Genomic DNA, 57,066 nt, shown 5'->3' on the forward strand with positions numbered 1-57,066 from the left:
CCGGCTCGGCTGCAAGAGCCCCGAGATCGAGGCCGCCTGCCGCAAACCGAGCTGCGTCTATCCCGGCATCTGCAGCAATTTGCACACCGACCACCGGCCGCTGATCTCGATCTACCGGCGCACGCGCGCGCTGCCGGGCATCAAAAAGGTGCTGATCGGCTCCGGCCTGCGCTACGACCTGGCGGTGCAAAGCCCCGAGTACGTGCAGGAGCTGGTGCAGCACCACGTGGGCGGCTACCTCAAGATCGCGCCCGAGCACACCGAGTCCGGGCCGCTGTCCAAGATGATGAAACCTGGCATCGGCAGCTACGAGCGCTTCAAAAAGCTGTTTGAGCAGTACAGCGCCGAGGCCGGCAAGAAGCAGTACCTGATCCCGTACTTCATCGCCGCCCACCCCGGCACCAGCGACGCCGACATGATGCAGCTTGCCCTGTGGCTCAAGCGCAACGGCTTTCGCGCCGACCAGGTGCAAACCTTCTACCCCAGCCCCATGGCCAGCGCCACCGCCATGTACCACAGCGGGCTCAACCCGCTCAAGGGCATACACCGCGACGCCCGCGCCGAGCGCGTCGATGTCGTCAAGGGCGACAAGCGGCGGCGTTTGCACAAGGCGTTTTTGCGCTACCACGACCCGGCCAACTGGCCGCTGCTGCGCGAGGCGCTCAAAGCCATGGGCCGCGCCGACCTGATCGGCAACGGGCGCCAGCACCTGATCCCCAGCTTTCAGCCCAGCAGCGCCGCCAGCGGCTACCAGAGCCCACGGCGCAGCAACAGCACGCCGGGCACGGTGCGCCCCGGCACGCCGGGCCCGGGCACGCTGCTGGCGCAGCACACCGGCCTGCCGCCACGGGCCGGGGTGGCGGTGGCCAAGAAAAAACGCTGATCGGGGTCCGGTGGGGCGCGGCCAGTGTGGGCCGCAAGGCCCGCGCGCGGTGGCAGGCTCAGCGCATCAGGCCAATGCATCAGGCCGGGGTTTTGGGTGGCACTGGGGCCGTGTGCGCCGCAGCGCCTCGGCCTTTGTCACCGCGCCACAGCCGCAGCCCCAGCTTGCGCGCCTCTTCCAGCACCAGCACGCTGGCGGCCACGGCCGTGGCCAAGCCCCAGTCCTGCAAGCTCAAATCGGTGGTGTTGAAGAAAGCCTGCAGCGGCCCCCAGTGCACCACCAGAATCTGCAGGCCGATCACCGCCACCAGCGACATCCACAGCCAGCGGTTGCGAAACAGTTGCCGGTTGAAGGCCGTGCCGTGCTCGCTGCGGGCGTTGAACAGGTTGAAAAACTGGAACAGCACGAAGGTGGTGAAGGCCATCGTGAGCGCATAGCTTTCGCCCTTGGGCTGGGCGTACCAAAACAGCGCCAGCGTGCCGATCGACATGCAGAAACCATAGAAAAACAACTGCGCAATGCGGCTGCCGCTCAAAATGCGCGCATCCGGGCGGCGCGGTGGCTCGTCCATCACGCCAATGCGCGGCGGCTCCACCCCTAGGCTCAGGGCGGGTGGCCCGTCCATGATGATGTTGACCCACAAAATCTGCACCGCGGTGAAGGGCGTGGGCAGGCCCAGCAGGCTGGCGCCGAGCACGGTCTGCATAGCCCCGATGTTGGTCGAAACCTGAAAGCGCACAAACTTGACGATGTTGTCGTAGATGGCGCGGCCCTCGCGCACCGCGCGCACGATGGTGGCAAAGTTGTCGTCGGTGAGCACCATCACGGCGGCTTCTTTGGTGACTTCGGTGCCGGTGATGCCCATCGCCACCCCGATGTCGGCGTGTTTCAGCGCCGGGGCGTCGTTGACGCCGTCGCCGGTCATGGCGGTCACGTGGCCGTCGGCCTTGAGCGCCTGCACGATGCGCACCTTGTGCTCGGGCGCCACGCGGGCAAACACGGCGATGCCGTCGATGCGCGCCGCCAGCGCCTCCACACTGAGCGCATCGAGCTCGCGCCCCTCGATCACCTCGCCGTGCAGACCCAGCTCGCGCGCAATCGCCGCCGCCGTGATGCGGTGGTCGCCGGTGATCATCTTGACCTGGATGCCGGCGTGCTGGCACAGCGCGATGGCCTCGCGCGCCTCGGGGCGCGGCGGGTCGATCAGGCCCACCAAGCCGACCAAGGTCAAATCCTGGGCGTGCTGCATGAGCTCGCCCGCGGGGTCGAAGTCGCGCGCGGGCAGGGTTTTGGTGGCCACCGCCAGCACCCGCATGGCGTGGCTGGCCAGGCGCTCGTTCTCGGTCTGCCAAAAGGCCGCATCGAGCGCGGTTTCGCCCTCGGCACCGAGCTGGCGGCTGGCGCGGGTGAGCAGCACATCGGGTGCGCCCTTGACAAACATGCGCACCTGATCGCCGTCGTGGTGGAAGGTGGCTTGGAATTTGTGCGCCGAATCGAAGGGGATTTCGGCGATGCGCGGGTTGTGCTCGGCCAGCGCCTCGGCGTCCACTCCGCCCTTGGCCGCCAAGGCCAGCAGCGCGCCCTCGGTTGGGTCGCCGATCAGGCGGCCGTCGCGGATGCGGCTGTCGTTGGCCAGCGCCGCCGGGTGCAGCAGGGGCAGGAAGTCGGGCAGGGGGGCGCCGTCGGCGGCCTCAGCGGCCACGATCTGGCCCGCTGCGGTGTAGCCTTCGCCCGAGACGGTGTAACGTTGCAGCCGAAAAACCAGGCTGCGCGCGCTCATCTGGTTTAGGGTCAGGGTGCCGGTCTTGTCGGAGCAGATCACGGTGGTGCAGCCCAGGGTCTCGACCGCCGTCATGCGCTTGACAATGGCGCGGTGCTGCGCCATGCTGAACATGCCCAGCGCCAGCGTGACGGTGAGCACGGCGGGCAGGCCGTCGGGGGTGGCGGCCACGGCCAGCGCCAGCGAGGTGAGCAGCATCTGGGCCCAGGGGTCGCCGCGCCACAGGCCGAGCGCAAAGATCACCGTCACCACGATAGCGGCGATCAGCACCAGCTTGCGCGCCAGCCCGTCGATCTGCTTTTGCAGCGGCGTGGCGCTGGTTTCGGCTTGCGCCAGCATGGTGGCCAAGCGCCCCATTTCGGTGCCCATGCCGGTGCCGGTGACGAGCAGCTCGGCGCGCCCGCGCGTCACGCCGGTGTTCATATAGGCCATGTTCAGGCGGTCGCCCAGCGGGGCTGCCAGCGGCGCCACAAAGGCCGCATCCTTGCCCACGGTGTGCGACTCGCCGGTGAGGGCCGATTCGTCGATTTCCACATTGTGCGCCGCCAGCAAGCGGCCATCGGCCGGCACCCGATCCCCGGCTTCGAGCAGCACCACGTCGCCGGGCACGAGGGTGCTGGCTTCAATTTCCTCCACCCGCCCGCCACGGCGCACGCGCGCCAGCGGGGCCAGCATTTTTTTCAGTGCCGCCAGCGTTTGTTCGGCCCGGTACTCCTGCCAAAAGCCCAGCACGGCGTTGAAGCACACCACCACCAGGATCACGGTCACGCTCTTGATGTCGCCGATGAAGCCGGCAATCACTGCCGCCACCAACAAGATGATGATCAGCATGCTCTTGAACTGATCGAGCAAACCGCGCCAGACCGGGCGCGGCGGCGCTTCGGCGAGCTTGTTGGCCCCGTGGCGCTGCAGGCGCAGTGCGGCCTCTTGGGGGCTTAAGCCCGGCGCGGCCTGCACGCCGAGCTGTTGCGCGCAGGCTGGCGCGCTCAGGGTGTGCCAAGGCGGGCTGGAGGGAATGGAGGGGCTGGAGGGAGTGGCGGCCGGGGTCGGATGGGGGGCCAAGCTGGGCGGTGCAGTCATGTTGTGGGGCTTTCGCGTTTCGGTACCAGACGGAGCAAAACGGGCCGCTCCATCCACCTCAATGGACAAGCGGCGCGCAAACGCAGGCCGTGGACGCCCCATGATACGCCAGCACGCTGGCAGCATTGCGACAAAACGGTGGCAGCGCCGCCTCGTCAGGGGCCAGACCCCCAGACGTGGGCCAAGGGTTTAGCTGCCCATTTTCCAGCGGGCTTAAACCGTCATGCCGCCACAAACCTCAAGCACTGCGCCATTGACGTAGCTGGCCTCGTCGCTGGCCAAAAAGGCATAGACGTTGGCGACTTCCTGTGGTTGCGCCAGCCGCTTGAGCGGCACCCGGCTTTCCATCTCTTTGAGCACTTTGTCGGGGATGGTGCGCAGGATCGGGGTGTCGACAAAGCCCGGCGCAACCGCGTTGACGCGCACGCCCTTGGGGCCGAGCTCGCGGCTCCAGGTCTTGGTGAAACCGATCACGCCAAACTTGCTGGCGGCGTAGTTGGTCTGGCCAAAGTTGCCGTAAATACCGACCACGCTGGAGGCGTTGAGGATCACGCCCGCGCCTTGCGCCACCATGGCGTCGGCCACCGCCTGGCTGCAATGGAAAACGCCGCGCAAGTTCACATCGAGCACGCGGTCGAACTGCTCCAGGCTCATTTTTTGCAGCCGGGCGTCTTGGGTGATGCCGGCGTTGTTGACCAGCACGTCGATGCGGCCAAAATGCTGCAACACCTCGGCCACCAGCGCATCGACCTGGGCGCGCTGCGTCACGTCGAGCACGCGCCCGAGCGCCTGTGCACCCAAGGCCTGGCACTGCGCCACCACCTCGTCGATGGCGCTCTGGCGCAGGTCACAGACCACCACGCGCGCGCCTTCGGCGGCAAACTTGAGGGCGGTGGCGGCCCCGATGCCTTGGGCGGCACCGGTGATGAGGCAGACTTTATCTTGCAAGCGTTTCATAGGCTGTAGGGGCAGGGGTGGTTGAGGCCAAGCACAGGAAGCTAGCACAACAGCCTTGCGCCAAGCTGATTGCCGGCCATGCTAGGCTGCCCCTCAGGTGTAATCCGCCACCTGTGCCTTGCCCCCAAACACCCGGTACACAAACAGCGACGAAGCGATGATGATCGGCAGCATCACGCAGGCGCCCAGAAAGATCAGCCACAGGGCCTCGGGCGAGGCGGCGGCTTGCCACAGCGTCATGCGGTCCATCACCAGGTAGGGGAACAGGCTGTAGGCTAGGCCGTAAAAAGCCAGCAGGAAAATGCCCACCGTGGCCGCAAAGGGCACTGCCGTGCCGTACTCGTTGCCTTGCTGCAGCCGGGTCGGCAACCGGGCCAGGCTGCGCCAGATTAGGTAAAACAGCAGCAGCGTCATGAGCGGAATCGGGGCCAGCAGCACCAGCCACGGCAGGCTGAACCACTTGTCGAAAATGCGTTCCGACGCAAAGGGTGTGGCCAGCGACACCGCCGCAATGCCCAGCGCGGTCCAGCCCAGGCTGGCCTTGGCCCAGCGCAGCGCCTGTTGTTGCAGCGCGCCCGTGGTCTTAAAGATCAGCCAGCCGGCCCCGAGCAGGCAGTAGCCCGCCACCAGGCAGACTGCAATCAGGCTGGCAAAGGCAAAAGCAGCCCAGCCACTGGCAAAACCCAGCACCATCGATCCCAGCATATAGCCTTGGGCCAGCGTGGCAATGAGCGAACCGGCCCAGAAAGCCTGGTTCCAGCCCGCCTTGTGTTCGGGTGCGGCCTTGGAGCGAAACTTAAACGCCACGCCGCGCAGGCACAGCCCAAGCAGCATCAGCGCCACCGGCAGGTACAAGGCGGTCAGAATCACTCCATGCGCCAGTGGGAACGCCACCATCAGCAGGCCCACCCCAAGCACCAGCCAGGTTTCGTTGGCGTCCCAAAAGGGGCCGATCGAGGCAATCATCAGGTCTTTGTGTGGGTCGGTGGCGCGGCGCAGCAAGATGCCCACGCCCAAGTCGTATCCGTCCAGTATCACGTAAGCCAGCATGCTCAGGCCGAGCAGCAGGTAGAAGGCCAGCGGCAACCAGCCGGCCGGCGTCATCAGGTCGGGCATATCAAACACCTTTGGGCTCCAGCATGGCAAGGGGTGGGGCTTGGGGGGCCGGGCGAGGGTCTGCATCCGCAGTTGGCGGCGGCAACTCGGCGGCGCCCGCCTTTTTGGCCAAGCGGAACAACACTGCGACATATGCCGTCAGCAGCACGGCGTAGAGCAGCAGGTAGCCCATCAGCGTCAGGGCGATCTGGGGGCCTGGCACAGGGCCGGCCGCGTCGGCCACCAGTTGCAGCCCTTGCACCATCCAAGGCTGGCGCCCGATTTCGGTGGTGTACCAGCCGGCCAGCACCGCCACCCAGCCCGAAAAAGTCATCAAAAGCAGCACGCGCGCCAACAGCACCGTGGGCTCGCTGCCTTGGCGACGCAAGCGCCATGCAGCCCAAAAGCCCACCACCAGCATGGCCACGCCGATGCCCACCATCACCCTAAACGACCAAAACACCACCGCCACGGGCGGGTGCTGGCCCTCGAATTCGTTCAAACCCTTGAGCTCGCCATCCAGCTCATGGGTGAGGATGAGGGAGGCCAGCTTGGGGATTTCGATGGCAAAGTGGGTGGTGCGCGCCTCCTCGTCGGGCAAGCCAAACAGCACCAGCGGCACCCCGCGCTCGGTTTCCCAGATGGCTTCGATGGCGGCAATCTTGGCCGGTTGGTATTTGACGGTGTTCAGGCCGTGCAGGTCGCCGATAAAAATTTGCAAGGGAATCAGCAGCGCGCCCATGAAAACCCCGGTGCGCAAAGTGGCCAGCACCGCCGCCGAGCGGTCGCCGCGCAGCCAGCGCCACGCCGACAGGCCGGCGATCAGGAACGCCACGGTCAGGAACGAGGCCACCATCATGTGCGAGAAGCGGTAGGGGAAGGAGGGGTTGAAGATGATGGCCCACCAGTCGGTGGCGTGCGCCACGCCGTCGCGCATCTCAAAGCCGGCTGGGGTGTGCATCCACGAGCTGAGCACCAAAATCCAGAATGCCGACAGGGTGGTGGCCAGCGCCACCATCAGGGTTGAGAGGGTGTGCACCCGGTTGCTGACGCGCTTGAAGCCAAACAGCATGATGCCCACAAAAATGGCCTCGATGAAAAAGGCCGTCAGCACCTCGTAGGCCAGCAGCGGACCGGCGATGTTGCCAAAGGTGTTCATAAAGCCCGGCCAGTTGGTGCCGAACTGAAAGCTCATGATGATGCCGCTCACCACCCCGAGCGAAAAGCTGAGCGCAAACACCTTCACCCACAGGGCGTAGGCGTCCATCCACTTCATGTCTGCGGTGCGGTGGTAGCGCCACTTAAAGAACAGCAGCACCCACGCCAAGCCGATGGTGATGGTGGGAAACAGGATGTGAAAACTGATGTTGGCGGCAAATTGGATGCGCGCCAGCAGCAGCGGGTCGAGGAAATCAAGCATTTTTGCCTCCAATGAATCGATCCCGGGCATCGAGCAACTTGCCCACCTTGCGGCCCAGCTTCATCAGCTCAACCACGCGCTCGCGGTCCATTTCGCGCACCTCCTCGAACCAGCCGGTGGCCAATTCGATGAGTTCATGCATTTCACGCATGCGGCCCTGGGCGTGCTTGTCCACCGGGTCGGTTACCGGTTCCAGCAGCGCGTCGCGCAGCATCGTCAGGGTCGGGTCCACTTCGCGCTTGCGCCGCTGCTCGGCCAGGGTCTGAAAGATCGCCCACACGTCTTCTGGCGAAGAAAAATACTCGCGCCGGTCGCCCGGCAGGTGCTGCAAGCGCACCAAGCCCCAGCTTTGCAGCTCTTTGAGGCCCATGCTCACGTTGGAGCGCGAAAAGCCCAGTGCGTCGGCAATGTCTTCGGCGTTCAGGGGTTGCGGCGAGACGAACAACAGGGCATAAATCTGCCCCACGGTGCGGTTGATGCCCCAGCGGCTGCCCATCTCGCCAAAGTGCAGCACGAAGCGTTGGACCAGAGGTGTGTTCATGGATTGCTGTGATTTCAGAAATTTGTGAAATTCTAGGTTTTGTTGATTAACCTCAAGCCTGACCAGTGTTTGGGGTGATGGGTGCGGGCTGCTCAGCACCCTTGGTCTGCAACCCAGGGAGGCTCTGCCTCTACAATGGGGCACAGTTCACACAGGCCCTGGTGGCGGGGTGTGGGTCGCGCACCCATTTGCCTCTGCGCCGCAGGCCGATACCGCCTTTCAGCTGCCTTCCAATCGCCATTCACACTGCCCAGAAAGCCCGCACCGTGCAAGACCCCCAGGCTTTAGAAGCGCCCCCGTCCGGTCCGTCGCTGCGCGTGATCAAAAAGTACCCCAATCGCCGCCTCTACGACACCGAAACCTCGGCCTACATCACGCTGGCCGAAGTCAAGGATCTGGTGATGCGGGTGCAGCCCTTTGTGGTGCGCGACGCCAAGAGCGGCGAAGACCTCACGCGCAGCATCCTGCTGCAAATCATTCTGGAAGAAGAAAGCGCCGGTGTGCCGCTGTTTTCCGAGAAGTTGCTGGCCAACCTGATCCGCTTCTACGGCCACTCGATGCAGGCCAATATGGGTCACTACCTAGAAAAAAACCTGCAAATCTTCATGGATGTGCAGCAAAAAATGGCCGACCAGGCCAAAGACCTCACGCCCGAGCTGTGGCAGCAGTTCGTGAAAGCGCAGGCCCCGCTGATGCTGGGCAACTACTACAGCCAGTCGCAGCACGCGCTGGCGCAGATGCAAGAGCAGATGCTGGCGGCTTTTGGCCTCAAGCGCTGAGTGCCCAGGCTCCTGCAACAACGGTGCCGCCCGGGTTGAGGCGAAGCTGAGACAATCGGAGCATGAGTGCAACCCTTGATCCTTTGGCCCCCCCGGCCACACCAGCCCACCGGCCTGCGCCCAAAGTGGGCTTCGTCAGCCTAGGCTGCCCCAAAGCCCTGACCGATTCCGAGCTCATCCTCACCCGCCTGCACGCCGAAGGCTACCAGACCAGCAAGAGCTACCAAGGGGCCGATCTGGTGATCGTCAACACCTGCGGCTTCATCGACGAAGCGGTGCAAGAAAGCCTAGACGCCATTGGCGAGGCCTTGGCCGCCAACGGCCGGGTGCTGGTCACCGGCTGCTTGGGGGCGCGCCAAGGCGAGGACGGGGCCAACCTGGTGCGCCAGATGCACCCATCGGTGCTGGCCGTCACCGGACCGCACGCCACCGAGGAAGTGATGCAGGCCGTGCACCAGCACCTGCCACCGCCGCCGCACGACCCATTTCTGGATTTGCTGCCGGCACGCCCGTCGGCGGCGATCGAGGGCGTGGGCGTCAAGCTCACGCCGCGCCACTACGCCTACCTGAAAATCAGCGAAGGCTGCAACCACCGCTGCACCTTTTGCATCATCCCCTCGCTGCGCGGCGACTTGGTGAGCCGTCCGGTGGGCGAGGTGCTGACCGAGGCGCGCAAGCTGTTCGAGGCCGGGGTCAAAGAGCTGCTGGTGGTGAGCCAGGACACCTCGGCCTACGGCGTCGATGTGCAGTACCGCACCGGTTTTTGGGATGGGCGGCCGATCAAGAGCAAGCTGTTTGACCTGGTGCGCACGCTGGGCGAGCTGGCGCGACCGCACGGGGCTTGGGTGCGGCTGCACTACGTTTACCCGTATCCGCATGTGGACGAGATTTTGCCGCTCATGGCCGATGGGCTGGTGCTGCCCTACCTCGACGTGCCGCTGCAACACAGCCACCCGGATGTGCTGCGGCGCATGAAGCGCCCAGCCAGCGGCGAGCGCAATCTGGAGCGCATCCAGCGCTGGCGCGAGCTCTGCCCCGAACTGGTGCTGCGCAGCACCTTCATCGCTGGTTTCCCGGGCGAGAGCGAGGCCGAGTTTGAGCACCTGCTCGATTTTGTGGCGCAAGCTCAGATCGACCGCGCTGGCTGCTTTGCCTACTCGCCAGTGCAAGGGGCGGCCGCCAACGCGCTGCCCGGTGCCCTGCCCGATGCCGTGCGCCACGAGCGCCGGGCGCGCTTCATGGCGGCCGCCGAAAGCGTATCAACCGCGCGCCTGCAGCGCCGCGTCGGGGCCACCATGCAGGTGCTGGTGGACCAGGCGCACAGCTTGGGCAAAAAGGGCGGGGTGGGGCGCAGCTACGCCGACGCGCCCGAGATCGACGGCCAGGTGCGCCTGTTGCCGACGCAAAAAGCCAGCCAGAGCTACCGGGTGGGCGAGTTGGTGCGCGCGCGCATCGTGGCCGCCGAGGGACACGACTTGGTGGGATTGCCGCTTTGAGGGGCTGGCAGCGGCGCGCCAACGGCCTGAAGGCGGCTGGGCGGCGCGCTTGCTTGCCAGCGCTGACAGGCAGGCAAGAAAAAAGCCTGCACTTGAATGTGGTTCAATGTGCAGGCTCTTTGCCGTGTGTGGTGCCCAGGAGAGGACTCGAACCTCCACGCCTCTCAGCGCTAGTACCTGAAACTAGTGCGTCTACCAATTCCGCCACCTGGGCTTTCAGATAAGCCGCTAGTATAGCATGATCCAAAACGAGTGAAAAAACGAGTGAAAGAAAAAATCCAAAACCCACTGCTGACCGAGTTTGACGGCGTGGTGAACGGCCACCGCGACGGCCACGGCTTCGTGCAGCGCGACGACGGCCAGCCCGACCTCTACCTCTCGCCCAACGAGATGCGCGCCGTGCTGCACCGCGACCGCGTCAAGGCGCGCATCATCGGGCACGACCGGCGCGGGCGGCCCGAGGGGCGCGTGACCGAAATCATCGAGCGCTCCAGCGCACCCTTGATCGGGCGCCTGCTGCACGAAGGCGGGATCTGGCTGCTGGCGCCCGAAGACAAGCGCTACGGCCAAGACGTGCTCATCCCCAAGGGGGCCACCGGGGCGGCGCAAGCGGGGCAGGTGGTGGTGGTCGAGCTGACCGAGCCGCCGGCCTTGTTTGGGCAGCCGGTGGGGCGCGTCAAAGAGGTGCTGGGCGAGATCGACGACCCCGGCATGGAAATCGAGATCGCGGTGCGCAAATACGGCGTGCCACACCTGTTCAGCGATGCCGCGCTGGCGCAGGCGCGCGGCTTGCCCGAGCACGTGCGCGCCACTGACCGCAAAGGCCGCATCGACCTCACCGACATCCCGCTGGTGACGATCGACGGCGAGGACGCGCGCGACTTCGACGACGCGGTCTATTGCGAGCCGGCGCGCGTCGGGCGCAGCAAGGGCTGGCGGCTGCTGGTGGCGATTGCCGATGTCAGCCACTACGTGGAAAACGGCAACGCGCTCGACGCCGACGCCTACGATCGCGCCACCTCGGTCTATTTTCCGCGCCGCGTGATCCCGATGCTGCCGGAAAAGCTCTCTAACGGCCTGTGCTCGCTCAACCCGCAGGTCGAGCGCCTGTGCCTGGTGTGCGACATGCTCATCAACGCCCAGGGCGAGGTGCACGCCTACCAGTTCTATCCGGCCGTGATGTTCAGCCACGCCCGCCTGACCTACACCGAGGTGGCGGCGATTTTGCAAAACACCCGGGGCCCGCAGGCGCAGCAGCGCGCCGCCTTGGTGCCGCACCTGCTGCACCTGCACGAGGTCTATCGGGGCTTGCTGAGCGCACGCCAGCGCCGTGGTGCGGTGGATTTCGAGACCGTCGAGACGCAGATCGTTTGCGACGAAGTCGGGCGCATTGAGAAAATTGTGCCCCGTGTGCGCACCGAGGCGCACAAGCTGATCGAAGAAACCATGCTGGCGGCCAATGTCTGCGCGGCCGAGTTCATCGCCCAGGGCAAGCAGTGGGGGCTGTACCGGGTGCACGAGGGCCCGACACCCGAGAAGATCGAAACCCTGCGCCAGTACCTGAAAGCGCTGGGCGTGACGCAAAGCCTCCCGGAGCAGCCGCAGCCCAAAGATTTTCAGCAGCTTGCCGCCGCCACCCAAGAGCGCCCGGACGCGGCGCAAATTCACCAGATGCTGCTGCGCTCGATGCAGCAAGCCATCTACACCCCGCACAACAGCGGCCACTTCGGGCTGGCATTCGAGGCCTACACCCACTTCACCAGCCCGATCCGGCGCTACCCCGATCTGCTGGTGCACCGCCTTATCAAAGCCATTTTGGCCGAGCGCCGCTACCACTTGCCCACGCTGCCCACGCCGGGCGAGGCGCAGGCCAAGTTGTCCAAGCGGCTGGCGGGCAAGGGCGCGGCCGCAGACGCTGGGGCCGCCCCCCAAGCGCGCAGCGCCGAGGCCCTGGGCTGGCAGGCGGCGGGCCTGCATTGCAGCGCCAACGAGCGCCGTGCCGACGAGGCCAGCCGCGACGTCGAGGCCTGGCTCAAGTGCAAGTACATGCGCGAGCACCTGGGCGAGGAGTTCGTCGGCGTCATCAGCGCCGTCACCAGCTTTGGCTTGTTCGTGACGCTCGACAACCTGTATGTCGAAGGGCTGGTGCACATCACCGAGCTGGGCGGCGAGTACTTCCGCTACGACGAGGCGCGCCAGGAGCTGCGCGGCGAGCGCACCGGAATCCGCCATGCCCTGGGTTCGCGCTTGAACGTGCAGGTGAGCCGGGTCGATCTGGACGGGCGCCGGATCGACTTCCGGCTCGTCACCGGCGACGAGTCGGCGCGGCGCCCGCCGCGTGAGACGCGTGAGCCCCGCGAACGGGGTGTTGGTAAAGCGGCCAACCCGGGTCAGGAGCCGGGGGATGCGGCCGCCGCCGTTGCTGCGGACCCCGCCCCGCGCAAAGCCAAGCGGACGCGCGCAGCGGCCACGCCTGAGGCACAATACGCGCCTAAGCGCACCCGCAAGGCGGTGCGCGAGGTGCCCCGGGCGGCTGGCACACCTGCGGCCTCGGCCACACGGGGTGCAGGCAAGACGAAAAAGGGCAAACGATGACCATCCGACCCCTGCACGCGCTGGGCTCGCGGCCCCCGCGTGGCCTGCTTTGCTTTAAGTGTCCAGGGGCGCTCGTGCCCCACTGAGCAACATGTCTGCCCTCCTTTTTTTGCTCGACACGCTGTTTTTTTTCCTGGTCGGAGCAGCCCTGCTGCGCACTTGGATGAACACCCGGCGCATGCGCATGGTGCAGCAGCCGGGCCCGTTTGTGATGGCGGTCACCAACTGGATCGTGCAGCCGCTGCGCAAATCGCTGCCACGGGCTTGGGTGCAGTCGAAATTGGACGTGGCCAGCTTCATCGCGGCCAGTTTGTTGGCGCTGGCCTACTCGGCGGCTTGGCACACCCTGCTCGGGGCCGGTCTGATCGGCCCGACCGGGGCCAGCCCCTTGTTCAGCGTGCCCTTTGTGGCCCTCAACTTTATGCTGCGCACCGTGTTGCAGGGCCTGATGGTGCTGGCGCTGGTGTACGTGGTGCTGTCCTGGGTGCAGCCCCAGGCGCCGATCCAGTACACGTTGGGGCAGTTGCTGCAGCCCTTGCTGGGCCCCATTCGGCGCGTGCTGCCCACCATCGGCGGGGTGGATTTGTCGGTGCTGCTGCTGATCGTGCTGCTGCAAGTCGCCTTGATCTTGATCGGTTGAGCGCTTCGCTGCCCTCCAACCAGGCTTAGAGGCGGTGGAGCAGGTCGCTGGCGCACAGCAGCGCTTGATCAGGCGGCCAGCGGTCGGCGCAGCGGCCGTGGCGGTGCACCGCCACGGCTGCGGCCTGCACCGTGCCCGCCAAGCTGGCTTCGGCGGTGGCCAGCAGCGCCCCGATCAGTCCGGCCAGCACGTCGCCGGTGCCCGCACTGGCCAGCAGCGCGTTGCCGCTGGGGTTGATGCGCGGCACCCAGCCGGGCGCAGCGACCACGGTTCCAGAGCCCTTGAGCACCACCACGCAGCGGCTGCTCTCGGCCAATTGCTGCGCGGCACCCAGCCGGTCGGCCTGCACCTGTGCCACGCTGCAAGCGAGCAGGCGCGCCGCTTCCAGTGGGTGCGGCGTGAGCACCGTTTGCCAGCCCCGATCGAACCGGGCCGCGAGCTGGGCCTGCAGCGCGGCGTCGGCGGCGAGGGCGTTGAGGGCGTCGGCGTCGAGCACCAGGCGCGGGCAGGTGGCCAGCACCTCGGCCAGCAGCGCCGCCACCGCCGTTCCGCCGCCGCAGCCGCACACCGTCACGCTCTGCGCCGCGATCGGGTCGTGTAACAGCGCGGCCGCCGGGCGCAGCATCAGCTCGGGTTGCAGCGGATCATAGGCCGGGGCTGCTGCCGTGCCCGCTGCCGGTTCCAGCAGGCCCAAATAGACCCGCCCAGCCCCGCCGCGCAGCGCCGCCCGAGCGGCCAGCACGGCGGCGCCGGTCATGCCGGTGCCATGCGGGCCCGGTTGCTGGCCGCCGATCACGATCACGCTGCCGTGCGTGCCCTTGTGGGCGCCGTGCTGGCGCTGGCGCACCAAGCTGGGGCTGGGGCGGCAGGCCCATGCGGCCTCGACCTCGGTGGCCGGCAGGGCGGTGGGGCTGGGGCTCATGCCAAGGGGTGCCTCGGGCCCATGCAGCCACGCGCTGGGCGCGGGAGCGTCCAGGCCCAATTGGCTCCAGCCCAAGTCATCGAACCAAATCTGGCCGCTGGCTTGGCGGCCGTGGTGCGTGAACAGACCCGGCTTGAGCGTGAGCAGGCTCAGGGTGTGGCGCAAGGGGCTGGCCGTGGGGGCGCTGCGGGCGTGCCAGTTGCCATGGTCGGCGCACAAGCCGCTGGGCAGGTCGACGCACAGCAGCGGGCAGGGCAGGTTTTGCAGGCGCTCGATCCAATCCAACGCCGGGCCGCGCACGGCCTGCGCCAGCCCCAGGCCAAACAGCGCGTCGATGGCCAAGTCGGGCGCATCGGGCCCTTCGGCTGGCGTTTCGGCCCAGTGCAGGCCAGCCTGCTGCGCCAGCGCCCATGCGTGGCGTGCGTCCTCGGGCAGGCGCTGCGCATCGCCCAGCCAGGTCACGCAGACCCGGCCGCCCAGCGGCTGCAAACGCTGCTGCCACGCCACGGCCGCCAGCAGGCCATCGCCGCCGTTGTTGCCGCCGCCGCACACCACCCAGACCCGGCGCGCGTGCGGGGCCAGCGCGGCGCTCAGGCGAAACACGGCGGCACCGGCGCGCTGCATCAGGGTGTGGGTAGGCAGCTGCTGGCGCCCCAATGCGTGCTGCGCCATTTGCTCGATGGCGCGGCTGCTGTGGCCGCCATAGAGCGGCAATGCGCGGGGCAAATCGGGCAGTGGCAGGCGTTGCGGGTGGGGGGTCGGGTTCATGGGCTCGATGCCGCCACGGCGGGCGTGCTAGAATGCTGGAGTTTTGCCGATGTCGCGCTTTGGTTGCCCTTTGGGGCTGCCGGGGTTGTGGTGGCGGTAAAGCAATCGCAAACAGGCCCAATCGGGTGTTGCGTCCATTTTTCATCGGCACAGGGCCGGTGCAGCGTGGTCGCGATGCGGGCCTGATTTAAGACCCAACCTGAAAGGTAACACAACCATGACCATTTCCATGCGCGAAATGCTAGAAGCCGGTGTGCATTTTGGCCACCAAACCCGCTTCTGGAACCCCAAGATGGCCCCCTACATCTTTGGGCATCGCAACAAAATCCACATCATCAACTTGGACAAGACGCTGCCTCTGTTCGAGGAAGCGGCCAAGTTTGTGCGCCAAACCACTGCCCGCGGCGGCAACGTGCTGATGGTGGGCACCAAGCGCCAAGCGCGCGACATCGTGGCCCTCGAGGCGCAGCGCGCCGGCGTGCCCTTCGTCGAGCAGCGCTGGCTCGGTGGCATGTTGACCAACTTCAAAACGGTCAAGACCTCGATCAAGCGCCTCAAAGAGATGCTGGCGCAAAAAGAAGCCGGCCTTGATCACATGTCGAAAAAAGAGCAGCTCACCTTTGGTCGTCAGATCGAGAAGCTGCAAAACGACATCGGCGGCATTCAAGACATGAACGCGCTGCCGGACGCGATTTTTGTTATCGACGTGGGCTACCACAAAATCGCCGTGGCCGAAGCGCAAAAGCTCGGCATCCCACTGATCGCCGTGGTGGACACCAACCACTCGCCAATCGGGATCGACTACGTCATCCCTGGCAACGACGACTCGGCCAAGGCGGTGGCCCTGTATGCGCGCGGCATCGCCGACGCCATCATCGAAGGCCGTGCCAACGCCGTCAGCAACGTGGTGCAAGCGGTGCAGGCGAGCAGCGGCGACGAGTTCGTCGAGGTCAAAGAAGAAGCCTGAGCCTTCGCTGCGCCAGCTACACAAGGGGCGTTTGCGCCCCTTTTTTGTAAGCAATTTTTCACATAGTTAATGCAAGCTCGGGCCTTTGAGCCCGCAACGGAGTACACACAATGGCTGCAATCACCGCAAGCATGGTCGCCCAACTGCGCGCCAAGACCGACGCGCCGATGATGGAGTGCAAAAAGGCCCTCACCGAGGCCGATGGCAATATGGACAAGGCCGAAGAGCTGCTGCGCGTCAAGCTCGGCAACAAGGCCGGCAAGGCCGCCAGCCGCGTCACCGCCGAAGGCGTGGTGGTGGCCAGCCTGGGTGGCCACACCGGGGCGCTGCTGGAAGTCAACTGCGAAACCGATTTCGTCTCCAAAAACGAGCTGTTCCTGAGTTTTTGCAACCAGGTCGCCAACCTGATCGCGCAAAACAACCCGGCCGACGTGGCCGCCGTGGGCGCGCTGCCGCTGAGCCTGGAGGGCTTTGGCCCCACGGTCGAAGACGTGCGCAAGGGCCTGATTGGCAAGATCGGCGAGAACATGACGCTGCGCCGCTTCAAGCGCTGCAGCGGTGGCGGCCAGTTGGCAGCCTATTTGCACGGGGTGCGCATCGGGGTGCTGGTGGAGTATGAGGGCGACGCCACGGCTGCCAAAGACGCCGCCATGCACATCGCCGCCATGAAGCCGGTGTCGCTCACCGCCGCCGAGGTGCCGGCCGAGCTGATCGAGAAAGAGCGCGCCGTGGCCGCTGGCAAGGCCGAAGAAGACCGCAAGCTGGCCGAGGCCGCTGGCAAGCCCGCGCAGCCGCCCGAAATCGTGGCCAAGCGCATCGAGGGCGGGGTGCAAAAATACCTCAAAGAGGTCTCGCTGTTCAACCAGGCTTTCGTCAAGAACGATAAGCAAACGGTCGAGCAAATGCTCAAGGCTGCGGGCACCACGATCAAGGGCTTTACGCTGTACGTGGTGGGCGAAGGCATCGAGAAGAAGCAAGACGACTTCGCCGCCGAGGTGGCCGCCCAGGTGGCGGCAGCCAAAGCCGGCTAAGCCCGGTTTGCCGGGCTGGCTGGTGCGCCAGCCGCCTTGCCGCGTGGCCAACCGTGTCACGCATTGCAACGGCCAGCCCTGCAAAGGGGTGGCCGTTGTCGTGCCGCAGCCTCTAAAATCGCTCGATCTCATCCTCCTGAAAGCCCCTATGCCCGCCCATCAGCGCATCTTGCTCAAGCTCTCTGGTGAAGCCCTGATGGGCGATGACGCCTTTGGCATCAACCGCGCCACCATCGACCGCATCGTGGCCGAGGTGGCCGAGGTGGTGCAGCTCGGGGTGCAGGTGGCGGTGGTGATCGGCGGCGGCAACATCTTTCGCGGTGTGGCGGGCGGTGCGGCGGGCATGGAGCGCGCCACCGCCGACTACATGGGCATGCTGGCCACCGTGATGAACGCGCTGGCGCTGGGCGACGCCATAAACCGCCAGGGGCTGAAAGCGCGCGTGATGTCGGCCATCAACATCGACCAGGTGGTCGAGCCCTATGTGCGGCCCAAGGCGCTGCAGTACCTCGAAGAGGGCAAGGTGGTGGTGTTTGCCGCCGGCACCGGCAACCCATTCTTCACCACCGACACCGCCGCCGCGCTGCGCGGGGCCGAGATTGGGGCCGAGATCGTGCTCAAGGCAACCAAGGTCGATGGGGTGTACAGCGCCGACCCGAAAAAAGACCCCAATGCCGTGCGCTACCAAAGCATCAGCTTTGACGAAGCCATGGCGCGCCAGTTGCAGGTAATGGACGCCACCGCCTTTGCCCTGTGCCGCGACCAAGAACTGCCGGTGCGGGTGTTTTCGATCTTCAAGCCGGGGGCGCTGCGCCGGGTGGTGCAAGGCGAGGACGAAGGCACGCTGGTGCACGTCTGAGTCGGTGTATGCTACGCGGTTAGCCTAATAATGGCCTGCTCGGTTGCGGCCAGATCAATAGCGAGTGACGACCATGCAGATTTCCGACATCAAGAAAAACGCCGACCTCAAAATGCACGCCTCGCTCGAGGCGCTCAAAGGCAGCCTGGGCAAGGTGCGCACCGGGCGCGCCAACCCGGCCTTGCTCGACACCGTCCACGTAGATTATTACGGGGCCATGCTGCCGCTGTCGCAAGTGGCCAACCTGAGCCTGCTCGATGCGCGCACCATCGGCGTGGCGCCGTGGGAAAAGGGCATGGGAGCCAAGATCGAGAAAGCCATCCGCGAGTCCGACCTTGGGCTCAATCCGGCTTCGCAGGGCGACCTGATTCGGGTGCCGATCCCGGCCATGAACGAGGAGCGGCGCAAGGAGCTCACCAAGGTCGTCAAGGGCGAGGGCGAGCAGAGCAAGATCGCGATTCGCAACCTGCGCCGCGACGCCAACGAGCAACTCAAAAAACTGGTTAAAGACAAGCTCGCCTCCGAAGACGACGAGCGCCGCGCCCAAGAAGAGGTGCAAAAGCTCACCGACAAAATGATCGCCGAGGTGGACAAGATTGTGGCCGCCAAAGAACAAGAGCTGATGGCTTTTTGAGCCTGTTCAGAACCGCCCATGACCCCTCTTGAGCGCAGCGCGGGCGTACCGCAGCATCTGGCCGTCGTGATGGACGGCAACGGCCGTTGGGCCAAGCAGCGCTATTTGCCGCGCTTGGCCGGGCACCGCCAGGGGCTGGAAAAATTGCGCGAACTGGTGCGCTGGTGTGGCGAAGCCGGGGTGCAGGTGCTGACGGTGTTTGCTTTTTCGTCCGAGAACTGGAGCCGACCCGCCGACGAGGTGAGCGGCCTGATGGGGCTGCTGGGCCGGGCGCTGGAGCGCGAAGTGGCCGAACTCGAGCGCGCTGGGGTGCGGCTGCATTTCCCTGGCGATCGGCAGGCGCTGAGCCCCGAATTGCAGCAGCGGCTGGCGCAAGCCGAGCGGCAAACGGCGGCCAACCAGCGCCTGGTGCTCAATGTGTGCTTCAACTACGGCGGCCGTTGGGACGTGGTGCAGGCGGCACAGCAGCTGGCGGCGCGCGGCGAGCCGATCACCGAAGCGGCGTTGACCGGGGCCATGGCGCTGGCCCATGTGGGCGACCCCGACTTGCTCATCCGCACCGGTGGCGAGCAGCGCCTGAGCAACTTCCTGCTCTGGCAGAGCGCCTACAGCGAGTTGTATTTTTCTGCGGCGCTGTGGCCGGCTTTCGAGCGCGAAGAGTTTGACCGGGCGCTGGCCGCTTATGCGCGGCGCGAGCGGCGCTTCGGCCTGATTTCAGAGCAGATGGCGGAGCAGCGTTCAGAATCGGTGCAGCCCTTGCGGGCTGTGGCCTGATCGGCACCCATGTTGTGGCAGCGTGTGCTCACGGCGCTGGGGCTGTTGGGGCTGTTGCTGGCTTCGCTCTGGCACTCGTCTGAATGGCCGTTTGGCCTGCTCACGCTGCTGCTGGTGTGCATCGCGGCGTGGGAGTGGGCGCGTCTGAGCGGACTGTCGCGCGGGCCAGCCATTGGCTTGGCCATTGGACTGGCAGGAATTTTGTTGGCCTTGTGGGGGCTGGTGGGCGTAGGCCAAACCAGCCGCTGGTTTTGGCTGCTGTCCGCCCTGGCCTGTGCCGCGCTGCTGCCGTGGTTGCTGCAAAGGGGCGTAGCGGGTTGGTGCCAACTCGCCACTGGGCCACGAGCGGGGCTGGGGCTGCTGCTGCTGGGGCAGGCGTGGTGGGCCTTGCTGCATGCCAAGGCGATCGGCTTGGGCATGCTGCTGAGCATTTTGTTGTTGGTCTGGGCGGCCGACATTGCGGCCTACTTTGGCGGCAAACGCTTTGGGCGGCGCAAACTGGCGCCCACCATCAGCCCCGGCAAAACCTGGGAAGGGGTGTGGAGCGCGGCACTGGCGGTGCTGCTGCTGAGCGCGCTGTGGATCACCGCGTGGCCACCGCACTGGGGCCCCACCCTCTACACCGAGCTGTGGCAACTGGGGCCATGGCTGGCGCTGGCCGGTTTGCTGCTGTTGCTGGCCTTGAGTGTGATGGGCGATTTGCTCGAATCCCTGGTCAAGCGCAGCGCGGGCAAAAAAGACTCCAGCCGCATATTGCCCGGTCATGGCGGGCTGCTGGACCGTTTCGATGCGCTGTTGCCGGTGCTGCCCTTGTCGCTCTGGATCGTGACCGCTTAAAAGCGCAGGCCACACTTTAACCATGCAAACGCTGACCGTGCTCGGATCGACCGGATCGATCGGAACCCAGACCTTGGATGTGGTGGCGCGCCACCCGCAGCGCTACCGCGTCTTTGCGCTCACGGCCCAAGAGCGGGTTGAGGAGTTGGCGCAGCAGTGCCAGCGCTTTAGGCCGCGCTACGCCGTCATCACAAAGGCCAAGGCGGATGCCTTGCGCCATGCCTTGCAGCGGCTCGGCGTCCGTGGCACCGAGGTGCTGGGCGGACCCGAGGCCTTGTGCGAGGTGGCGGCAGCGCCCGAGGTCGATGCCGTGATGGCCGCCATCGTCGGCGCTGCCGGTTTGGCGCCCTGTGTGGCGGCGGCGCGCAGCGGCAAAAAGCTGCTGCTGGCCAACAAAGAGGCGCTGGTGCTGGGCGGCGAGTGGTTCATGCAGGCGGTGCGCGCCGGTGGCGCCACCTTGCTGCCCATAGACAGCGAGCATTCGGCACTGTTTCAGTGCCTGCCCGAGTCGCCCCTGGTGTGGGCGCAGCGGGTCGAAAAAATCATCCTCACCGCTTCTGGCGGGCCGTTTCGCCAGCGCGACCCGGCCAGCTTGGCCAGCGTCACGCCCGAGCAGGCCTGCGCCCACCCAAACTGGGTCATGGGGCAAAAAATCTCGGTCGATTCGGCCACCATGATGAACAAGGCGCTCGAAGTGATCGAGGCGCACTACCTGTTTGGCCTGGCGCCCGAGCAAATCGAGGTGGTGATCCACCCGCAGAGCGTGATCCACTCCATGGTGCAGATGCGCGACCGCTCGGTGCTGGCGCAACTGGGCACCCCCGATATGCGGGTGCCGATCGCCTACGGCCTGAGCTGGCCCGAGCGCATCGAATCCGGGGCCGAGGCGCTGGATTTTGCGCGCATGGGGGCGCTGAGCTTTGAGCCGCCCACGCGCGAGCGCTTTCCGGCCCTGTTTTTGGCCTGGGAGGCCTTGGCCGGGCCGAGTGGCAGCACGGCCGTGCTCAATGCCGCCAACGAAGTGGCGGTGCAGGCTTTTTTGCAGCGCCAGTTGCGCTTTGACCGCATCCACGCCGTGAACGCGGGAACGCTGCAAGCCTTGGCGCCCTCCAAACCCGACGGGCTCGACGATTTGCTGGCGCTGGATGCCCAGGCGCGCTCGGTGGCGCAGGCGCAGTTGCGGCGCTGGCAAGATTGAGGCCCAGCGCATCTGTGGCGCTGCCCCCACCGCCCCCAGCCCTGCATCTAGAACCTGACCGGGCCCCGGTGCATTTTTTTGTGGCAAGCCCATGTTGACCATTTTGGCTTTTCTGGTGGCCCTCGGGCTGCTGATCGCGGTGCACGAGTACGGGCACTACCGCGTGGCGGTGGCCTGTGGCGTCAAGGTGCTGCGTTTTTCGGTCGGGTTTGGCAAGCCTTTGTGGAGCTGGCGTTCACCGCGCAGCGGCACCGAATACGTGCTGGGTGTGCTGCCGCTGGGTGGCTACGTGCGCATGCTCGATGAGCGCGAGGGCAGCGTGGCGGCCGCCGAGCGCCATCTGGCTTTCAACACCCAGCGTCTGCGGGTGCGCGCCGCCATCGTCGCTGCCGGGCCGGCGGCCAATCTGCTGCTGGCGGTGCTGCTGTATGCGCTGGTGTCGTGGATCGGGGTGCCGCAGCCGCAACCGGTGCTGTCCACGCCCACGCCCGCTTCGCTGGCCGAGCGCGCCGGGGTGCGCGGCGGTGAGTGGGTGGTGGCGCTGGCGCGGGTCGATCAAGCGCCGCAAGCGATTGAATCGTTCAGCCAACTGCGTTGGGAGCTGACCCGCGCCGCCTTGGGGCAGCAGGATTTGCGTCTGTGGCTGGCCAACGGCCCGGGCGAACCCGGGCGCGAGGTGCGGCTGGAGCTGTCGCAAGTCGATGTGCGCCACGCCGACGCCGGCTTGCTGCGCCAGATTGGCATCGAGGCCCCGTGGTCGGCGCCGCTGCTGGGCCAGCTCACGCCCGAGGGGGCTGCTGCCGCTGCCGGCCTGCTGGCGGCGGACCGGGTGTTGCGCGTCGATGGCCAGCCGGTGCGCGACGCGGCGCAACTGCGCCAACTCATCCGCCTCTCGGCCGCCGACGGCCAGCCGCGCACGCAGCGCTGGTTGGTCGAGCGCGACGGTCGCCAGCTCGAGCTCGAGGTCACACCGCGCCCCGAGCAGATCGAGGGGCTGTGGGTGGGCCGCATCGGGGCTTTCGTGGGTGCCACCCCCGAAATGGCCGAGCGCTCGCTCGGGCCGCTGGAGGGGCTGTGGCAAGGGGTGGTGCGCACCTGGGAGGTCTCGCACCTGTCGCTGCAAATGATCGGCAAGATGGTGACTGGCCAAGCCTCGCTGCAAAACCTCAGCGGCCCCATCACCATCGCCGACTACGCCGGCCAGTCGGCGGCGCTGGGGTTTACGAGCTACCTGCTGTTTCTGGCGCTGATCAGCGTCAGCCTCGGCGTGCTCAACCTGCTGCCGCTGCCGGTGCTCGACGGCGGGCACCTGATGTATTATCTGTGGGAAGCCGTGACCGGACGACCGGTGCCCGACGCTTGGATGGATGGCTTGCAGCGCCTCGGAATCGTGCTGCTGCTGGGCATCATGTCGCTGGCCATTTTTAACGATATTGCCCGTTTGCTGGGCTGAGAAACCCTTTCATGATCAACAAGCATCCGCGCTTGCGCCGCCTCGCTTTGGGCGCCTTGGTTTCTTTGGCGGTTGCGCTGCCGGCTTGGGCGACCAACCCTTTCACCTTGCGCGACATCCGGGTCGAGGGCCTGCAGCGGGTCGAGCCCGGCACGGTGTTTGCCTCGCTGCCGTTCCGGGTCGGCGACGCCTTCACCGAAGACCAAGGCAGCGCCGCCATTCGCGCCCTGTTCGGGCTTGGCTTGTTCTCCGACGTGCGGCTGCAAGTCGAGGGCGAGGTGCTGGTGGTGATCGTCGAGGAGCGCCCAACCGTCTCCGAGATTTCCTTCACGGGCGTGCGCGAGTTCGACAACGAGGTGCTGCGCCGCGCCTTGCGCGACGTCGGCTTGGCCGAGGGTCGCCCGTTCGACCGCGCCTTGGCCGACCGCGCCGAACAAGAGCTCAAGCGCCAGTACCTGACGCGCAGCATGTACGCCGCCACCGTCACCGCCACCGTCACGCCCCTGGACCGCAACCGCGTCAACCTCAATTTCAATGTGGTCGAAGGCGGCATCACGCGCATTGCTGAGCTGCGCATCGTGGGCAACCAGGCGTTTAGCGAGTCCACGCTGCTGAGCCTGTTTGCGCTCGACACCGGCAACTGGCTGAGCTGGTACACCCGCTCCGACCGCTATTCGCGCGAGCGCCTCAACGCCGACCTCGAAACCCTGCGTTCGTATTACCTCACGCGCGGCTTCCTCGAGTTCACGATCGACTCGACCCAAGTCGCCATCACGCCCGACAAAGGCGAAATGGCGATCACCATCAACATCACCGAGGGCCAGCGCTTCGTGGTCTCCGGGGTGCGGCTGGAAGGCAATTACCTGGGCCGCGAGGAGGAGTTCAAATCCTTTGTGCGCATCCGCGTCGGTCAGGCCTACAACGCCGAAGAAGTGAGCGAGACCGTGCGCGCCTTTGGCGAGCATTTTGGGCGCTTTGGCTTTGCTTTTGCACGCGTCGAGGCGGTGCCCGAAATCAACCGCGAAAACGCCCAGGTGGCGTTCGTGTTGCGCGCCGAACCCTCGCGCCGCGCCTTTGTGCGCCGCATCGAGATCGAGGGCAACGAGCGCACCCGCGACGAAGTCATCCGGCGCGAGTTCCGCCAGCTCGAGTCGGCTTGGTACGACGGCGACCGCATCCGCCTGTCGCGCGACCGCGTCGATCGGCTCGGCTTCTTCACCCAGGTCACGGTCGATACGCGCGAGGTGCCCGGCGCCCCCGATCAGGTCGATCTGGTGGTGGCGGTCGAGGAGCGTGCCACCGGCAGCCTGTCCATCGGGGCCGGCTACGGCCAGGCCGACGGGCTCTCGTTTGTCGCCGGCATCACGCAGGACAACATTTTTGGCAGCGGCCACTCGCTCAGCCTGAACGTCAACACCAGCCGCTTCAACGAGCAGTTCGTGCTCAGCACCACCAACCCGTATTTCACCGTCGACGGGGTCTCGCGCACCATCGACGTGTTTTACCGCACCAGCCGCCCCTTGTCGGAGCAGGCGGGCGACTACCGGCTCGTTACACCCGGGGCCAGCATCCGCTTTGGGGTGCCTTTCACCGAGACCGATACGGTGTTCTTTGGCCTTGGTGTGGAGCAGACGCGCATCGAGCCCGGAGCCGGCTTGCCGCTGGCGTTTCAGCAGCACATGAACGCATTTGGTCCATCCTCGATCTCGGTGCCCATCACCGTCGGTTGGGCGCGCGACGGCCGCGACAGCGCGCTGGTGCCCACCAGCGGGCGCCTGATGCGCCTCAATGGCGAGTTGGGCCTGTTTGGCGACACGCGCTACTGGCGCCTGAGCGGCCAGTTCCAGCAGTACTTCCCGCTCACGCACCAGCTCACTCTGGCCTTCAACGCCGAGGCCGGTTGGGGCCGCGGCTTGGGCGACAAGCCCTTCCCGGTGTTCAAAAACTTCTTTGGCGGCGGCTTGGGCTCGGTGCGCGGTTTCGAGCAAGGCACCTTGGGCGGCACCAGCGGCATCGTGGGGCAACCGGGCGCCTTGTCCTACATCGGCGGCTCGCGCATGGCGGTGCTCAACACCGAAATCCTGGCCCCCTTCCCCGGCGCCGGCAACGACCGCACGCTGCGCCTGTTTGGTTTTGTCGACATCGGCAACGTATCGGACGATTTCAACCAGCAAAGCCGCTTCAGCGACTTTCGCGCCTCGGCCGGTGTCGGCATCAGTTGGCTCTCACCCGTCGGGCCGCTTAGAATCGCCTATGCGCGGCCGTTGCGCCAGTTCGCCAACGACAAACCGCAAAGCGTTCAATTCCAGATTGGTACCACGTTCTGATGAAATCTCTCTCTCGCCACCTGTTGCGTTCCACCTTGGCAGCTCTGCTGCTGGCCACTGCGGCCCTCACCGCCACGGCGCAAGACTTCAAAGTCGGCTTCGTCAACACCGACCGCGTGCTGCGCGACTCGGCCGCTGCCCAAGCCGCGCAAACCAAGCTGCGCCAAGAGTTTTCGCGCCGCGAGGGCGAGATCGACACGCTGGGCACGCAGTTGCGCACCGCTTCCGAGGCTTTTCAGCGCGAAGCGCCCACGCTATCTGAAACCCAGCGCGCCACGCGCCAGCGCCAGTTGGTCGAGCTCGAGCGCGACTTCCAGCGCCGCCGCACCGCCTTCCAAGAAGACCTGAACCTGCGCCGCAACGAGGAGTTGCAGCAGGTGATCGAGCGCGCCAACCGCGTTATCCGCCAGATTGCCGAGGCCGAGCGCTTCGACCTCATCATCCAAGAGGCGGTCTACATCCACCCCCGGCACGACATCACCGACAAGGTGATCGCGGGTTTGAACAGCGCCCCGGCCCGCTGAGGGGCGAGCGCCCCACCCGCACGCTTCCTGATGCTCCGGCTCAGCGACATCCACGCCGCCTTGGGCGGCGTTTTGCATGGCGACGGCGCGTGCCCGATCGCCGGCTTGGCCTCACTCGAGAGCGCCGGACCGGATCGGCTCGCCTTTGTGGCGCAGGCGCGCCACGCCGCCGCCATTGAAACCACGCGGGCGGCGGCGCTGATCGTGCCGCCCGAGCTGGTGGCGCGCGCCAGCGCCCGTGGGCCTTGCATCGAGGCCCTAGAACCCCATGCCTACTTTGCCCGCCTGACGCAGTGGTGGCGCGAGCGCCTGCTCGCGGCGCAGCGCGAGGCCGCGGATCCAGCCGAACCGGCGATACACCCCAGCGCTTGGGTGCACCCGAGTGCCGAACTCGGGGCCGGGGTGCGCTTGGGGGCCTTTGCCGTGGTCGAGGCCGGGGCGCAGATCGGCGCCAATAGCGAGATCGGGGCCCATTGCGTGATCGGGGCGCGGGTGCGCCTGGGCGTGCAGGCGCGGCTGGCGGCGCAGGTGGTGATCGGGCACGACTGCACGCTCGGGGCGCGCTGCATCATCCACAGCGGGGCGGTGATTGGGGCCGACGGCTTTGGCTTTGCGCCGCAGCAGGGGCAGTGGCTCAAAATCGAGCAGTTGGGCGCAGTGCGCATCGGCGACGACGTGGAAATCGGGGCCAACACCTGCATCGACCGCGGCACCTTGGACGACACCGTGCTCGAAGATGGGGTCAAGCTCGACAACCTGATCCAGATTGCTCACAACGTGCGCATCGGCGCGCACAGCGCCCTGGCCGGCTGCGTCGGGGTGGCCGGCAGCGCCCACATCGGGGCCCACTGCACGCTGGGCGGCGGGGCTGGGGTGCTGGGGCATTTGCGCCTGGCCGATCACGTCCACATCACGGCCGCCACGCTGGTCACGCGCTCGATACTCAAGCCGGGCCTGTACAGCGGCTCGTTCCCGATCGACGACAATGCGAGCTGGGAAAAAAATGCCGCCACGCTGCGCCAGTTGTACGCGCTGCGCCAACGCCTGAAAGCCCTCGAAACAAAATCCTGATGGACATCCACCAAATTCTGAAGAAACTGCCGCACCGCTACCCTTTTTTGCTGGTGGACCGGGTGCTGGAAATCGAAAAAGGCCAGTTCATTCGCGCACTCAAAAACGTGAGCATGAACGAGCCGCAGTTCACCGGCCATTTTCCGCACCGGCCGGTGTTTCCGGGGGTGCTGATGCTCGAAGCGCTGGCGCAGACGGCAGCCTTGCTCACCTTTGAAACCCTGGGGCTGGAGCTGGACGAAAACTCGGTCTATTACTTTGCCGGTGTCGATGGGGCGCGCTTCAAGCGCCCGGTAGAGCCGGGCGACCAGTTGCTCATGCACGTGACGCTGGAGCGCTCCAAGGCCGGCATTTTCAAATTCAAGGGCGTGGCCCGGGTCGGCGACGAGGTGGCCTGCGAGGCCGAACTGATGTGCACCATGCGCCGCATTCAGCAAAGCGAAGGCAGCACCGCATGAGTTTGATCCACCCCACCGCGCTGGTGGACCCGGCGGCGCAACTGCATCCCTCGGTGGCGGTCGGGGCCTACAGCCTGATCGGCCCGCATGTGCAGATCGCCGAGGGCAGCACGGTTGGCAGCCACTGCGTGATCGAGGGCCACACCCGCATCGGCGCGCACAACGCCATCCACAGCTACGCCGCGCTGGGCGGGGCGCCGCAGGACAAAAAATACGCCGGCGAGCCAACCCGGCTCGAAATCGGTGACCGCAACGTGATCCGCGAGTTTTGCACCTTGCACCGGGGCACCGCCAACGGCCGCGGTGTGACCCGCGTCGGGCACGACAACATGCTGATGGCCTATGTGCACCTTGCGCACGACTGCCAAGTTGGCAGCCACACCGTGTTTGCCAACAACGCCCAACTGGCCGGCCACGTGCAGGTGGGGGATTGGGTGATTTTGGGCGGATTTACCGTGGTGCGCCAGTTTTTGCGCCTGGGTGCGCACAGCTTCACCGCCATGTGCGCGCTGCTGTTTGCCGATTTGCCGCCGTTCGTGGTCTGCCAGGGGCAGCCGGCGGTGGCGCGCAACGTCAACGCCGAAGGGCTGCGCCGGCGCGGCTTTGGCCCGGCGCGCATCGCCGCCGTGCGCGCCATGTACAAAGCGTTGTACCGCGACAACCTCACGCTGCAAGCGGCGCAGCCGCGCATTGCCGCCTTGGCCAGCGCAGGCTCGGAGGCCGCGCCCGATGTGGCGCTGATGCTCGAATTCTTGGCCGGGGCCGGCAAGCCCGGCATCGTGCGCCGGCGCGCGCGCAGCGATGCCGCCGATGGCGAAGGAGCGACTGCATGAAAACAATCTCTACGCCCGCCTGGCTCGCCGCCACACCAAGGAGCGAGTCATGAAGCCCCTGCGCTGTGCCGTGATCGGCGTCGGCTACCTGGGCAAGTTCCACGCCCAGAAGTACGCCAAGCTGCCCGGCTGTGAATTGGTGGCCGTGGTCGACAGCCGGCTGGAGGTGGCGCAAGCCGTGGCCAAGCCGCTGGGCTGCCGCGCCGTGGCCGACTACCGCGAGCTGCTGGGCCAGGTCGATGCCGTGAGCGTGGTGGTGCCGACGCAGGCGCACCACGCCGTGACGCTGGACTTTCTGCGCGCCGGGGCCCACGTGTTGGTGGAAAAACCCATCGCCGTCACGCTGGAGCAGGCCGACGAGATGATCGAGCAAGCCGAGCGCAGCGGCCTGGTGCTGGCGGTCGGGCACCTGGAGCGCTTCAACCCGGTGGCGCTGGCGCTGGAGCCCTTGCTGGACCAACCGCGCTTCATCGAGAGCACCCGGCTGGCCCCGTTCAAGCCGCGCGCCACCGATGTGAGCGTGCTGCTGGATTTGATGATCCACGACGTCGATCTGATTTTGTCCCTGGTGGATAGCGAGATCGTCAGCGTGGACAGCAGCGGCGCGCGCGTGCTCACCAACGACATCGACATTGCCAATGCGCGCATCCGCTTTGCCAACGGCTGCGTGGCCAATGTGACGGCCAGCCGCGTCAGCAACAAGAGCGAGCGCAAGATGCGCGTGTTCCAGCACCGCGCCTGCCATTCGCTCGATTTTGGCACCCGGCACCTGATCAGCTACCGCGCCACCGATGCCGACCCGCTGGCCGCCCCCGAAGACGCAATCGAGCGCCAGATGCAGATGTTTGGCGAAGCCGACGCACTGCTGAGCGAAATCACCGATTTCGTGGCCAGCGTGCGCGAAGGGCGTGCGCCCAAGGTCAGCGGTCGCGCCGGGCGGCGTGCGCTGGCGGCGGTGCAGCGCATCAGCGCCGCGACCGAGCTCATTTCCTGAATTTTTGCTTCCCGAAAGACTTGCCATGCGCATCCCGATGGTCGATCTGGCCACCCAGTACCGCGAACTCAAACCCCAGCTCGAACCGGCGCTGCTGGCCGCGCTGGAGGCGACCCAGTTCATCCTTGGCCCCAACGTGCAGGCCTTTGAGGCCGAAGCGGCGGCTTACTTGGGCGTCAAGCACGCCATCAGTTGCGCCAACGGCACCGACGCGCTGCACCTGGCGCTGCGCGCGCTCGGGCTGGGGCCGGGCGACGAGGTCATCACCACGCCGTTTACTTTCATCGCCACCGCCGAGGCCATAGCCTACGTGGGCGCCAAAACGGTGTTCGTCGATATCGACCCGCGCAGCTTCAACCTCGATGTGGAGCAGGTGGCGCGCGCCATCGGGCCGCGCACCAAGGCGCTGCTGCCGGTGCACCTGTTCGGCCAACCGGCCAATATGGCGCCGCTGCAGGCGCTGGCGCAGCAGCACGGCCTGCACCTGATCGAAGACTGCGCCCAGTCCTTCGGCGCCCGGGTGGCCGGGCGCATGACCGGCTCCATCGGCGATGTGTCGGCGTTCAGCTTTTTCCCGAGCAAAAACCTGGGCTGCTACGGCGACGGCGGCATGGTCACCACGCAGTCCGACGCGCTGGCCGAGACGCTGCGCATGCTGCGCAACCACGGCAGCAAGGTGCGCTACTACCACGACATCATCGGCTACAACAGCCGTCTCGATGAGCTGCAGGCGGTGGTGCTGCGCGCCAAGCTGCCGCGCATCGACCACTACAACCAGCAGCGGCGCCGGGTGGCGCAGCGCTACCAGGCCGGCTTGGCCGGTTTGCCGCTGCAAACCCCGTTCGAGGACGGCATCGGGCAGCACGTCTATCACCAATACACCCTGCTGTGCGAGCGCCGCGACGCGCTGCAGCAGGCCCTGAGCGCGGCGCAAATCGCCAGCGCGATCTACTACCCGGTGCCGCTGCACCAGCAAAAGGTGTTTGCGGCCGAGGCGGCGGGGCAGTCGTTCCCGGTCACCGAATCGGTGGCGCGTTGCTGCCTCTCGCTGCCAATCTACCCCGAGCTGAGCGATGCGGCGATCGACGAAGTCTGCGCCGTGATTCGGCAGGCGCTGGCCTGAGCCGGCCCTTGGCTGCCGTGCCGACCGCGCCCGCGCCCACCCACCCAGCCAGTCTTGCGCCTGCGCCGCAGCCGGGCCCGGGCTTGCGCGTGGCCATGGTGGCGGCGGAGCGCTCCGGCGACCAGCTTGCCGCCTTGCTGCTGCACGGCATGCGCCAGCGCTGGAGCGGCTTGCAAGCCAGCGGCATCGGCGGGCCGCTGATGCAGGCGCAGGGCTTTGCGGCGCGCTGGAGCTGCGACGAACTCACCGTGCGCGGGCTGGTCGAGGGCGTGTGGGCGTATCGGCGCATCAGCGCCATCCGGCGCCAGTTGCTGGCCGATCTGCTGCACCAGCGCCCCGACGTGTACCTCGGCGTCGATGCCTCGGATTTCAACCTGCCGCTGGAGCGCCAGCTCAATCGCGCCGGCATCCCGGCGATCCAACTGGTCTGCCCCTCGATCTGGGCCTGGCGGCCCGGGCGCGTGCACGCCATCCGGCGCAGCGTGCGCCACGTGCTGTGCCTGTTCCCTTTTGAGCCCGTTTTGCTGGAGCGCCACGGCATCGAGGGCACCTTCGTGGGGCACCCAGTGGCCGACCTGATCGCGCTCGAACCCGACCAAGCCGCCGCCCGCCAGCGCCTCGGGCTGGCGCCAGACGACACCGTGGTGGCGCTGCTGCCGGGCAGCCGGGTGGCCGAGATCGCCGCGCTGGCGCTGCCGTTCTTGCACGCCGCGCGCCTGATGGCGCAGCAGCGCCCGCAGTTGCGCTTCGTGCTGCCCACGCACGAGGGCCTGCGCCCGGCCTTGCAGCAGGCGCTGCTTCAGACTGGCATGGAGGAACGGGTGCAACTGGTGCTGGGGCAAGCGCACACGGTGCAGGCGGCTTGCGACGTGGCGCTGGTGGCCAGCGGCACCGCCACGCTCGAAACCGCGCTGCACAAGCGCCCCATGGTGATCGCCTACCGCATGCAGTGGCTTTCGTATTGGGTCGCCAACCAGCAGCGGCGCACGCCCTGGATCGGGCTGCCCAATATTTTGTGCCAGCAAAGCCTGGTGCCCGAGCTGCTGCAAGACCAGGTGCAGCCCGAGGCGCTGGCGCGCGCCACGCTGGCCTGGCTCGACGACCCGGCAGCGGTGGCGCAGCTGCGCCAGCGCTTTACCGAGATGCACCTGCAACTGCGGCAAGACATGCCCGCCCGAGCCAGCCATGCGATTGCGCAAATCCTTGCCGCGTGAGGCCTACACGCTGGGCTGGAATCCGCCCGGTCTGGTGGCCGGTGTCGATGAAGCCGGGCGCGGCCCGCTGGCCGGGCCGGTGCTGGCCGCCGCCGTGATGCTGGACCCGCGCAAACCCATCGCGGGCTTGCGCGACTCGAAAAAGCTTAGCCCGAAGCGGCGCGAGCACTTGCACGAGCAGATTCTGGAGCACGCCCTGTGCTGCTCGGTCGCGCTGGCCAGCGTGGAAGAAATCGAGCGCCTCAACATCTTGCAGGCCACCTTGCTGGCGATGCAGCGCGCCGTGGCGGGTTTGCGGCTGCGCCCGACGCAGGTGCTGGTCGATGGCAACCGGCTGCCCGCGCTCGACCTGCCCGCGCAAGCCGTGGTGCAGGGCGACGACCGGGTGGCCGCCATCGCCGCCGCCTCCATCGTGGCCAAGGTGCAACGCGACCGCCTGTGCGACGCTTGGCACGCCCAGTACCCCGATTACGGCTTCGATCGGCACAAGGGCTACGGCACCGCCGCACACCTCGAGGCGCTGCAACGCTGCGGCCCCACGCCCCTGCACCGGCGCGGCTTTGCCCCGGTGGCGGCCTTGCTGGCGCCAGCCAGTCCGCCATGAGCACCGAAACCATCCGCTCGCGCGACAACGCGCTGGTCAAGCAACTGCGCCGCCTAGGCCAAGACGGGGCTGCCGGCCGCGAACTGGGTCTGGTCTGGCTCGAAGGCGAGCACCTGTGCCGCGCCTTGCTGGCACGCGGCCACCTGCCCGCGCTGCTCCTGCGCGCCGAATCGGCCCCGCACTGGGACCATGCCTGGGCCTTGCCACCCAGCGTGCGCCGGGTGGCACTGGCCGACAGCCTGCTGGCCAGTGTGAGCAGCCTGGGCTCCAGCGCGCCGGTGGGCTTTTTGTGGCCCTTGCCCGCCGCCGTGGCACCCGAGCCGGGGCGACCCACTGTGCTGCTGGACCGCTTACAAGACCCGGGCAACGTCGGCTCCATCCTGCGCAGCGCCGCCGCCTTCGGGTTTGAGCAGGTGCTGGCGCTCAAGGGCACGGCGGCGCTGTGGGCGCCCAAGGTGCTGCGCGCCGGCATGGGGGCGCACTTTGCGCTGCGCCTCGTTGAAGCGGCCACCTTGGCCGATCTGCCGGCCTTGCAACTGCCGCTGCTGGCCACCAGCTCGCACCAAGGGCAGTGGCTGCACCAGGCCGCGCTGCCCTGGCCTTGCGCCTGGCTGCTGGGCCACGAAGGGCAGGGCCTGAGCCCCGAGCTGCTGGCCGCTGCCAGCCAGCACCTGCGCATCGCCCAGCCCGGCGGCGAAGAGTCGCTCAACGTCGCCGCCGCCGCCGCCATCTGCTTGCATGCCAGTGCGGTGCAGCGGGGGGCTTGAGCCCCACGCTATAATTCCAAGGTTTACCCGAACCCCACGCACCCGGCGGCTCAAGGCTGCTCCATCCTCCGCCCTCGGCGCCTCAAGCGCGTGCTGGCGCGGCGGCTAAAGGGTGCGGATTGAACTGGAGAGTCCTGTGTTTCCCGTCCCCGCCCCAGCCCTGCTCGCGCTCGCCGACGGCACGGTCTTTCGCGGCACCGCCATCGGTGCCACTGGACTAACCGTTGGCGAGGTGGTGTTCAACACCGCCCTCACCGGCTACCAGGAAATCCTCACCGACCCGAGCTACCGCCAGCAGCTCGTCACGCTCACCTATCCGCACATCGGCAACACCGGCGTCAACGCCGAAGACGTGGAGTCCGATGCCATCCACGCCGCCGGCCTGATCATCAAAGACCTGCCGCTGCTGCACTCGAACTTTCGCGCCAGCGCCTCGCTCACGCAGTACCTGCAAGCGGCCGGCACGGTGGCGATTGCGGGCATCGACACCCGCGCCCTGACGCGCCGCCTGCGCCAGCACGGAGCGCAAAACGGCGCCATCCTCGCGCTGGCCGAGGGCCAGACCCTTTCGGACGCGCACGCGGCCCAGGCCCTGGCCGCCGCCCGCAGCGCGCCCAGCATGGCCGGGCAGGATCTGGCGCGGGTGGTGAGCACGGCGCAGCCCTACGAGTGGACGCAGACCGAATGGCAGCTCGCGCGCGCCGACGGCAGCCCCGGCTATGGCGAGCTGGGCGCGCCGCGTTTTCACGTGGTGGCCTACGATTTTGGCGTAAAGAAAAACATTCTGCGCATGCTGGCGCAACGCGGCTGCCGCGTGACCGTGGTGCCAGCCCAGACCCCGGCCGCCCAGGTGCGGGCGCTGCGTCCCGACGGCGTGTTTTTGTCCAACGGCCCCGGCGACCCGCAGCCCTGCGACTACGCCATTGCCGCCGCGCGCGAACTGATCGACTCGGGCCTGCCCATTTTTGGCATCTGCCTTGGGCACCAGATCATGGCGCTGGCCAGCGGCGCGCAAACCTACAAGATGCCGCACGGCCACCACGGGGCCAACCATCCGGTGCAGGAGCTGGCCAGCGGGCGCGTGGGCATCACCAGCCAGAACCACGGCTTTGCGGTGCAGCGCGAATCGCTGCCGGCGCATCTGCGCGTGACCCACATCAGCCTGTTCGACGGCACGGTGCAGGGGTTGGAGCGCACCGACCGACCCGCCTTTTGCTTTCAAGGCCACCCCGAGGCCTCGCCCGGCCCGCACGACATCGCCAGCCTGTTTGACCGCTTCACGGCGCTGATGGCCCAGGAGAACACATAATGCCCAAGCGCACCGATCTGCACACCATCCTCATCATTGGCGCCGGCCCGATCGTCATCGGCCAAGCCTGCGAGTTCGACTACTCCGGCGTGCAAGCCTGCAAGGCGCTGCGCGAGGAGGGCTACCGCGTGGTGCTGATCAACAGCAACCCGGCCACCATCATGACCGACCCGGCCACGGCCGACGTCACCTACATCGAGCCCATCACCTGGCAGACGGTGGCCAAGATCATCGCCAAAGAGCGCCACCAGCACCCCGGTGGTTTCGCCATTTTGCCGACCATGGGTGGCCAGACCGCGCTCAACTGCGCGCTCGACCTGTGGCGCCAGGGCGTGCTGGCGCAGCACGGGGTCGAGCTGATCGGGGCCACGCCCGAGGCCATCGACAAGGCCGAAGACCGGCTCAAGTTCAAAGACGCCATGACGCGCATCGGCCTGGGTTCGGCGCGCTCGGGCATTGCACACAGCCTGGCCGAGGCCTGGGAGGTGCAAAAGCAGGTGGGTTTCCCGACCGTGATCCGGCCCAGCTTCACCTTGGGCGGCAGCGGCGGCGGCATCGCCTACAACCCGGAAGAGTTCGAGATCATCTGCAAGCGCGGCCTGGAAGCCTCGCCGACACACGAGCTCTTGATCGAAGAATCGCTGCTGGGCTGGAAAGAGTTTGAGATGGAAGTGGTGCGCGACCGCGCCGACAACTGCATCATCGTCTGCTCGATCGAAAACCTGGACCCGATGGGCGTGCACACCGGCGACTCGATCACCGTGGCCCCGGCGCAAACCCTGACTGACAAAGAGTACCAGATCATGCGCAACGCCAGCCTGGCGGTGCTGCGCGAGATCGGGGTGGACACCGGCGGCTCCAACGTGCAGTTCGCGCTCAACCCGCGTGACGGGCGCATGGTGGTGATCGAGATGAACCCGCGCGTTTCGCGCTCCTCGGCGCTGGCCTCGAAGGCGACCGGTTTCCCGATCGCCAAGGTGGCGGCCAAGCTGGCGGTGGGCTACACCCTGGATGAGCTGAAAAACGACATCACCGGCGGCGCCACGCCGGCCTCGTTCGAGCCCTCGATCGACTACGTGGTGACCAAGATCCCGCGTTTTGCTTTCGAAAAATTCCCCGCGGCCGACAGCCGCCTGACGACGCAGATGAAGTCCGTGGGCGAAGTGATGGCGATCGGGCGCACCTTCCAGGAGAGCTTCCAGAAGGCGCTGCGCGGGCTCGAAGTCGGCGTCGATGGCATGAACGAAAAAACCCAGGACCGCGAGACGCTGGAGCGCGAGCTTGGCGCGCCGGGGCCGGAGCGCATCTGGTACGTGGGCGACGCCTTCGCCGCCGGCTGGACGCTGGCCGAGGTGCAGCATTTCACGAAAATCGACCCCTGGTTTCTGGTGCAGATCGAAGACATCGTGCGCATCGAGCTCAAGCTGGACCGGCACACCGCCGAGCACGGCAGCAAGGCGCTGGCGGCCCTGGGTGAATACACCCTGCGCACGCTCAAGCAAAAGGGCTTTTCCGACCGCCGCCTGGCCAAGCTGCTGCACACCAACGAGCAAGCCGTGCGCGCCCAGCGCCACGCCCTGGGCGTGCGCCCGGTCTATAAGCGGGTGGACACCTGCGCCGCCGAGTTCGCCACCGCCACCGCCTACCTGTATTCCAGCTACGAGCAGGAATGCGAGGCCGAGCCCAGCAGCCGCAAAAAGATCATGGTGCTGGGCGGCGGGCCGAACCGCATTGGCCAGGGCATCGAGTTCGACTACTGCTGCGTACACGCCGCGCTGGCGCTGCGCGAAGACGGCTACGAGACCCTGATGGTCAACTGCAACCCCGAGACCGTCTCGACCGACTACGACACCTCGGACCGGCTCTACTTCGAGCCGCTCACGCTCGAAGACGTGCTCGAAATCGTGGACAAAGAGAAGCCGCTGGGCGTGATCGTGCAGTTTGGCGGCCAGACCCCGCTCAAGCTCGCGCTTGGGCTGGAGGCGGCCGGGGTGCCCATCATCGGCACCAGCCCAGACATGATCGACGCCGCCGAAGACCGCGAGCGCTTCCAGCAACTGCTGCACACCCTGGGGCTGCGCCAGCCGCCCAACGCCACCGCGCGCACCGAAGCCGACGCGCTGGACAAGGCCGCTGCGCTGGGCTACCCGCTGGTGGTGCGCCCGAGCTACGTGCTGGGCGGGCGGGCGATGGAGATCGTGCACGAGCCGCGCGACCTCGAGCGCTATATGCGCGAGGCGGTCAAGGTCAGCCACGACTCGCCGGTGCTGCTGGACCGCTTCCTGAGCGACGCCATCGAGTGCGACGTCGATTGCATCCGCGACGCCAGCGGCGCGGTGCTGATCGGCGGCGTGATGGAGCACATCGAGCAGGCCGGGGTGCACTCGGGCGATTCGGCCTGCTCGCTGCCGCCCTACTACCTGAGCGCGGCCACGGTGGATGAAATCAAGCGCCAGACGGCCGCCATGGCCGGCGCGCTGCAAGTGGTGGGGCTGATGAACGTGCAGTTCGCCATCCAGCAGATCGACGGCGCCGATGTGATCTTTGTGCTCGAAGTCAACCCGCGCGCCTCGCGCACCGTGCCCTTCGTCTCCAAGGCCACCGGCATCCAGTTGGCCAAGGTGGCGGCGCGCTGCATGGCCGGCCAGACGCTGGCGCAGCAGGGCATGACGCAGGAAGTCACGCCGCCGTACTTCAGCGTCAAAGAGGCGGTGTTCCCCTTCGTCAAGTTCCCCGGCGTCGACACCATCCTGGGCCCGGAAATGAAGTCCACCGGCGAGGTGATGGGCGTGGGGCGCAGTTTTGGCGAGGCCTTCGTCAAGTCGCAACTCGGGGCGGGCACGCAACTGCCGCGCCCCACCGATGCGGTGCGCAAGGTGTTTTTGTCGGTCAAGGCCGACGACAAGCCGCGCGCCGTGGCGCTGGCGCGCGAGCTGCACGCCCTGGGCTTTGAGCTGGTGGCCACGCGCGGCAGCGCCGCCGCCCTCAATGCCGCCGGGGTGCCCTGCGCCGTGGTCAACAAGGTGGCCGAAGGGCGGCCCAACATCGTCGATCTGATCAAGAACGGCGACATCGCCATGGTCATCAACACGGTCGAGGAGCGGCGCAACGCCATTGCCGATTCGCGCTACATCCGCACCTCGGCGCTGGCGAATCGCGTCACCACCTTCACCACCATCTCGGGGGCCGAGGCGGCCGTAGAGGGCATCAAGTGCCAAGACTCGCTGGGCGTGGTTTCGGTGCAGGAGCTGCACGCGGCGCTCAAGGCCGGGGTCGGCCTGGCGGCGGTTTGAGCCGTCTTGGGTGGGTGATCTTGGGTTAGAATGCGAAGGTCTGCCCGTTTTGGGCAGGTCAACGCACGCCTGTTGCGGCAAGCTGCATCCCCCAACGCCTTGGTGCTGGGGTGGCAAGCACCCTGCGGCAGGTCGCAAGTCCTCTTGAAAGCTTCACATGATCGCTCAATCCGTCAAAGCCGAAGTCATTTCGGCCAACGCCCGCTCTGCCCACGACACCGGCAGCCCCGAAGTGCAGGTCGCCATCCTCACCGCTCGCATCAACGAGCTCACGCCGCACTTCAAAACCCACGCCAAAGACCACCACGGTCGCCGCGGTTTGCTCAAAATGGTGAGCCGTCGGCGCAAGCTGCTCGACTACCTCAAGGGCAAAGACTCCGACCGCTACGTGGGTCTGATTCAGAAACTGGGTCTGCGCAAATAATCGGCGGCTCTGCCTGCCCTGCTTGCCCCCTTTTTTGCTTTTGAACGTGCAAAACGCCTCGGTAGCCCTGCCGCCGCAGGCGTTTTTCGCGTTTCTTTCTCACCTTGGCCTGGCGCGCTTATTCAGAGCGAAGCTGTGTCATTCCAGCGCCGCCGCATACCGCGGCGGCGCTGGAATGGCATCGTGTTCTGAAGGCTCGGCATGGGCTTTCAACCTTCTACCTTAGGAACACTCATGGGTCTGTTTAACAAAGTCAGCAAAAGCTTCCAATGGGGCCGCCACACGGTGCGCCTCGAAACCGGCGAGATCGCGCGCCAAGCCAGCGGCGCCGTGCTGCTCGACATGGACGGCACCGTGGTGCTGGCCACCGTGGTCGCCAGAACCGAGGCCAAGGCCGGACAAGACTTTTTCCCGCTCACGGTCGATTACCTGGAAAAATCCTACGCCGCCGGCAAAATCCCGGGCAGCTTTTTCAAGCGCGAAGGCCGCCCGAGCGAGTTCGAGACCCTCACCAGCCGCCTGATCGACCGCCCGATCCGCCCGCTCTTTCCCGAAGGCTTCTTCAACGAAGTGCAGGTGGTGGTGCACACGCTCTCGCTCAACCCCGAGGTCGATGCCGACATCGCCGCCCTGATCGCCACCAGCGCCGCCTTGTCGATCAGCGGCATCCCCTTCAACGGCCCCATCGGTGCGGCGCGCGTGGGCTATGTCAATGGCCAGTACCTGCTCAACCCCGGCCAAACCGAGCGCGCCAACAGCCAGCTCGATCTGGTGGTGGCGGGCACCGAAGCCGCGGTGCTGATGGTCGAGAGCGAAGCCCAGCAACTGTCCGAAGAGGTGCTGCTTGGCGCCGTGGTCTTTGGCCACGAGCAAGGCAACATCGCCATTGCCGCCATCAACGAGCTGGTGCGCGAAGCCGGCAAGCCCGAATGGAGCTGGCAGGCTCCGGCGCGCGACGAGCCGCTGATCGCGCGCGTCGAGGCGCTGGCCCGTGAAGCGCTGGTGGCCGCCTACCAGATCCGCAACAAGCAGGCGCGCACCCAAGCCTGCCGCCAAGCCTACGCCGCCACCCTGGCCGGGCTCAAGGCCGAGGGCGTCGAGTTCGACTCGGTCAAGGTCGAAGAGCTGCTGTTCAACATCGAAGCCGGTATCGTGCGTGGCCAGATTCTGGCCGGTGAGCCGCGCATCGACGGGCGCGACACGCGCACCGTGCGCCCGATCGAAATTCGCAACGGCGTGCTGCCGCGCACCCACGGCTCGGCGCTGTTCACGCGCGGCGAAACGCAGGCGCTGGTGATCGCCACCCTGGGCACCGAGCGCGATGCGCAGCGCGTCGATGCGCTGTCGGGCGATTTCGAAGACCGCTTCATGTTGCACTACAACATGCCGCCCTTTGCCACCGGCGAAACCGGCCGCGTCGGCAGCCCCAAACGGCGCGAAATCGGCCACGGCCGGCTGGCCAAGCGCGCCTTGGTGGCCGCCCTGCCACCCAAAGACGAGTTCCCCTACACCCTGCGCGTGGTGAGCGAAATCACCGAATCCAACGGTTCTTCGTCCATGGCCTCGGTCTGCGGCGGCTGCCTGGCGCTGATGGACGCCGGCGTGCCGATGAAGGCGCACGTGGCCGGCATCGCCATGGGCCTGATCAAAGAGGGCAACCGCTTTGCGGTGTTGACCGACATCCTGGGTGACGAAGACCACCTGGGCGATATGGATTTCAAGGTTGCGGGCACCCCGACCGGCATCACCGCCTTGCAGATGGACATCAAAATCCAGGGCATCACCAAAGAGATCATGCAAGTGGCGCTGGCGCAGGCCAAAGAGGCGCGGCTGCACATCTTGGGCGTGATGCAGGCGGCGATGGGTTCGGCCAACACCGAAATCAGCGACTTTGCCCCGCGCCTCTACACCATGAAGATCAACCCGGAGAAAATCCGCGACGTGATCGGCAAGGGCGGCGCCACCATCCGCGCCCTCACCGAAGAGACCGGCACCCAGATCGACATCGCCGAAGACGGCACCATCACCATCGCCAGCAACGAAGCGGCCAAGGCCGAAGAAGCCAAACGGCGCATCGAAGCCATCACGGCCGAGGTCGAAATCGGCAAGGTCTATGAAGGCGCGATCACCAAAATCCTCGATTTCGGTGCCTTGGTCAACTTGCTGCCCGGCAAGGATGGTCTGCTGCACATCAGCCAGATCGCGCACCAGCGCGTCGAAAAAGTCACCGACTTCCTCAAAGAGGGCCAGGTGGTCAAGGTCAAGGTGCTGGAAACCGACGAAAAAGGCCGCATCAAGCTGTCCATGAAGGCGCTGCTGGACCGCGACGAGGTGCAGTCGGCCCCGTCGCAGCAACAAGCGGATTGAACCCTGGCCGCAGCAAGGCATCTGAGAGCCCACCATGCGCAAGAAACTGATCGTCGGCAACTGGAAGATGAACGGCAGCCAGGCGGCCAACGCCGAGCTGCTGGCCGCGCTCAAGGCCGGCTTCGACCCGGCGCAGGCCGAGCTGGCCCTGTGCGCCCCAGCCCCCTACCTGCTGCAACTGCAAGCGGCCTTGCAGGGCAGCGGCCTGGACTGGGGGGCGCAAGACCTGTCGCCGCACGAGGGCGGGGCCTACACCGGTGAGGTGAGTGCGGCCATGCTGCGCGACTGCGGCTGCCGCTATGTGATCGTCGGCCACTCCGAGCGGCGCCAATACCACCACGAGAGCGACGACCTGGTCGCGCTCAAGGCGCAGCGCGCACTGGCCGCGGGCCTGACCCCCATCGTCTGCGTGGGCGAGACGCTGCCCGACCGCGAGGCCGGCCGCACCGAGTTCGTGGTCAAGCGCCAGTTGTCGGCCGTCATCCATGCCGTGGGCCACTGCTGCAGCGAGATCGTGGTCGCCTACGAACCGGTGTGGGCCATCGGCACGGGCTTGAGCGCGAGCGCCGAGCAAGCGCAGGCGGTGCACGCGGTGCTGCGCGCCCAGTTGCGCGCCGCCACGGCGCAGGCCGAGCGCAACCGCATCCTCTACGGAGGCAGCATGAACGCGGCCAACGCCGCCGAGCTGCTGCGCCAGCCCGACGTCGATGGCGGGCTGATCGGCGGCGCCTCGCTCAAAGCGGCCTCGTTTTTGTCCATTGCCGCAGCCAGCCCGGCTGCGCCATCTTCGAACTGATCGTTGGAGTTTTTCTTTATGAATATTTTGTTAACCCTTCTGCTGGCGGTGCAACTGCTGTCGGCGCTGGTGATGATCGGCCTGATTCTGGTGCAGCACGGCAAAGGCGCCGATGCCGGCGCTTCACTTGGGGGTGGCAGTTCCGGGGCCGCCACCCTGTTTGGCGCCAGCGGGGGCTCCAACTTTATGTCGCGCAGCACCGCCATTTTGGCCACCGTGTTCCTGAGCTGCACCTTGGCCTTGGCCTATTTTGGTCAGGCGCCCCAAGCCGAGGCCGGCACCGTGCTCGAAACCCTGCCAGCCGCCCCACCGACACCCGCCGACCAGATTCCCGCTGCACCGGTTGCTCCGCCTGCTGGCGCTGGTCAAATTCCCGCACAGTAAGGTTTTGTAAAGTTTTACCCCGTTTTTCGGGGTAAAATTCGGGTCTGTTGAGCAGTGGGCGCGGTGCAGCCAAACCCACTGGCTTTCAACAGTACTTGGCCGACGTGGTGAAATTGGTAGACACGCTATCTTGAGGGGGTAGTGGCGAAAGCTGTGCGAGTTCGAGTCTCGCCGTCGGCACCAATCAAGCAAAGACCAAGCCTTGCGCCCAGCGCGCGGCTTGGCCGTGTTTTTGTGAGACTTCAAGATGAATCTAGAGCTTTACCTGCCCGTACTCTTGTTTATTCTGGTCGGTCTCGCAGTGGGCGTGCTGCCGCAACTGATCGGCTACGTCTTGGGTCCCAATCGGCCCGATCCCGAAAAAAATTCCCCCTACGAATGCGGCTTCGAGGCTTTCGAAGACGCGCGCATGAAATTCGACGTGCGCTACTACCTCGTCGCCATCCTGTTTATCTTGTTCGATCTCGAGATCGCCTTCTTGTTTCCGTGGGCGGTGGCTTTCAGCGAAATCGGCTTTGCCGGCTTCTTGGCTGGCATGATGTTTCTCGCCATTCTCACCGTGGGCTTTGTCTACGAGTGGAAAAAAGGCGCATTGGATTGGGAGTGAGCGGCGTGCCGCCCGTCAGCCTTAACGGCGGCGGCAGCAGGTCATTTACACAAGGACGGATGCAATGATCGAAGGCGTACTCAAGCAAGGCTTTGTCACCACCAGTTACGACTCGGTGGTGAACTGGGCCAAAACCGGCTCCATCTGGCCCATGACCTTTGGTTTGGCCTGCTGCGCGGTCGAAATGATGCACTCGGCCGCAGCGCGCTACGACCTTGGGCGCTTTGGCGCCGAGGTGTTTCGCGCCAGCCCGCGCCAGTCCGACCTGATGATCGTCGCCGGCACCCTGTGCAACAAAATGGCGCCGGCGCTGCGCAAGGTCTACGACCAAATGGCCGAGCCGCGCTGGGTCATCAGCATGGGCTCCTGTGCCAACGGCGGCGGCTACTACCACTACAGCTACTCGGTGGTGCGCGGCTGCGACCGCGTGGTGCCGGTCGATGTCTATGTGCCGGGCTGTCCGCCCACGGCCGAGGCGCTGATCTACGGCATCATCCAGTTGCAGCAAAAAATCCGCCGCACACAAACCATCGCCCGCGTCTGAGCAGCGAAAGGCACAGCCATGACACAAGCAAGTTCCGGGGCCGACCATCTGGGCGCATGGACGCAACTGCCGCTGGCCACGGTGCAGCACACGCTGGAGCAGGCCTTGCAGGAGAGCGCCACAGTGCGTTTGAGCGCCAGCGGAGAAATCGACATTGAGGTGGATGCTGCGCACTATTTGGGCGTGATGCAGACCCTGCGCGACGCCGCCGGTTGCCGCTTCGAGCAGTTGGTCGACCTGTGTGGCCTCGATTACTCCGAATACCGCGACCAGCCTTGGAGCGGGGCGCGCTTTGCCGTGGTGGTGCATTTGCTCTCGGTCTCGCTGAATCAGCGCGTGCGCGTACGCGTGTTTTGCCCCGACGACGACTGGCCGCAAATCGATTCCGTCAGCAGCTTGTGGTCGGCCGCCAATTGGTACGAGCGCGAAGCCTTTGATCTGTACGGCATCGTCTTTGAAGGGCACCCGGATTTGCGCCGCATCCTGACCGACTACGGCTTCATCGGGCACCCGTTTCGCAAAGACTTTCCGCTCTCGGGTCACGTCGAAATGCGTTACGACCCGGAACGCCGCCGTGTGATCTATGAGCCGATCACCATCGAGCCGCGCGAGAACACGCCGCGCATCGTGCGCGAAGACCATTACGGCAGTGGCTTGCGCTAAAAGCCGTCGGAGCGGAACAGAACATGGCTGAAATCAAGAACTACACCCTCAACTTCGGGCCCCAGCACCCGGCCGCGCACGGCGTGCTGCGCCTGGTGCTGGAGCTCGACGGCGAAGTCGTGCAACGCGCCGACCCGCACATCGGGCTGCTGCACCGCGCCACCGAGAAGCTGGCCGAGCACAAGACCTACATCCAGTCGCTGCCCTATATGGACCGGCTCGATTACGTCTCCATGATGTGCAACGAGCACGCCTACTGCCTGGCGATCGAAAAGCTGCTCAACATCTCGGTGCCCATTCGCGCCCAGTACATCCGCGTGATGTTCAGCGAGATCACGCGCCTGCTGAATCACCTGATGTGGTTGGGCTCGCACGGCAACGACTGCGGCAGCTCCACCATCCTAATCTACGCCTTTCGCGAGCGCGAAGACCTGTTCGACATGTACGAGGCGGCCTCGGGCGCGCGCATGCACGCAGCCTACTTCCGCCCCGGCGGCGTGTACCGCGACTTGCCCGACGCCATGCCCCGGCACGCCGAAAACAAGATCCGCAACGCCCGCGCCACCGCCGACCTGAACCGCAACCGCCAAGGCTCGCTGCTCGACTTCATCGACGACTTCACGCAGCGCTTTCCGGTCTACCTAGACGAATACCACACCCTCTTAACCGACAACCGCATCTGGAAGCAGCGCACCGTAGGCATAGGCGTCATCAGCCCCGAGCGCGCGCTCAATATGGGCCTGACCGGCCCCATGCTGCGCGGCTCCGGCATCGCCTGGGACTTGCGCAAAAAGCAGCCCTACGACGCTTACTCGCTGGTTGATTTCGACGTGCCCGTGGGCAAGACCGGCGACACCTACGACCGCTACCTGGTGCGCATGGAGGAGATGAAGCAGTCCAATCGCATCATTAAGCAGTGCGTGGACTGGCTGCGCCAGAACCCCGGGCCAGTGATCACCGACAACCACAAGGTGGCCCCGCCCGCACGCGAAGCCATGAAATCGAGCATGGAGGAGCTGATCCACCACTTCAAGCTCTTTACCGAGGGCTTTCACGTGCCCGAAGGCCAGGCTTATGCGGCGGTCGAGCACCCCAAGGGCGAGTTTGGCATTTACTTGGTGAGCGACGGCGCCAACAAGCCCTACCGCCTCAAAATTCGGGCGCCGGGCTTCCCGCATTTGGCGGCCCTCGATGAAATGGCTCGCGGTCACATGCTGGCGGACGCGGTGGCCATCATCGGCACCATGGACATCGTGTTTGGAGAGATTGACCGATGAGCATTGAATCCCCTTCCATGCAGCCCGTGGCGTTTGGCGCTGCCACCTTGGCGCGTTTTGCACGCGAAGTGGCCAAGTATCCGTCCGATCAAAAGCAATCGGCGGTCATGGCCTGTCTGTCCATCGTGCAGCAAGAGCAGGGCTGGGTCAGCCCAGCGGCCGAGCAGGGCGTGGCGGACTATCTTGGCATGCCGGTGATGGCGGTGCACGAGGTCACCACTTTCTACAACATGTACAACCAGCAGCCGGTGGGCCGCTTCAAGCTCAACGTCTGCACCAATTTGCCCTGCGCCCTGCGCGACGGCGAACAAGCGCTGCAACACCTGGAGCGTCGCTTGGGCATCCAGATGGGGCAGACCAGCGCCGATGGCCTGTTCACGCTGCAACAGTCCGAGTGCCTAGGCGCCTGCGCCGACTCGCCGGTGCTGCTGGTCAACGACCGCCACATGTGCAGCTTCATGAGCAGCGACAAGCTCGACCAGCTCATCGACGGCCTGCGCGCCGCGGCAAAGGAGGAAGCATGAACGTCAACCAGGTGCTGGAGCAATTCCAGTCGCGCGGCATCGAGACCTGCTTTCACGATCGCCACATCAGCCCGCAGATGGTCTCGGGCTTGAACGGCAACAACTGGGGCTTGTCTGACTACGAGGCGCGCGGCGGCTATGCGGCGCTGCGCCAGATCTTGGGGCGCGACGGCGGTGAGGGCATGACGCCCGAGGCCGTCATTGCCCACGTCAAAGAATCGGCCCTGCGCGGGCGCGGCGGGGCCGGCTTTCCCACCGGCCTCAAGTGGAGCTTCATGCCGCGCCAGTTCCCCGGCCAAAAATACCTGGTCTGCAACTCCGACGAGGGCGAGCCGGGCACCTGCAAAGACCGCGAGCTCCTGATGCACAACCCGCATCTGGTGATCGAGGGCATGGCCATTGCCGCCTACGCCATGGGCACCAGCGTGGGCTACAACTACATCCACGGTGAAATTTTCCAAGTTTATGAGCGCTTCGAGGCCGCACTCGAGCAGGCGCGCGCCGCCGGCTACTTGGGCGAGCGCATCCTGGGCACCGATTTCAGCTTCCAGTTGCACGCGCACCACGGTTTTGGCGCCTACATCTGCGGCGAGGAAACCGCGCTGCTCGAATCGCTGGAAGGCAAAAAAGGGCAGCCGCGCTTCAAGCCGCCGTTTCCGGCCAGCTTTGGCCTGTATGGCAAGCCGACCACCATCAACAACACCGAGACCTTTGCCGCTGTGCCGTGGCTGATCCGCCATGGTGGCAAGGCCTACCTCGATTGCGGCCGCCCCAACAACGGCGGCACCAAGATTTTCTCGGTCAGCGGCGACGTGGAGCGCCCCGGCAACTACGAAGTGCCCATGTGCACCACGTTTTGCACCCTGCTCGAACTGGCCGGCGGCGTGCGCGGTGGGCGCAAGCTCAAAGCGGTGATTCCGGGTGGATCGTCGTCGCCGGTGCTGCCTGCCGATCTGATCTTGAGTTGCACCATGGACTACGACTCGATCAGCAAGGCCGGCTCCATGCTGGGCTCGGGTGCGGTAATCGTGATGGACGAAACCCGCTGCATGGTCAAGGCGCTCAAACGCCTGAGCTATTTTTATATGCACGAGTCCTGCGGCCAGTGCACGCCCTGCCGCGAGGGCACCGGCTGGCTGTGGCGCATTGTGGACCGCATCGAGCGCGGCGAAGGCCGGCCCGAAGACCTCGCGCTGCTCGACAACGTGGCTGAAAACATCATGGGCCGCACCATTTGTGCCTTGGGCGACGCGGCAGCGATGCCGGTGCGCGGCATGATCAAGCACTTCCGGCACGAGTTCGAGCACTACATCGAACACAAGACCGGCATGGTTGCGGCCTCCGTTTGAGACTATGTTCACCCCCACGCTCACTAATCGTTCGCTGCCCCCCGAGGGGGCGCTCGCCTTCCTTGGGGCGGCCCGGCGAAAGGCTCGCATGTTCACCCCCACGCTCACTAATCGTTCGCTGCCCCCCGAGGGGGCGCTCGCCTTCCTTGGGGCGGCCCGGCGAAAGGCTCATCATGCTTGAAATAGAACTCGACGGCAAAAAGGTGGAGGTGCCACCGGGCAGCATGATCATGCATGCGGCCGAGAAGGCGGGCCAGACCATCCCGCATTTCTGCTACCACAAAAAGCTCTCCATCGCCGCCAACTGCCGCATGTGCCTGGTGGAAGTGGAAAAAGCGCCCAAGCCCATGCCGGCTTGCGCCACCCCGGTGACGCAGGGCATGATCGTGCGCACGCGCAGCGAAAAAGCCATCAAGGCGCAGCAGTCGGTGATGGAGTTTTTGCTCATCAACCACCCGCTCGATTGCCCGATCTGCGACCAAGGCGGCGAGTGCCAGTTGCAGGACTTGGCCGTGGGCTACGGCGCCGGCCAGTCGCGCTACCAAGAGGAAAAGCGCGTGGTGGCGCACAAAGAGGTGGGCCCGCTGATTTCCATGGAGGAAATGAGCCGCTGCATCCACTGCACCCGCTGCGTGCGCTTTGGGCAAGAGATCGCCGGCCAGATGGAGCTGGGCATGAGCCACCGCGGCGAGCACGCCGAGATCGAAACCTTCGTCGGCCAGACGGTGGACTCCGAACTCTCGGGCAATATGATCGACATCTGCCCGGTGGGCGCGCTCACCAGCAAGCCCTTTCGCTACCAGGCCCGCACCTGGGAGCTGTCGCGGCGCAAGAGCATCAGCCCGCACGACTCCACCGGCGCCAACCTGATCGTGCAGGTTAAAAACCACCGCGTGCTGCGCGTGGTGCCGCTGGAAAACGAGGCCGTCAACGAGTGCTGGATTGCCGACCGCGACCGCTTCAGCTACGAAGCCCTCAACTCCGACGAGCGCCTGACGCAGCCCATGCTCAAGCAAGGCGGGCAGTGGCGCAGCGTCGATTGGCAAACCGCGCTCGAATACGTGGCCAATGGCCTGCAACAGATCAAGACCGATCACGGTGCCGCAGCGATTGCTGCCGTGGCCAGCCCGCACTGCACCGTGGAAGAGCTGCACCTGGCTGGCGCGCTGCTGCGCGGCTTGGGCAGCCAGAGCATCGACACGCGCTTGCGCGCCGCCGACTACACCAACGCCGCCCCTGTGGGCGCGGCGCGCTGGCTCGGGCTGCCGATCGCCGAACTCTCTACGCTCGAGCGCGTGCTGGTGATCGGCTCCAATCTGCGCAAAGACCACCCGCTGCTGGCGCAGCGCATCCGCCAAGCGCAGCGCCGCGGGGCCCAGGTGAGCGCCTTGGTGGCCGAGACCCCGGACTGGGCGCTGCCGCTGGCGCACACGCTGGTGGCCGATCCAGGCCGCTGGCCGCTGGAGTTGGCCGGTATTGCCGCGGCCGTGGCGCAAGCGCAGGGCATTGCTTCGCCGGTGCCCGATGCCGTTGCGGTGAACGAACGCGCTCGCGCCATCGCTGCCTCGTTGTTGGGCGGCGAGCGCAAGGCGCTGTTGCTGGGCAACGCTGCTGCGCACCACGAGCAGGCCTCCAGCCTGTTGGCGCTGGCGCAGTGGATCGCCCAACGCACGGGCGCGCGCTGGGGCTTCTTGAGCGAAGCCGCCAACACCGTGGGCGCGCAACTGGTGCAGGCGCTGCCTGGTGCCGGTGGCCTCAACGCCACCCAAATTTTGAGCGGTGCCGCCAAAGCGGTGCTGTTGCTCAACGCCGAAGTCGGGCTCGACACGGCGGTGTGTGGCAAAGGGCTGGCGCAGGCGCAGATGGTCGTGAGCCTGAGCCCCTTCAAGGCCAACCTCGAACACTGCGACGTGCTGCTGCCCATCGCCCCCTTCACCGAGACCTCGGGCAGCTTCGTCAACGCCGAAGGGCGCTTGCAGAGCTTTCATGCCGTGGTGCGGCCGCTGGGCGAAGCGCGCCCGGCCTGGAAGGTGCTGCGCGTGCTGGGCCAACTGCTGGGCCTGCCCGGTTTCGATGCCGAGAGCTCGCAAGCCGTGCTGGCGCAAGCCCTGCCCGGTGTGGCCAGCGGCCAGTTCGTACCCGCCGAGCGGCTCGACAACCGCAGCCAGGCCGCCATCGAGCTCACGGTGGGCAGCGCCACGCCCTGCGTGGCCTCGATCTACCAGCTTGATAGCCTGGTGCGCCGCGCCCCTTCGCTGCAGCAAACCGCCGACGCCCGTGCGGCCTGCACCGCCGCCAACGCCCACCAGACCGGAGACTGCGCATGATCGACGCCCTCTACTACGGCGGCCTGAACCTGGTCGCAGCCGCCTGGTGGCAAGAAGCCGCCTGGCCGGTGCTGTGGGCCCTGATCAAGATCATGGTCATCGTGGCACCCCTCATGGGCGCGGTCGCCTACCTCACGCTGTGGGAGCGGCGCCTGATCGGCTTCATGCAGGTGCGGCTGGGGCCAAACCGCGTCGGGCCGCAAGGTTTGCTGCAACCCATCGCCGACGCCTTCAAGCTGCTCACCAAAGAGCTCATCACCCCCACGGCGGCCAGCCCGGGCCTGTTCTGGATCGCCCCCATGCTGGCCATCATGCCGGCGCTGGCGGCTTGGGCCGTGATTCCCTTCGGCCCCGAAGCGGTGCTGGCCAACGTCAACGCCGGCTTGTTGCTGCTGCTGGCCATCACCTCGATCGAGGTTTACGGCGTGATCATCGCCGGCTGGGCCGCCAACTCCAAATACGCCTTCTTGGGCGCGCTGCGCGCCTCGGCGCAGATGGTGAGCTACGAAATCGCCATCGGTTTTTGCTTCCTGGTGGTGGTCATGACCGCCGGCAGTCTGCAACTGGGCGAAATCGTCGCTTCGCAGCAGCAGGGCATGTTTGCCGACATGGGGCTCAACTTCCTGTCCTGGAACTGGTTGCCACTGCTGCCGATCTTCCTCGTCTTCCTCATTTCGGGCGTGGCCGAAACCAACCGCCACCCCTTTGACGTGGTCGAGGGCGAGGCCGAGATCGTGGCCGGGCACATGGTCGAATACTCGGGCATGCGCTTTGCCATCTTCTTCTTGGCCGAATACGCCAGCATGTGGCTGATCTCGATCCTGGCGGTGCTGATGTTCTTGGGCGGCTGGTCGGCCCCGATCGCGGCGCTGGACTTCATCCCCGGCTGGATCTGGCTGGCGCTCAAGACCTTCTTCGTGGTCTCGCTGTTCATCTGGATACGCGCCACCTTCCCCCGTTTCCGCTACGACCAGATCATGCGTCTGGGCTGGAAGATTTTCATCCCCGTCACGCTGATTTGGCTGGTGGTGGTCGCCGTCTGGATGCAGACGCCGTGGAACATCTGGGATTAAGAGGAGCACTTGCATGTCTGCCACCGCCGTTGCACCTTTCTCGCTGAAAGACTTTCTCAAGAGCTTCCTGCTCGTCGAGCTGTTCAAGGGCATGGCCCTGACCGGCCGCTACGCCTTTAGGCCCAAGGTCACGCTGCAATATCCGGAAGAAAAAACCCCGCTCTCGCCGCGTTTTCGCGGCCTGCACGCGCAACGCCGCTACGAAGATGGCGAGGAGCGCTGCATTGCCTGCAAGCTGTGCGAAGCGGTGTGTCCGGCCATGGCCATCACCATCGAGGCGGCCGAGCGCGACGATGGCACGCGGCGCACCACGCGCTACGACATCGACCTCACCAAGTGCATCTTCTGCGGCTTTTGCGAAGAGGCCTGCCCGGTCGATGCCATTGTGGAAACCCACATCCTCGAATACCACGGCGAAAAGCGCGGCGACCTGTACTTCACCAAAGAGATGCTGCTGGCCGTAGGCGACCGCTACGAAAAAGAGATCGCCGCCGCCCGTGCGGCCGATGCGCCCTACCGCTGACCCAGACCGCTCAACCAGGCAGAACACGATATGGATTTTCAAGCGGGATTTTTCTACGCCTTTGCGGCGGTGCTGCTGTTTGCCGCCTTCAAGGTGATTACGGCGCGCAACGCGGTGCACGCGGTGCTGTACCTGATGCTGGCCTTCGCGCAGGCGGCAGCGATCTTTTTGCTGCTCAAGGCCGAGTTTCTGGCCATCACGCTGGTGCTGGTCTATCTGGGCGCGGTGATGGTGCTGTTTTTGTTCGTCGTCATGATGATGGACATCGACATCGAGGCCATGCGCAAGGGCTTTTGGCGCCACTTCCCCATCACGGCGCTGCTGGGGCTTGTGGTTAGTGCACAGTTGATTGTGGTGCTGTGGTTTGGTTTCCCCGAGATGATGGTGGACCCGCAGGTGCTCACGCGCGGCATGCACGCGCCAGGGCATGAGAACACGCTCGAGCTCGGCCTGTTGCTCTATTCCGCCTACCTGTACCCGGTGCAGATTGCCGGCGTGATTTTGCTTGTCGGCATGATTGCCGCCATCGCGCTGGTGCTGCGCGAGCGCAAAGACAGCAAGGCCATCGATGCCGGCGTGCAGGTGCGCGTCAAGGCCGCCGACCGCTTGCAGGTGCTAAACATAGCGCCCACGCCCAAGCCCGGTGCGGCGCCGCCGCCAGCCAAGGCCGAGGAGGGCCAGCCATGATGACCACGCTCACCCTAGGGCATTTCCTCTCGCTCGGGGCGCTGCTGTTTGCGCTCTCGGTGGTGGGGATATTCCTAAACCGGCGCAACCTGATCGTGCTGCTGATGTGCATCGAGCTGATGCTGCTGGCGGTCAACATCAACTTCGTCGCCTTTGCCTACTTCCACGGCGATCTGCACGGGCAGGTCTTCGTGTTCTTCATCCTCACCGTGGCGGCGGCCGAATCGGCCATCGGGTTGGCGATTTTGGTGCTGTTGTTCCGCAACCGCCAATCGATCCGCGTCGATGAGCTCAACGCGCTCAAGGGCTGACAGGCCACAAGGACAGTCACAAGCATGAGTACTACCCTTTCTGCAAGCACGCTGCTGGCGGTGCCGCTGGCGCCCTTGATCGGCGCGGTGCTGGTCGGCATCTTTGGCACCCGTTTGGGCGACAACTGGTTCGGGCGCCGCCTGTGCCACACCATCGCCATTTTGGGCGTGCTGGTTTCCTTCATTTTGTCGCTCTCGGTGCTGCTCGACGTGATCGACGGCGCGCGCTTCAACGACTCGATCTACGAGTGGATGGTGATCGGTGGCCTGACGATGGAGATCGGCTTCATGGTCGATGGCCTGACGGCGATGATGATGGTCGTCGTCACCTTCGTCTCGCTCATGGTGCACCTCTACACCATCGGCTACATGGAGGAAGACGAAGGCTACAACCGCTTCTTCGCCTACATCTCGCTCTTTACCTTCTCGATGCTCATGCTGGTCATGAGCAACAACCTGCTGCAACTGTTTTTCGCCTGGGAGGCGGTGGGGCTGGTGTCGTACCTGCTGATTGGCTTCTGGTACAAGCGCCCGACGGCAATTTTCGCCAACATGAAGGCCTTTTTGGTCAACCGCGTGGGCGACTTGGGCTTCATCCTCGGCATTGCGCTCATCGCCGCCTACACCGGCAGCCTGAACTACACCGAGATCTTTGCCAAACTGCCCGAACTGGCGACGATCGAGTTCCCCTGGTACATCCTGGGCCAGGAGTCGCTGCTGGTCACCGTGATCGCCATCTGCCTGTTCATCGGCGCCATGGGCAAGTCGGCCCAGTTTCCCTTGCACGTCTGGCTGCCGGACTCGATGGAAGGCCCGACCCCGATCTCGGCCCTGATCCACGCCGCCACCATGGTGACGGCCGGCATCTTCATGGTCGCACGCATGTCGCCGGTGTTTGAGTTGTCGGATGCGGCACTCAACTTCATCCTCATCATCGGGGCCATCACGGCACTGTTCATGGGCTTCTTGGGCATGGTGCAAAACGACATCAAGCGCGTGGTGGCCTACTCCACCTTGTCGCAACTGGGCTATATGACGGTGGCGCTGGGCGCCTCGGCCTACTCGGTGGCGCTGTTTCACCTCATGACGCACGCCTTTTTCAAGGCGCTGCTGTTCCTGGCGGCGGGTTCGGTGATCATGGGCCTGCACCACAACCAGGACATGCGCTGGATGGGCGGCTTGCGCAAGTACATGCCCATCACTTGGATCACGGCGCTGCTGGGTACGCTGGCGCTGGTCGGGATGCCGCTGTTTTCCGGCTACTACTCCAAAGAGGCGATCAAGCTCTCGGCCGAGTTCAGCACCCTGCCTGCGGCCACCTTTGCCTACTACGCCTTGCTGGCGGGCGTGTTCGTGACCTCGTTCTACTCGTTCCGGCTCTACTTCATGGTCTTTCACGGCCCCGAGCGCTACCACCTGAACCCGGATGCGCACCACGACGGCCACGACGATCACCACGGCCACGACGCCAAACCGCACGAATCGCCCTGGGTGGTGACGGTGCCGCTGCTGCTGCTGGCCGTGCCCTCGGTGGTGATCGGCTACCTGACCATCGGCCCGATGCTGTTTGGCGACTTTTTGGCCGACGCCGTGCACGTCAACCACGCCCTGCACCCGGCCATGACCGAGCTGGCGGCGCTCTACCACGGCCCCATCGCCTTTGCCCTCAAAGCCTTTAGCTCCATCGGGCTCTATCTGGCGATTGCCGGGGCCTTGCTGGCCTGGTATTTGTACCTGCACAACCCGAAGCTCGCGCCCGTGATTGCGCACAAGCTGCGCCCGCTGGTGGTGCTGCTGGAAAACAAGTACTACCTCGACTGGTTCAATGAAAACGTGATCGCCCGCGCCACCATGGCGCTCGGCAGCGGGCTCTGGAAGGGCGGCGACCGCGGCCTGATCGAAGCCGGGGTGGTGAATATGAGCTGGAAGCTGGTGGGCCGCGTGGCGGCGGTGGTGCGCCAGGCGCAGACCGGCTACCTTTACCACTATGCCTTTGTGATGATCGTGGGTGTGCTCGCGCTCATGACCTACTTCGTCTGGCGCTAAGGAGAATAAGAACATGGGTTTGCTTAGCCTTGCGATCTGGACGCCGATCCTTCTCGGTGCCGCGCTGCTGGCCTTTGGGCGCTGCCTGAGTGCGCAGCAGGTGCGCTGGGCGGCGCTGGCCGCTGCCCTGCTCGGGCTGGCCGTCACGCTGCCGCTCTACACCGGCTTTGAAATCGGCACGACCGGGTTTCAGTTTGTTGAAAAAATGCTCTGGATTGAGCGCTTCAATGTGCACTACCACCTCGGCGTCGATGGCATTTCGCTGTGGCTGATTTTGCTCACCGCCTTCACCACGGTGATTGCCGTGATTGCCAGTTGGGAGTCGATCACCGAGCGCGTGCACCAGTACATGGGCGCTTTCTTGGTCTTGTCCGGGGCCATGATCGGCGTGTTTGCGGCCCAGGATGCGCTGCTGTTCTTCCTGTTCTTCGAAGCCACCCTCATTCCGATGTACCTCATCATCGGCATCTGGGGCGGCCCGAACCGCATCTACGCCGCCTACAAGTTCTTCCTCTACACGCTGCTCGGCTCGCTGCTGATGCTGCTGGCGCTGATCTACCTCTACAACGCCTCGGGCGGCAGCTTCGACCTGCAAGATTGGTACAAACTGCCGCTCACCAGCACCGAGCAGACGCTGCTGTTCTTTGCCTTCCTGGCCGCCTTCGCCGTCAAGGTGCCGATGTGGCCCGTCCACACCTGGTTGCCCGACGTACACGTGGAAGCCCCGACCGCCGGTTCGGCGGTGCTGGCGGCGATCATGCTCAAGCTGGGTGCCTACGGCTTTTTGCGCTTTTCGCTGCCCATCACCCCAGACGCCTCGCAAGAGTGGGCCTGGCTGATGATTGCGCTCTCGCTCATCGCCGTGATCTACGTCGGGCTGGTGGCGCTGGTGCAGCAGGACATGAAAAAGCTGGTGGCCTACTCCTCGGTGGCGCACATGGGCTTTGTCACGCTGGGCTTTTTCCTGTTCAACGAGCTGGCGCTGGCCGGTGCCATCGTGCAGATGATCGCGCACGGCTTCGTCTCGGCCGCCATGTTCCTGTGCATCGGCGTGCTCTACGACCGCATGCACTCGCGTGAAATCGCCGACTACGGCGGCGTCATCAACCCCATGCCCAAGTTTGCCGCCTTCGCGCTGCTGTTCACCATGGCCAACGCCGGCATGCCGGGCACGGCAGGCTTTGTGGGCGAGTGGATGGTGATCTTGGGTGCGGTGCAAGCCAATTTCTGGATCGGCCTCGGGGCTGCCACGGCGCTCATACTGGGCGCGGCCTATTCGCTGCTGATGTTCAAGCGCGTCTATCTGGGCGCCGTGGCCAACGACAACGTAAAGGCGCTGTTCGACATCAATGCCCGCGAATACTTCATCTTGGCCGTGCTGGCGCTGGCGGTGTTGTTCATGGGTGTGTATCCCAAGCCCTTCACCGACGTGATGATGCCCGCCGTGACCGAGTTGCTGCTGCACATCTCGGTCAGCAAGCTGCCCTGATTCGCCCGCCCCATCTGGATTTGAAAGAGCACCCCCATGATTGACCGATTGAGTTGGGCCGCGATCACCCCCGAGCTGCTGCTGCTGGTGATGGTCTGCGTGATCGCCATTTACGATTTGTTCCTTAAGTCGCCGCAGCGCTTGGCCACCCATTACCTGACGCTGCTCACGCTGGCCGCGGCCGCCTTCCTCACCGGCTCGGCGGCGCTCAGCGGCCAGACCTTCAGCGGCTTTGGCGGCATGGTGGTGAGCGACCCCATGGGCAACTGGCTCAAGTGCTTTGCCGCCCTCACCATGATGGTGCTGCTGGTCTATGCCCGCCCCTACGCCGGGGCGCGCGGCATGCTACGCGGTGGCGAGCTCTACACCTTGGGGCTGTTTGCCTTGCTGGGCATGTACGTGATGATCTCGGGCCACAACCTGCTCATCATCTACCTCGGGCTGGAGCTGCTGGCGCTGTCGAGCTTTGCGCTGGTGGCCTTGCGCCGCGACGACCTGCGCGCGACTGAGGCGGCCATGAAGTACTTCGTGCTGGGCGCGCTGGCCAGCGGCTTCTTGCTTTACGGCATGTCGCTGGTTTATGGGGCCACGGGCACGCTCGACATTCAAGCCCTGGCTGTGGCCATCGAAGCCGGGGTGGCGCAGCCGCAGGTGCTGGTGCTGGGCCTGGTGTTCTTGGTGGCGGGCTTGGCATTCAAGCTCGGGGCGGTGCCTTTCCATATGTGGGTGCCCGACGTGTACCACGGCGCGCCCACAGCCATCACGCTGTTCATCGGCTCGGCCCCCAAGCTGGCCGCCTTTGCCATCGTGATGCGGCTGCTGGTAGAAGGCATGCCCGCGCTGGCCTTCGACTGGCAGCAGATGCTGGCGGTGCTGGCGGTGCTCTCGCTGCTGGTGGGCAACTTGGCGGCGGTGGCGCAGACCAACCTCAAGCGCATGCTGGGTTTTTCGGCCATCGCGCAAGTGGGCTTTTTGCTGCTGGCCTTTGTGGCCGGGGTGGGCGCCGACGGCAACACCGCCAACATGAGCACCGCTTACAGCGCCGCCATGTTCTACATCATCACCTACGTGATCACCACGCTGGCGGTGTTTGGCGTAATCTTGCTGCTCAGCCGCGAGGGCTTCGAGTCCGAGGAAATCGACGACCTGGCTGGCCTGAACCAGCGCAGCCCGCTGTACGCGGGCGTGATGGCGGCGGGCATGTTCTCGCTCGCTGGGGTGCCGCCGCTGGTGGGCTTTTACGCCAAGCTCACGGTGCTGCAGGCGCTGCTGGCCGCGGGCGATGGGGTTTATCTGTGGCTGGCGGTGTTTGCGGTGCTGATGTCGCTGGTGGGTGCGTTCTACTACCTGCGCGTGGTCAAGGTGATGTACTTCGATGCGCCCAAGCAGACGGCAGTAATTGCGGCCCCGCTGGAACTGCGCGCCGTGCTCTCGCTCAACGGGGCGATGTTGCTGGTGTTGGGGCTATTCCCCGGTGCGCTGCTGGCCCTTTGCGCGCAAGCCATTGCATCGCTGCTGGTTTGAGTTAAGCTGCACGCCATGAATTTGGACTTCTACGTTTTTCTGGTGCTGGGCTTGGCTCTGCTGTTTGCCAATTTGCCTTTTTGGAGTCAGCGCGTGTTGCTGGTTTGGCCTTGGCGCGGCGAGGGCCAGAAGCCCTTGTGGCTGCGTTTGACCGAGCTGGTGATTTTTTACTTCGTGGTGGGTGCGATTGCCAAGGCGATCGAACACAGCCAGGGGCAAATCTACCCGCAAGGCTGGCAGTTTTACGTTGTCACCATTTCCTTGTTCCTCACCTTTGCCTTTCCCGGCTTTGTCATTCGTTACATGCTGGCGCGCCGCACCTAGTGCCTTGGTTGGCATGAAGGTGCTCGATCTGTCCTGTGAGCAGGGGCACCTGTTTGAGGGCTGGTTCGGCTCGGATGCCGATTTCCAGTCGCAGCTGTCGCGCGCGCTGATCGACTGCCCCATGTGTGGCAGCCAGCAGATCCAAAAGCGCCTGAGCGCACCCCGCCTCAATCTGGGCAAGTCTGGCGCCGCCGCCAGCTTGCCGACCGGCCCTGCGCCGTCCACACCCGGCTTGGCTGCGACGCCGGCCGAGCAGCAGGCCAAGGCGCTGCGCTTGTTGCGCCAGGTGCTGGCCCAAACCGAAGACGTGGGGGAGCAATTTTCCCAACAGGCGCTGCAGATGCACCAAGGTGAACTCGAGCCGCGCCCCATACGCGGCCAAACCACCGCAGATCAGGCCGTGGAACTGATAGAGGCGGGTGTGCCGATCGTGCCCTTGCCCAATCTGCCGCTGCTCAAGCAAACCTTGCAGTAGGCCACTGCGCTCAGGGGTAGAGCCCGCGCAGTTCACGTGCGTGCAATATGCGCCGACACGCCACGATGAAGGTGGCGGTGCGCAGGCTGACGCGGTGCTCGTTGGCCACCGCCCAGATGGCTTCGA

52 protein-coding genes and 2 tRNA genes (1 of these 54 only partly in view) are annotated in these 57,066 nt (G+C 65.7%); 46 read left to right on the top strand and 8 right to left on the bottom strand.

Annotated elements, in window-relative coordinates; all coding sequences use genetic code 11:
- Positions 1-883: radical SAM protein (locus SRAH_RS06460; protein ID WP_029462534.1), on the top strand; the 883-nt coding region annotated here is incomplete at its 5' end.
- A gap of 79 nt (positions 884-962) precedes the next feature.
- Here SRAH_RS06460 and SRAH_RS06465 read toward each other — a convergent pair.
- From SRAH_RS06465 to SRAH_RS06485, 5 genes are all read right to left on the bottom strand, one after another.
- Entirely contained in the window at positions 963-3,743 is a 2,781-nt protein-coding gene (locus SRAH_RS06465) for a cation-translocating P-type ATPase (protein WP_082210102.1), read from the bottom strand.
- A gap of 213 nt (positions 3,744-3,956) precedes the next feature.
- On the bottom strand, positions 3,957-4,700 hold the full coding sequence (fabG, locus tag SRAH_RS06470) for a 3-oxoacyl-ACP reductase FabG (protein ID WP_029462536.1): 744 nt from the start codon (positions 4,698-4,700) through the stop codon (positions 3,957-3,959).
- 93 nt (positions 4,701-4,793) lie between these two features.
- A complete protein-coding gene (locus SRAH_RS06475; protein WP_029462537.1) occupies positions 4,794-5,816 on the bottom strand; it encodes a cytochrome d ubiquinol oxidase subunit II in 1,023 nt (340 codons plus the stop codon).
- A gap of 1 nt (position 5,817) precedes the next feature.
- A complete protein-coding gene (locus SRAH_RS06480) occupies positions 5,818-7,215 on the bottom strand; it encodes a cytochrome ubiquinol oxidase subunit I (RefSeq protein ID WP_045476477.1) in 1,398 nt (465 codons plus the stop codon).
- Positions 7,208-7,756, bottom strand: coding sequence for a GbsR/MarR family transcriptional regulator (locus tag SRAH_RS06485; RefSeq protein ID WP_029462539.1), 549 nt, complete (start codon positions 7,754-7,756; stop codon positions 7,208-7,210). The genes SRAH_RS06480 and SRAH_RS06485 overlap by 8 nt, the downstream gene beginning before the upstream one ends.
- A 266-nt stretch (positions 7,757-8,022) precedes the next feature.
- Between SRAH_RS06485 and phaR the strand changes: the two genes are divergently transcribed.
- Complete coding sequence (gene phaR, locus SRAH_RS06490; RefSeq protein ID WP_029462540.1) at positions 8,023-8,535, top strand: polyhydroxyalkanoate synthesis repressor PhaR; 513 nt, start codon at positions 8,023-8,025, stop codon at positions 8,533-8,535.
- 62 nt (positions 8,536-8,597) lie between these two features.
- Entirely contained in the window at positions 8,598-10,031 is a 1,434-nt protein-coding gene (rimO, locus tag SRAH_RS06495) for a 30S ribosomal protein S12 methylthiotransferase RimO (protein ID WP_045476479.1), read from the top strand.
- A gap of 129 nt (positions 10,032-10,160) precedes the next feature.
- Here the strand turns inward: rimO and SRAH_RS06500 are convergent.
- Positions 10,161-10,245: transfer RNA gene (locus tag SRAH_RS06500), tRNA-Leu, on the bottom strand.
- Between the two features lie 50 nt (positions 10,246-10,295).
- Here SRAH_RS06500 and rnr point away from each other — a divergent pair.
- Both rnr and SRAH_RS06510 read left to right on the top strand, forming a co-directional pair.
- A complete protein-coding gene (gene rnr / locus SRAH_RS06505) occupies positions 10,296-12,626 on the top strand; it encodes a ribonuclease R (protein ID WP_232841004.1) in 2,331 nt (776 codons plus the stop codon).
- A gap of 91 nt (positions 12,627-12,717) precedes the next feature.
- The gene (locus tag SRAH_RS06510) at positions 12,718-13,266 is read left to right on the top strand and encodes a YggT family protein (RefSeq protein ID WP_029462543.1); all 549 of its coding nucleotides are present in this window, start codon (positions 12,718-12,720) and stop codon (positions 13,264-13,266) included.
- A 25-nt stretch (positions 13,267-13,291) separates the two neighbouring features.
- Here SRAH_RS06510 and SRAH_RS06515 read toward each other — a convergent pair whose 3' ends face one another.
- Entirely contained in the window at positions 13,292-14,956 is a 1,665-nt protein-coding gene (locus SRAH_RS06515) for a bifunctional ADP-dependent NAD(P)H-hydrate dehydratase/NAD(P)H-hydrate epimerase (protein WP_029462544.1), read from the bottom strand.
- A 217-nt stretch (positions 14,957-15,173) separates the two neighbouring features.
- Here SRAH_RS06515 and rpsB point away from each other — a divergent pair, with 217 nt between their 5' ends.
- The 41 genes from rpsB (at position 15,174) to SRAH_RS06720 (ending at position 56,940) form a co-directional block, all read left to right on the top strand.
- Positions 15,174-15,923, top strand: coding sequence for a 30S ribosomal protein S2 (gene rpsB / locus SRAH_RS06520; RefSeq protein ID WP_029462545.1), 750 nt, complete (start codon positions 15,174-15,176; stop codon positions 15,921-15,923).
- A 110-nt stretch (positions 15,924-16,033) separates the two neighbouring features.
- The gene (gene tsf / locus SRAH_RS06525) at positions 16,034-16,954 is read left to right on the top strand and encodes a translation elongation factor Ts (RefSeq protein ID WP_029462546.1); all 921 of its coding nucleotides are present in this window, start codon (positions 16,034-16,036) and stop codon (positions 16,952-16,954) included.
- Positions 16,955-17,102: 148 nt separating this feature from the next.
- The gene (pyrH, locus tag SRAH_RS06530) at positions 17,103-17,813 is read left to right on the top strand and encodes a UMP kinase (protein WP_029462547.1); all 711 of its coding nucleotides are present in this window, start codon (positions 17,103-17,105) and stop codon (positions 17,811-17,813) included.
- Positions 17,814-17,886: 73 nt separating this feature from the next.
- The gene (frr, locus tag SRAH_RS06535) at positions 17,887-18,447 is read left to right on the top strand and encodes a ribosome recycling factor (RefSeq protein WP_029462548.1); all 561 of its coding nucleotides are present in this window, start codon (positions 17,887-17,889) and stop codon (positions 18,445-18,447) included.
- Positions 18,448-18,465: 18 nt separating this feature from the next.
- Positions 18,466-19,221 (top strand): polyprenyl diphosphate synthase, encoded by a 756-nt coding sequence (uppS, locus tag SRAH_RS06540; protein WP_029462549.1) that lies wholly within the window; start codon positions 18,466-18,468, stop codon positions 19,219-19,221.
- Positions 19,222-19,230: 9 nt separating this feature from the next.
- Complete coding sequence (locus tag SRAH_RS06545; RefSeq protein WP_029462550.1) at positions 19,231-20,058, top strand: phosphatidate cytidylyltransferase; 828 nt, start codon at positions 19,231-19,233, stop codon at positions 20,056-20,058.
- Between the two features lie 22 nt (positions 20,059-20,080).
- Positions 20,081-21,256, top strand: coding sequence for a 1-deoxy-D-xylulose-5-phosphate reductoisomerase (gene ispC, locus SRAH_RS06550; protein ID WP_029462551.1), 1,176 nt, complete (start codon positions 20,081-20,083; stop codon positions 21,254-21,256).
- A 91-nt stretch (positions 21,257-21,347) separates the two neighbouring features.
- The gene (gene rseP, locus SRAH_RS06555) at positions 21,348-22,709 is read left to right on the top strand and encodes an RIP metalloprotease RseP (RefSeq protein WP_029462552.1); all 1,362 of its coding nucleotides are present in this window, start codon (positions 21,348-21,350) and stop codon (positions 22,707-22,709) included.
- Between the two features lie 11 nt (positions 22,710-22,720).
- Positions 22,721-25,036, top strand: a complete 2,316-nt coding sequence (gene bamA, locus SRAH_RS06560) for an outer membrane protein assembly factor BamA (protein WP_149028943.1) — start codon at positions 22,721-22,723, stop codon at positions 25,034-25,036.
- A complete protein-coding gene (locus tag SRAH_RS06565) occupies positions 25,036-25,560 on the top strand; it encodes an OmpH/Skp family outer membrane protein (protein ID WP_029462554.1) in 525 nt (174 codons plus the stop codon). Before bamA ends, SRAH_RS06565 begins: the two co-directional genes overlap by 1 nt.
- A gap of 27 nt (positions 25,561-25,587) precedes the next feature.
- A complete protein-coding gene (gene lpxD, locus SRAH_RS06570) occupies positions 25,588-26,631 on the top strand; it encodes a UDP-3-O-(3-hydroxymyristoyl)glucosamine N-acyltransferase (RefSeq protein ID WP_029462555.1) in 1,044 nt (347 codons plus the stop codon).
- The gene (fabZ, locus tag SRAH_RS06575; protein ID WP_045476535.1) at positions 26,628-27,089 is read left to right on the top strand and encodes a 3-hydroxyacyl-ACP dehydratase FabZ; all 462 of its coding nucleotides are present in this window, start codon (positions 26,628-26,630) and stop codon (positions 27,087-27,089) included. Before lpxD ends, fabZ begins: the two co-directional genes overlap by 4 nt.
- Positions 27,086-27,922: an acyl-ACP--UDP-N-acetylglucosamine O-acyltransferase gene (gene lpxA / locus SRAH_RS06580; protein ID WP_045476483.1), complete on the top strand. Its 837-nt coding sequence runs from the start codon at positions 27,086-27,088 to the stop codon at positions 27,920-27,922. Before fabZ ends, lpxA begins: the two co-directional genes overlap by 4 nt.
- Before the next feature lie 49 nt (positions 27,923-27,971).
- A complete protein-coding gene (locus tag SRAH_RS06585; RefSeq protein WP_029462558.1) occupies positions 27,972-28,916 on the top strand; it encodes a Gfo/Idh/MocA family protein in 945 nt (314 codons plus the stop codon).
- Between the two features lie 25 nt (positions 28,917-28,941).
- Positions 28,942-30,039, top strand: a complete 1,098-nt coding sequence (locus SRAH_RS06590) for a DegT/DnrJ/EryC1/StrS family aminotransferase (RefSeq protein WP_029462559.1) — start codon at positions 28,942-28,944, stop codon at positions 30,037-30,039.
- Positions 30,040-30,056: 17 nt separating this feature from the next.
- Positions 30,057-31,253, top strand: coding sequence for a lipid-A-disaccharide synthase (gene lpxB, locus SRAH_RS06595; RefSeq protein ID WP_338056383.1), 1,197 nt, complete (start codon positions 30,057-30,059; stop codon positions 31,251-31,253).
- Positions 31,225-31,857, top strand: coding sequence for a ribonuclease HII (gene rnhB, locus SRAH_RS06600; protein WP_029462561.1), 633 nt, complete (start codon positions 31,225-31,227; stop codon positions 31,855-31,857). Before lpxB ends, rnhB begins: the two co-directional genes overlap by 29 nt.
- Positions 31,854-32,624 carry a TrmH family RNA methyltransferase gene (locus SRAH_RS06605; protein WP_029462562.1) on the top strand — a complete coding sequence of 257 codons (771 nt, stop codon included), beginning with the start codon at positions 31,854-31,856 and terminating at the stop codon, positions 32,622-32,624. The genes rnhB and SRAH_RS06605 overlap by 4 nt, the downstream gene beginning before the upstream one ends.
- Positions 32,625-32,760: 136 nt before the next feature.
- Complete coding sequence (carA, locus tag SRAH_RS06610) at positions 32,761-33,933, top strand: glutamine-hydrolyzing carbamoyl-phosphate synthase small subunit (RefSeq protein WP_149028945.1); 1,173 nt, start codon at positions 32,761-32,763, stop codon at positions 33,931-33,933.
- A complete protein-coding gene (carB, locus tag SRAH_RS06615; protein WP_029462564.1) occupies positions 33,933-37,226 on the top strand; it encodes a carbamoyl-phosphate synthase large subunit in 3,294 nt (1,097 codons plus the stop codon). The genes carA and carB overlap by 1 nt, the downstream gene beginning before the upstream one ends.
- A gap of 157 nt (positions 37,227-37,383) precedes the next feature.
- Complete coding sequence (rpsO, locus tag SRAH_RS06620) at positions 37,384-37,650, top strand: 30S ribosomal protein S15 (RefSeq protein WP_029462565.1); 267 nt, start codon at positions 37,384-37,386, stop codon at positions 37,648-37,650.
- Positions 37,651-37,884: 234 nt separating this feature from the next.
- Positions 37,885-40,017: a polyribonucleotide nucleotidyltransferase gene (gene pnp / locus SRAH_RS06625; protein WP_045476511.1), complete on the top strand. Its 2,133-nt coding sequence runs from the start codon at positions 37,885-37,887 to the stop codon at positions 40,015-40,017.
- Between the two features lie 34 nt (positions 40,018-40,051).
- Positions 40,052-40,813, top strand: a complete 762-nt coding sequence (tpiA, locus tag SRAH_RS06630; protein WP_029462567.1) for a triose-phosphate isomerase — start codon at positions 40,052-40,054, stop codon at positions 40,811-40,813.
- Between the two features lie 18 nt (positions 40,814-40,831).
- Entirely contained in the window at positions 40,832-41,197 is a 366-nt protein-coding gene (gene secG / locus SRAH_RS06635; protein ID WP_029462568.1) for a preprotein translocase subunit SecG, read from the top strand.
- 98 nt (positions 41,198-41,295) lie between these two features.
- Positions 41,296-41,380 (top strand) — tRNA-Leu (locus SRAH_RS06640).
- Positions 41,381-41,444: 64 nt separating this feature from the next.
- Complete coding sequence (locus SRAH_RS06645; RefSeq protein ID WP_029462569.1) at positions 41,445-41,804, top strand: NADH-quinone oxidoreductase subunit A; 360 nt, start codon at positions 41,445-41,447, stop codon at positions 41,802-41,804.
- Positions 41,805-41,868: 64 nt separating this feature from the next.
- Positions 41,869-42,348, top strand: a complete 480-nt coding sequence (locus tag SRAH_RS06650) for a NuoB/complex I 20 kDa subunit family protein (RefSeq protein ID WP_029462570.1) — start codon at positions 41,869-41,871, stop codon at positions 42,346-42,348.
- Positions 42,349-42,366: 18 nt separating this feature from the next.
- Positions 42,367-43,011, top strand: a complete 645-nt coding sequence (locus SRAH_RS06655) for an NADH-quinone oxidoreductase subunit C (protein WP_045476515.1) — start codon at positions 42,367-42,369, stop codon at positions 43,009-43,011.
- A 23-nt stretch (positions 43,012-43,034) separates the two neighbouring features.
- Entirely contained in the window at positions 43,035-44,288 is a 1,254-nt protein-coding gene (locus SRAH_RS06660) for an NADH-quinone oxidoreductase subunit D (RefSeq protein WP_029462572.1), read from the top strand.
- On the top strand, positions 44,285-44,812 hold the full coding sequence (gene nuoE / locus SRAH_RS06665; RefSeq protein ID WP_171816039.1) for an NADH-quinone oxidoreductase subunit NuoE: 528 nt from the start codon (positions 44,285-44,287) through the stop codon (positions 44,810-44,812). Before SRAH_RS06660 ends, nuoE begins: the two co-directional genes overlap by 4 nt.
- Positions 44,809-46,161 (top strand): NADH-quinone oxidoreductase subunit NuoF, encoded by a 1,353-nt coding sequence (gene nuoF / locus SRAH_RS06670; protein WP_029462574.1) that lies wholly within the window; start codon positions 44,809-44,811, stop codon positions 46,159-46,161. Before nuoE ends, nuoF begins: the two co-directional genes overlap by 4 nt.
- Before the next feature lie 173 nt (positions 46,162-46,334).
- Positions 46,335-48,488, top strand: coding sequence for an NADH-quinone oxidoreductase subunit NuoG (gene nuoG, locus SRAH_RS06675; RefSeq protein ID WP_029462575.1), 2,154 nt, complete (start codon positions 46,335-46,337; stop codon positions 48,486-48,488).
- Positions 48,485-49,561, top strand: a complete 1,077-nt coding sequence (gene nuoH, locus SRAH_RS06680; RefSeq protein WP_029462576.1) for an NADH-quinone oxidoreductase subunit NuoH — start codon at positions 48,485-48,487, stop codon at positions 49,559-49,561. Before nuoG ends, nuoH begins: the two co-directional genes overlap by 4 nt.
- A 13-nt stretch (positions 49,562-49,574) precedes the next feature.
- Positions 49,575-50,084: an NADH-quinone oxidoreductase subunit NuoI gene (nuoI, locus tag SRAH_RS06685; protein ID WP_029462577.1), complete on the top strand. Its 510-nt coding sequence runs from the start codon at positions 49,575-49,577 to the stop codon at positions 50,082-50,084.
- 30 nt (positions 50,085-50,114) lie between these two features.
- Positions 50,115-50,771: an NADH-quinone oxidoreductase subunit J gene (locus tag SRAH_RS06690; RefSeq protein ID WP_029462578.1), complete on the top strand. Its 657-nt coding sequence runs from the start codon at positions 50,115-50,117 to the stop codon at positions 50,769-50,771.
- The gene (gene nuoK, locus SRAH_RS06695; RefSeq protein ID WP_029462579.1) at positions 50,771-51,082 is read left to right on the top strand and encodes an NADH-quinone oxidoreductase subunit NuoK; all 312 of its coding nucleotides are present in this window, start codon (positions 50,771-50,773) and stop codon (positions 51,080-51,082) included. The genes SRAH_RS06690 and nuoK overlap by 1 nt, the downstream gene beginning before the upstream one ends.
- A 24-nt stretch (positions 51,083-51,106) precedes the next feature.
- The gene (nuoL, locus tag SRAH_RS06700; protein ID WP_029462580.1) at positions 51,107-53,128 is read left to right on the top strand and encodes an NADH-quinone oxidoreductase subunit L; all 2,022 of its coding nucleotides are present in this window, start codon (positions 51,107-51,109) and stop codon (positions 53,126-53,128) included.
- Between the two features lie 13 nt (positions 53,129-53,141).
- Positions 53,142-54,617, top strand: coding sequence for an NADH-quinone oxidoreductase subunit M (locus SRAH_RS06705; RefSeq protein WP_029462581.1), 1,476 nt, complete (start codon positions 53,142-53,144; stop codon positions 54,615-54,617).
- 36 nt (positions 54,618-54,653) lie between these two features.
- Positions 54,654-56,141, top strand: a complete 1,488-nt coding sequence (gene nuoN, locus SRAH_RS06710; protein WP_029462582.1) for an NADH-quinone oxidoreductase subunit NuoN — start codon at positions 54,654-54,656, stop codon at positions 56,139-56,141.
- Positions 56,142-56,156: 15 nt separating this feature from the next.
- Positions 56,157-56,465 carry a DUF2818 family protein gene (locus tag SRAH_RS06715; RefSeq protein ID WP_029462583.1) on the top strand — a complete coding sequence of 103 codons (309 nt, stop codon included), beginning with the start codon at positions 56,157-56,159 and terminating at the stop codon, positions 56,463-56,465.
- A 13-nt stretch (positions 56,466-56,478) separates the two neighbouring features.
- Positions 56,479-56,940 (top strand): DUF1178 family protein, encoded by a 462-nt coding sequence (locus SRAH_RS06720; protein WP_029462584.1) that lies wholly within the window; start codon positions 56,479-56,481, stop codon positions 56,938-56,940.
- Positions 56,941-56,950: 10 nt separating this feature from the next.
- Here the strand turns inward: SRAH_RS06720 and SRAH_RS06725 are convergent, their stop codons facing one another.
- Positions 56,951-57,066 carry the final stretch of a Glu/Leu/Phe/Val family dehydrogenase gene (locus SRAH_RS06725; protein WP_029462585.1) on the bottom strand. The gene runs 1,210 nt beyond the window's last position, so 116 of the gene's 1,326 nt are visible here — the last part of the coding sequence; the start codon falls outside the window, past its right edge — the gene reads right to left on this strand; its stop codon occupies positions 56,951-56,953.

This window comes from Serpentinimonas barnesii (assembly GCF_000696225.1).
Classification (GTDB): Bacteria; Pseudomonadota; Gammaproteobacteria; order Burkholderiales; family Burkholderiaceae_C; genus Serpentinimonas; species Serpentinimonas barnesii.

Excerpts from the sequence above, each read along its gene's own strand:
- uppS (WP_029462549.1), top strand. The coding sequence starts at position 18,466 with ATGACCCCTCTTGAGCGCAGCGCGGGCGTACCGCAGCATCTGGCCGTC.
- nuoF (WP_029462574.1), top strand. The coding sequence starts at position 44,809 with ATGAACGTCAACCAGGTGCTGGAGCAATTCCAGTCGCGCGGCATCGAG.
- bamA (WP_149028943.1), top strand. The coding sequence starts at position 22,721 with ATGATCAACAAGCATCCGCGCTTGCGCCGCCTCGCTTTGGGCGCCTTG.
- SRAH_RS06545 (WP_029462550.1), top strand. The coding sequence starts at position 19,231 with ATGTTGTGGCAGCGTGTGCTCACGGCGCTGGGGCTGTTGGGGCTGTTG.
- SRAH_RS06660 (WP_029462572.1), top strand. The coding sequence starts at position 43,035 with ATGGCTGAAATCAAGAACTACACCCTCAACTTCGGGCCCCAGCACCCG.
- SRAH_RS06605 (WP_029462562.1), top strand. The coding sequence starts at position 31,854 with ATGAGCACCGAAACCATCCGCTCGCGCGACAACGCGCTGGTCAAGCAA.
- lpxA (WP_045476483.1), top strand. The coding sequence starts at position 27,086 with ATGAGTTTGATCCACCCCACCGCGCTGGTGGACCCGGCGGCGCAACTG.
- ispC (WP_029462551.1), top strand. The coding sequence starts at position 20,081 with ATGCAAACGCTGACCGTGCTCGGATCGACCGGATCGATCGGAACCCAG.
- secG (WP_029462568.1), top strand. The coding sequence starts at position 40,832 with ATGAATATTTTGTTAACCCTTCTGCTGGCGGTGCAACTGCTGTCGGCG.
- carB (WP_029462564.1), top strand. The coding sequence starts at position 33,933 with ATGCCCAAGCGCACCGATCTGCACACCATCCTCATCATTGGCGCCGGC.
- SRAH_RS06720 (WP_029462584.1), top strand. The coding sequence starts at position 56,479 with ATGAAGGTGCTCGATCTGTCCTGTGAGCAGGGGCACCTGTTTGAGGGC.
- pnp (WP_045476511.1), top strand. The coding sequence starts at position 37,885 with ATGGGTCTGTTTAACAAAGTCAGCAAAAGCTTCCAATGGGGCCGCCAC.
- tpiA (WP_029462567.1), top strand. The coding sequence starts at position 40,052 with ATGCGCAAGAAACTGATCGTCGGCAACTGGAAGATGAACGGCAGCCAG.
- rseP (WP_029462552.1), top strand. The coding sequence starts at position 21,348 with ATGTTGACCATTTTGGCTTTTCTGGTGGCCCTCGGGCTGCTGATCGCG.
- nuoH (WP_029462576.1), top strand. The coding sequence starts at position 48,485 with ATGATCGACGCCCTCTACTACGGCGGCCTGAACCTGGTCGCAGCCGCC.
- SRAH_RS06655 (WP_045476515.1), top strand. The coding sequence starts at position 42,367 with ATGACACAAGCAAGTTCCGGGGCCGACCATCTGGGCGCATGGACGCAA.
- SRAH_RS06715 (WP_029462583.1), top strand. The coding sequence starts at position 56,157 with ATGAATTTGGACTTCTACGTTTTTCTGGTGCTGGGCTTGGCTCTGCTG.
- SRAH_RS06485 (WP_029462539.1), bottom strand. The coding sequence starts at position 7,756 with ATGAACACACCTCTGGTCCAACGCTTCGTGCTGCACTTTGGCGAGATG.
- nuoI (WP_029462577.1), top strand. The coding sequence starts at position 49,575 with ATGTCTGCCACCGCCGTTGCACCTTTCTCGCTGAAAGACTTTCTCAAG.
- SRAH_RS06480 (WP_045476477.1), bottom strand. The coding sequence starts at position 7,215 with ATGCTTGATTTCCTCGACCCGCTGCTGCTGGCGCGCATCCAATTTGCC.
- SRAH_RS06515 (WP_029462544.1), bottom strand. The coding sequence starts at position 14,956 with ATGAACCCGACCCCCCACCCGCAACGCCTGCCACTGCCCGATTTGCCC.
- fabG (WP_029462536.1), bottom strand. The coding sequence starts at position 4,700 with ATGAAACGCTTGCAAGATAAAGTCTGCCTCATCACCGGTGCCGCCCAA.
- SRAH_RS06565 (WP_029462554.1), top strand. The coding sequence starts at position 25,036 with ATGAAATCTCTCTCTCGCCACCTGTTGCGTTCCACCTTGGCAGCTCTG.
- SRAH_RS06690 (WP_029462578.1), top strand. The coding sequence starts at position 50,115 with ATGGATTTTCAAGCGGGATTTTTCTACGCCTTTGCGGCGGTGCTGCTG.
- tsf (WP_029462546.1), top strand. The coding sequence starts at position 16,034 with ATGGCTGCAATCACCGCAAGCATGGTCGCCCAACTGCGCGCCAAGACC.
- SRAH_RS06585 (WP_029462558.1), top strand. The coding sequence starts at position 27,972 with ATGAAGCCCCTGCGCTGTGCCGTGATCGGCGTCGGCTACCTGGGCAAG.
- pyrH (WP_029462547.1), top strand. The coding sequence starts at position 17,103 with ATGCCCGCCCATCAGCGCATCTTGCTCAAGCTCTCTGGTGAAGCCCTG.
- nuoE (WP_171816039.1), top strand. The coding sequence starts at position 44,285 with ATGAGCATTGAATCCCCTTCCATGCAGCCCGTGGCGTTTGGCGCTGCC.
- nuoK (WP_029462579.1), top strand. The coding sequence starts at position 50,771 with ATGACCACGCTCACCCTAGGGCATTTCCTCTCGCTCGGGGCGCTGCTG.
- SRAH_RS06705 (WP_029462581.1), top strand. The coding sequence starts at position 53,142 with ATGGGTTTGCTTAGCCTTGCGATCTGGACGCCGATCCTTCTCGGTGCC.
- nuoL (WP_029462580.1), top strand. The coding sequence starts at position 51,107 with ATGAGTACTACCCTTTCTGCAAGCACGCTGCTGGCGGTGCCGCTGGCG.
- frr (WP_029462548.1), top strand. The coding sequence starts at position 17,887 with ATGCAGATTTCCGACATCAAGAAAAACGCCGACCTCAAAATGCACGCC.
- rpsB (WP_029462545.1), top strand. The coding sequence starts at position 15,174 with ATGACCATTTCCATGCGCGAAATGCTAGAAGCCGGTGTGCATTTTGGC.
- rnhB (WP_029462561.1), top strand. The coding sequence starts at position 31,225 with ATGCGATTGCGCAAATCCTTGCCGCGTGAGGCCTACACGCTGGGCTGG.
- nuoG (WP_029462575.1), top strand. The coding sequence starts at position 46,335 with ATGCTTGAAATAGAACTCGACGGCAAAAAGGTGGAGGTGCCACCGGGC.
- nuoN (WP_029462582.1), top strand. The coding sequence starts at position 54,654 with ATGATTGACCGATTGAGTTGGGCCGCGATCACCCCCGAGCTGCTGCTG.
- SRAH_RS06510 (WP_029462543.1), top strand. The coding sequence starts at position 12,718 with ATGTCTGCCCTCCTTTTTTTGCTCGACACGCTGTTTTTTTTCCTGGTC.
- rimO (WP_045476479.1), top strand. The coding sequence starts at position 8,598 with ATGAGTGCAACCCTTGATCCTTTGGCCCCCCCGGCCACACCAGCCCAC.
- SRAH_RS06645 (WP_029462569.1), top strand. The coding sequence starts at position 41,445 with ATGAATCTAGAGCTTTACCTGCCCGTACTCTTGTTTATTCTGGTCGGT.
- SRAH_RS06465 (WP_082210102.1), bottom strand. The coding sequence starts at position 3,743 with ATGACTGCACCGCCCAGCTTGGCCCCCCATCCGACCCCGGCCGCCACT.
- SRAH_RS06590 (WP_029462559.1), top strand. The coding sequence starts at position 28,942 with ATGCGCATCCCGATGGTCGATCTGGCCACCCAGTACCGCGAACTCAAA.
- rpsO (WP_029462565.1), top strand. The coding sequence starts at position 37,384 with ATGATCGCTCAATCCGTCAAAGCCGAAGTCATTTCGGCCAACGCCCGC.
- SRAH_RS06650 (WP_029462570.1), top strand. The coding sequence starts at position 41,869 with ATGATCGAAGGCGTACTCAAGCAAGGCTTTGTCACCACCAGTTACGAC.
- SRAH_RS06475 (WP_029462537.1), bottom strand. The coding sequence starts at position 5,816 with ATGCCCGACCTGATGACGCCGGCCGGCTGGTTGCCGCTGGCCTTCTAC.